The organism is Leclercia sp. Colony189, from assembly GCF_009740165.1.
Taxonomy (GTDB): domain Bacteria; phylum Pseudomonadota; class Gammaproteobacteria; order Enterobacterales; family Enterobacteriaceae; genus Enterobacter.
In genome coordinates this window covers 3,150,824-3,208,494 of sequence record NZ_CP046557.1, presented here as the reverse complement: position 1 = coordinate 3,208,494, position 57,671 = coordinate 3,150,824, and the positions used below count along the sequence as shown (strand labels likewise).

At 57.3% G+C, this 57,671-nt stretch carries 51 protein-coding genes and 1 riboswitch (2 of these 52 running past the window's edge); of the genes, 37 read left to right on the top strand and 14 right to left on the bottom strand.

What is annotated here, in order from left to right:
• The 7 genes from GNG29_RS15355 to mglC all read left to right on the top strand — a co-directional run.
• On the top strand, positions 1-369 hold the 3' end of the coding sequence (locus GNG29_RS15355; RefSeq protein ID WP_103180333.1) for a YbfB/YjiJ family MFS transporter. Its footprint begins 765 nt before the window's first position; only the last 369 of its 1,134 coding nucleotides appear in the window; its start codon lies beyond the left edge, outside the window; it ends in the stop codon at positions 367-369.
• Positions 370-486: 117 nt separating this feature from the next.
• Complete coding sequence (folE, locus tag GNG29_RS15350) at positions 487-1,155, top strand: GTP cyclohydrolase I FolE (protein ID WP_103180331.1); 669 nt, start codon at positions 487-489, stop codon at positions 1,153-1,155.
• A gap of 17 nt (positions 1,156-1,172) precedes the next feature.
• Positions 1,173-2,330: a DUF418 domain-containing protein YeiB gene (yeiB, locus tag GNG29_RS15345; RefSeq protein ID WP_103180329.1), complete on the top strand. Its 1,158-nt coding sequence runs from the start codon at positions 1,173-1,175 to the stop codon at positions 2,328-2,330.
• 155 nt (positions 2,331-2,485) lie between these two features.
• Positions 2,486-3,508, top strand: coding sequence for an HTH-type transcriptional regulator GalS (gene galS / locus GNG29_RS15340; RefSeq protein ID WP_103180327.1), 1,023 nt, complete (start codon positions 2,486-2,488; stop codon positions 3,506-3,508).
• 291 nt (positions 3,509-3,799) lie between these two features.
• On the top strand, positions 3,800-4,798 hold the full coding sequence (gene mglB / locus GNG29_RS15335) for a galactose/glucose ABC transporter substrate-binding protein MglB (RefSeq protein ID WP_103180326.1): 999 nt from the start codon (positions 3,800-3,802) through the stop codon (positions 4,796-4,798).
• 71 nt (positions 4,799-4,869) lie between these two features.
• On the top strand, positions 4,870-6,390 hold the full coding sequence (gene mglA / locus GNG29_RS15330) for a galactose/methyl galactoside ABC transporter ATP-binding protein MglA (protein ID WP_103180324.1): 1,521 nt from the start codon (positions 4,870-4,872) through the stop codon (positions 6,388-6,390).
• A 15-nt stretch (positions 6,391-6,405) separates the two neighbouring features.
• Entirely contained in the window at positions 6,406-7,416 is a 1,011-nt protein-coding gene (gene mglC, locus GNG29_RS15325) for a galactose/methyl galactoside ABC transporter permease MglC (protein ID WP_103180322.1), read from the top strand.
• A gap of 119 nt (positions 7,417-7,535) precedes the next feature.
• On the opposite strand, the gene sanA is transcribed toward mglC, so the two are convergent.
• The 4 genes from sanA to GNG29_RS15305 all read right to left on the bottom strand — a co-directional run bounded on the left by sanA (position 7,536) and on the right by GNG29_RS15305 (position 10,481).
• Positions 7,536-8,249 (bottom strand): outer membrane permeability protein SanA, encoded by a 714-nt coding sequence (gene sanA, locus GNG29_RS15320; protein ID WP_103180320.1) that lies wholly within the window; start codon positions 8,247-8,249, stop codon positions 7,536-7,538.
• Between the two features lie 128 nt (positions 8,250-8,377).
• Positions 8,378-9,262, bottom strand: a complete 885-nt coding sequence (cdd, locus tag GNG29_RS15315; RefSeq protein WP_156654898.1) for a cytidine deaminase — start codon at positions 9,260-9,262, stop codon at positions 8,378-8,380.
• A gap of 128 nt (positions 9,263-9,390) precedes the next feature.
• Positions 9,391-10,086, bottom strand: coding sequence for a CidB/LrgB family autolysis modulator (locus tag GNG29_RS15310; RefSeq protein ID WP_103180317.1), 696 nt, complete (start codon positions 10,084-10,086; stop codon positions 9,391-9,393).
• Entirely contained in the window at positions 10,083-10,481 is a 399-nt protein-coding gene (locus GNG29_RS15305; protein ID WP_103180316.1) for a CidA/LrgA family protein, read from the bottom strand. The genes GNG29_RS15310 and GNG29_RS15305 overlap by 4 nt, the downstream gene beginning before the upstream one ends.
• A 233-nt stretch (positions 10,482-10,714) precedes the next feature.
• Here GNG29_RS15305 and dusC point away from each other — a divergent pair, with 233 nt between their 5' ends.
• The 6 genes from dusC (at position 10,715) to GNG29_RS15275 (ending at position 18,428) form a co-directional block, all read left to right on the top strand.
• Entirely contained in the window at positions 10,715-11,647 is a 933-nt protein-coding gene (gene dusC / locus GNG29_RS15300; RefSeq protein ID WP_156654896.1) for a tRNA dihydrouridine(16) synthase DusC, read from the top strand.
• 158 nt (positions 11,648-11,805) lie between these two features.
• Positions 11,806-12,639 (top strand): BglG family transcription antiterminator LicT, encoded by an 834-nt coding sequence (gene licT / locus GNG29_RS15295; protein ID WP_103180312.1) that lies wholly within the window; start codon positions 11,806-11,808, stop codon positions 12,637-12,639.
• 137 nt (positions 12,640-12,776) lie between these two features.
• A complete protein-coding gene (gene bglF, locus GNG29_RS15290) occupies positions 12,777-14,633 on the top strand; it encodes a PTS beta-glucoside transporter subunit IIABC (protein WP_156654894.1) in 1,857 nt (618 codons plus the stop codon).
• Between the two features lie 12 nt (positions 14,634-14,645).
• Complete coding sequence (locus GNG29_RS15285) at positions 14,646-16,040, top strand: glycoside hydrolase family 1 protein (RefSeq protein ID WP_103180309.1); 1,395 nt, start codon at positions 14,646-14,648, stop codon at positions 16,038-16,040.
• Positions 16,041-16,183: 143 nt separating this feature from the next.
• The gene (gene mdtQ, locus GNG29_RS15280) at positions 16,184-17,602 is read left to right on the top strand and encodes a multidrug resistance outer membrane protein MdtQ (RefSeq protein ID WP_156654892.1); all 1,419 of its coding nucleotides are present in this window, start codon (positions 16,184-16,186) and stop codon (positions 17,600-17,602) included.
• 52 nt (positions 17,603-17,654) lie between these two features.
• A complete protein-coding gene (locus tag GNG29_RS15275) occupies positions 17,655-18,428 on the top strand; it encodes an SDR family oxidoreductase (protein ID WP_103180306.1) in 774 nt (257 codons plus the stop codon).
• A 3-nt stretch (positions 18,429-18,431) separates the two neighbouring features.
• On the opposite strand, the gene GNG29_RS15270 is transcribed toward GNG29_RS15275, so the two are convergent.
• Complete coding sequence (locus GNG29_RS15270) at positions 18,432-18,992, bottom strand: DedA family protein (protein WP_156654891.1); 561 nt, start codon at positions 18,990-18,992, stop codon at positions 18,432-18,434.
• Positions 18,993-19,147: 155 nt separating this feature from the next.
• Here GNG29_RS15270 and GNG29_RS15265 point away from each other — a divergent pair, with 155 nt between their 5' ends.
• The gene (locus GNG29_RS15265) at positions 19,148-19,735 is read left to right on the top strand and encodes a Yip1 family protein (protein ID WP_103180303.1); all 588 of its coding nucleotides are present in this window, start codon (positions 19,148-19,150) and stop codon (positions 19,733-19,735) included.
• A gap of 167 nt (positions 19,736-19,902) precedes the next feature.
• Positions 19,903-20,823 (top strand): D-alanyl-D-alanine endopeptidase, encoded by a 921-nt coding sequence (gene pbpG, locus GNG29_RS15260; RefSeq protein WP_103180301.1) that lies wholly within the window; start codon positions 19,903-19,905, stop codon positions 20,821-20,823.
• Positions 20,824-20,922: 99 nt separating this feature from the next.
• On the opposite strand, the gene GNG29_RS15255 is transcribed toward pbpG, so the two are convergent.
• Together GNG29_RS15255 and dld are read right to left on the bottom strand one after the other, a co-directional pair.
• A complete protein-coding gene (locus tag GNG29_RS15255; RefSeq protein WP_103180299.1) occupies positions 20,923-21,477 on the bottom strand; it encodes a GNAT family N-acetyltransferase in 555 nt (184 codons plus the stop codon).
• Positions 21,478-21,580: 103 nt separating this feature from the next.
• The gene (gene dld, locus GNG29_RS15250) at positions 21,581-23,338 is read right to left on the bottom strand and encodes a D-lactate dehydrogenase (RefSeq protein WP_103180298.1); all 1,758 of its coding nucleotides are present in this window, start codon (positions 23,336-23,338) and stop codon (positions 21,581-21,583) included.
• Between the two features lie 189 nt (positions 23,339-23,527).
• On the opposite strand from dld, the gene bglX reads away from it, so the two are divergent.
• From bglX to GNG29_RS15210, 8 genes are all read left to right on the top strand, one after another.
• Positions 23,528-25,825 (top strand): beta-glucosidase BglX, encoded by a 2,298-nt coding sequence (gene bglX, locus GNG29_RS15245; protein ID WP_156654890.1) that lies wholly within the window; start codon positions 23,528-23,530, stop codon positions 25,823-25,825.
• Between the two features lie 322 nt (positions 25,826-26,147).
• Entirely contained in the window at positions 26,148-27,500 is a 1,353-nt protein-coding gene (locus tag GNG29_RS15240; RefSeq protein WP_156654889.1) for a glycoside hydrolase family 28 protein, read from the top strand.
• Positions 27,497-29,056, top strand: coding sequence for an MFS transporter (locus GNG29_RS15235; RefSeq protein WP_156654888.1), 1,560 nt, complete (start codon positions 27,497-27,499; stop codon positions 29,054-29,056). The genes GNG29_RS15240 and GNG29_RS15235 overlap by 4 nt, the downstream gene beginning before the upstream one ends.
• A 50-nt stretch (positions 29,057-29,106) precedes the next feature.
• Positions 29,107-30,342: an MFS transporter gene (locus GNG29_RS15230; RefSeq protein ID WP_103180292.1), complete on the top strand. Its 1,236-nt coding sequence runs from the start codon at positions 29,107-29,109 to the stop codon at positions 30,340-30,342.
• Between the two features lie 70 nt (positions 30,343-30,412).
• Positions 30,413-31,330 (top strand): ABC transporter substrate-binding protein, encoded by a 918-nt coding sequence (locus tag GNG29_RS15225; RefSeq protein ID WP_103180290.1) that lies wholly within the window; start codon positions 30,413-30,415, stop codon positions 31,328-31,330.
• Positions 31,331-31,349: 19 nt separating this feature from the next.
• Positions 31,350-32,507 carry an ABC transporter permease gene (locus tag GNG29_RS15220; RefSeq protein ID WP_103180288.1) on the top strand — a complete coding sequence of 386 codons (1,158 nt, stop codon included), beginning with the start codon at positions 31,350-31,352 and terminating at the stop codon, positions 32,505-32,507.
• Positions 32,500-33,435 carry an ABC transporter ATP-binding protein gene (locus GNG29_RS15215; RefSeq protein ID WP_103180286.1) on the top strand — a complete coding sequence of 312 codons (936 nt, stop codon included), beginning with the start codon at positions 32,500-32,502 and terminating at the stop codon, positions 33,433-33,435. The genes GNG29_RS15220 and GNG29_RS15215 overlap by 8 nt, the downstream gene beginning before the upstream one ends.
• The gene (locus tag GNG29_RS15210) at positions 33,432-34,169 is read left to right on the top strand and encodes an ABC transporter permease (RefSeq protein ID WP_103180284.1); all 738 of its coding nucleotides are present in this window, start codon (positions 33,432-33,434) and stop codon (positions 34,167-34,169) included. The genes GNG29_RS15215 and GNG29_RS15210 overlap by 4 nt, the downstream gene beginning before the upstream one ends.
• Here GNG29_RS15210 and GNG29_RS15205 read toward each other — a convergent pair.
• A complete protein-coding gene (locus tag GNG29_RS15205) occupies positions 34,144-34,257 on the bottom strand; it encodes a protein YohO (RefSeq protein ID WP_072036698.1) in 114 nt (37 codons plus the stop codon). The genes GNG29_RS15210 and GNG29_RS15205 overlap by 26 nt on opposite strands.
• Positions 34,258-34,316: 59 nt before the next feature.
• On the bottom strand, positions 34,317-35,051 hold the full coding sequence (gene mlrA / locus GNG29_RS15200) for an HTH-type transcriptional regulator MlrA (protein ID WP_103180283.1): 735 nt from the start codon (positions 35,049-35,051) through the stop codon (positions 34,317-34,319).
• 219 nt (positions 35,052-35,270) lie between these two features.
• Between mlrA and GNG29_RS15195 the strand changes: the two genes are divergently transcribed.
• From GNG29_RS15195 to GNG29_RS15185, 3 genes are read left to right on the top strand one after another with little or no spacing between them, the layout of a single operon-like run.
• Complete coding sequence (locus tag GNG29_RS15195) at positions 35,271-36,959, top strand: sensor histidine kinase (RefSeq protein ID WP_103180281.1); 1,689 nt, start codon at positions 35,271-35,273, stop codon at positions 36,957-36,959.
• Positions 36,953-37,672: a two-component system response regulator BtsR gene (gene btsR / locus GNG29_RS15190; protein ID WP_103180279.1), complete on the top strand. Its 720-nt coding sequence runs from the start codon at positions 36,953-36,955 to the stop codon at positions 37,670-37,672. Before GNG29_RS15195 ends, btsR begins: the two co-directional genes overlap by 7 nt.
• A gap of 46 nt (positions 37,673-37,718) precedes the next feature.
• Positions 37,719-38,189: a DUF1456 family protein gene (locus GNG29_RS15185; protein ID WP_103180277.1), complete on the top strand. Its 471-nt coding sequence runs from the start codon at positions 37,719-37,721 to the stop codon at positions 38,187-38,189.
• 105 nt (positions 38,190-38,294) lie between these two features.
• Here the strand turns inward: GNG29_RS15185 and metG are convergent, their stop codons facing one another.
• The gene (gene metG / locus GNG29_RS15180; protein WP_156654887.1) at positions 38,295-40,328 is read right to left on the bottom strand and encodes a methionine--tRNA ligase; all 2,034 of its coding nucleotides are present in this window, start codon (positions 40,326-40,328) and stop codon (positions 38,295-38,297) included.
• A 165-nt stretch (positions 40,329-40,493) separates the two neighbouring features.
• Between metG and apbC the strand changes: the two genes are divergently transcribed.
• Positions 40,494-41,603: an iron-sulfur cluster carrier protein ApbC gene (gene apbC, locus GNG29_RS15175; protein WP_103180274.1), complete on the top strand. Its 1,110-nt coding sequence runs from the start codon at positions 40,494-40,496 to the stop codon at positions 41,601-41,603.
• Between the two features lie 81 nt (positions 41,604-41,684).
• On the opposite strand, the gene GNG29_RS15170 is transcribed toward apbC, so the two are convergent.
• A complete protein-coding gene (locus tag GNG29_RS15170) occupies positions 41,685-42,017 on the bottom strand; it encodes an RcnB family protein (RefSeq protein ID WP_103180272.1) in 333 nt (110 codons plus the stop codon).
• Positions 42,018-42,515: 498 nt separating this feature from the next.
• Here GNG29_RS15170 and GNG29_RS15165 point away from each other — a divergent pair, with 498 nt between their 5' ends.
• Genes GNG29_RS15165 through GNG29_RS15155 form a run of 3 tightly spaced genes read left to right on the top strand, consistent with a single transcriptional unit; the run spans position 42,516 to position 46,302 of the window.
• Entirely contained in the window at positions 42,516-43,655 is a 1,140-nt protein-coding gene (locus GNG29_RS15165; protein ID WP_156654886.1) for a polysaccharide export protein, read from the top strand.
• Positions 43,655-44,119: a protein tyrosine phosphatase gene (locus GNG29_RS15160; protein WP_103180270.1), complete on the top strand. Its 465-nt coding sequence runs from the start codon at positions 43,655-43,657 to the stop codon at positions 44,117-44,119. Before GNG29_RS15165 ends, GNG29_RS15160 begins: the two co-directional genes overlap by 1 nt.
• Complete coding sequence (locus GNG29_RS15155) at positions 44,101-46,302, top strand: polysaccharide biosynthesis tyrosine autokinase (RefSeq protein WP_156654885.1); 2,202 nt, start codon at positions 44,101-44,103, stop codon at positions 46,300-46,302. Before GNG29_RS15160 ends, GNG29_RS15155 begins: the two co-directional genes overlap by 19 nt.
• A 42-nt stretch (positions 46,303-46,344) precedes the next feature.
• Here the strand turns inward: GNG29_RS15155 and GNG29_RS15150 are convergent, their stop codons facing one another.
• The 3 genes from GNG29_RS15150 to GNG29_RS15140 all read right to left on the bottom strand — a co-directional run bounded on the left by GNG29_RS15150 (position 46,345) and on the right by GNG29_RS15140 (position 49,916).
• Entirely contained in the window at positions 46,345-47,811 is a 1,467-nt protein-coding gene (locus tag GNG29_RS15150; protein WP_103180267.1) for an aspartate aminotransferase family protein, read from the bottom strand.
• Between the two features lie 18 nt (positions 47,812-47,829).
• Entirely contained in the window at positions 47,830-49,212 is a 1,383-nt protein-coding gene (locus tag GNG29_RS15145) for a diaminobutyrate--2-oxoglutarate transaminase (RefSeq protein ID WP_156654884.1), read from the bottom strand.
• Between the two features lie 242 nt (positions 49,213-49,454).
• Positions 49,455-49,916 carry a hypothetical protein gene (locus GNG29_RS15140; RefSeq protein WP_103180263.1) on the bottom strand — a complete coding sequence of 154 codons (462 nt, stop codon included), beginning with the start codon at positions 49,914-49,916 and terminating at the stop codon, positions 49,455-49,457.
• A 333-nt stretch (positions 49,917-50,249) separates the two neighbouring features.
• Positions 50,250-50,346, top strand: a riboswitch (TPP riboswitch).
• Positions 50,347-50,381: 35 nt separating this feature from the next.
• On the opposite strand from GNG29_RS15140, the gene thiM reads away from it, so the two are divergent.
• From thiM to GNG29_RS15105, 7 genes are all read left to right on the top strand, one after another.
• Positions 50,382-51,152, top strand: coding sequence for a hydroxyethylthiazole kinase (thiM, locus tag GNG29_RS15135; RefSeq protein ID WP_103180256.1), 771 nt, complete (start codon positions 50,382-50,384; stop codon positions 51,150-51,152).
• A complete protein-coding gene (gene thiD / locus GNG29_RS15130; RefSeq protein ID WP_156654883.1) occupies positions 51,149-51,949 on the top strand; it encodes a bifunctional hydroxymethylpyrimidine kinase/phosphomethylpyrimidine kinase in 801 nt (266 codons plus the stop codon). Before thiM ends, thiD begins: the two co-directional genes overlap by 4 nt.
• 118 nt (positions 51,950-52,067) lie before the next feature.
• Positions 52,068-53,120 carry a class I fructose-bisphosphate aldolase gene (gene fbaB, locus GNG29_RS15125; RefSeq protein ID WP_103180254.1) on the top strand — a complete coding sequence of 351 codons (1,053 nt, stop codon included), beginning with the start codon at positions 52,068-52,070 and terminating at the stop codon, positions 53,118-53,120.
• A gap of 309 nt (positions 53,121-53,429) precedes the next feature.
• The gene (locus tag GNG29_RS15120) at positions 53,430-54,584 is read left to right on the top strand and encodes a mandelate racemase family protein (protein WP_156654882.1); all 1,155 of its coding nucleotides are present in this window, start codon (positions 53,430-53,432) and stop codon (positions 54,582-54,584) included.
• A gap of 36 nt (positions 54,585-54,620) precedes the next feature.
• A complete protein-coding gene (locus GNG29_RS15115) occupies positions 54,621-56,237 on the top strand; it encodes an ABC transporter substrate-binding protein (RefSeq protein WP_103180252.1) in 1,617 nt (538 codons plus the stop codon).
• Positions 56,234-57,271: an ABC transporter permease gene (locus GNG29_RS15110; RefSeq protein ID WP_103180251.1), complete on the top strand. Its 1,038-nt coding sequence runs from the start codon at positions 56,234-56,236 to the stop codon at positions 57,269-57,271. The genes GNG29_RS15115 and GNG29_RS15110 overlap by 4 nt, the downstream gene beginning before the upstream one ends.
• A protein-coding gene (locus GNG29_RS15105; protein WP_103180250.1) for an ABC transporter permease crosses the window boundary here: on the top strand, positions 57,268-57,671 show its 5' end (the start). Its footprint extends 502 nt past the window's final position; the window shows 404 of its 906 coding nt (coding positions 1-404); its start codon is at positions 57,268-57,270; the stop codon falls past the right edge of the window. The genes GNG29_RS15110 and GNG29_RS15105 overlap by 4 nt, the downstream gene beginning before the upstream one ends.

Genomic DNA, 57,671 nt, shown 5'->3' with positions numbered 1-57,671 from the left:
GCCCTGCGCCACGTCGCGTCGACCCATCGTCGGCTGGCGATCGTGCTCTGGTTGCAGGCGGTAGGGGTGATTGCCGCCTGGCTGATGCCGGGGATGGCTGGGCTTGTGACCGGTGCGCTGCTGGTCGGCGGCGGATTTTTATGTGCGGTGCAGCTCTCGTTGCTCTATGGGCGTGAACTGGCACCGAATCATACGCGTTACATGGCCGGATTACTGACGACCGGCTATGCCATCGGGCAGCTAATTGGCCCGATGACATCGGCACTGTCGAGCTGGCTTACCCATCAGCTTGAGCCTGCGCTGGGCCTTGCGGGTATCGCATTGTTTGTTGCGGGTGGACTGGTCTGGCAGCGTCAGGTTGAAAGGTAACGACAATTGGAATAATTATCGCGGTGAATACTGGATTATGCTCGCCGCCTCGCGCACAATGAGTGCACATTTTGCCCCACGGAGGGCAGAAGAGCGCCACACCTGCAGGAGAAAAGAATGTCATCAATGAGTAAAGAAGCTGCCCTCGTCCATGAAGCGCTGGTAGCACACGGCCTTGAAACGCCGCTGCGCCCACCGGTTCAGGAGATGGACAACGAAACACGTAAAAGTCTTATTTCCGGGCACATGACCGAAATCATGCAGCTGCTCAATCTCGATCTGAGTGATGACAGTCTGATGGAGACGCCGCGTCGCATCGCCAAAATGTATGTCGATGAGATTTTCTCCGGGCTTGATTACGCCAATTTCCCGAAAATTACCGTCATTGAAAACAAAATGAAGGTCGATGAGATGGTGACGGTGCGCGATATCACCCTGACCAGCACCTGCGAGCATCACTTTGTGACCATCGACGGTAAAGCGACCGTGGCCTATATCCCGAAAGACGCGGTGATTGGCCTGTCCAAAATCAACCGTATCGTACAGTTCTTTGCCCAGCGTCCGCAGGTGCAGGAGCGTTTAACCCAGCAGATCCTCATCGCGCTGCAAACGCTGCTGGGCACCAACAACGTGGCGGTATCGATTGATGCGGTACACTACTGCGTGAAAGCGCGTGGCATTCGTGATGCGACCAGCGCCACCACTACCACCTCGCTGGGCGGCCTGTTCAAATCGAGCCAGAATACCCGCCAGGAGTTCCTGCGCGCCGTCCGTCACGTTAGCTAATCGTCAGGGCAGGGTACATGGAAAGAAATGTCACGCTGGATTTCGTTCGTGGCGTCGCGATTCTGGGTATTCTGCTTCTGAATATAAGCGCCTTCGGTTTGCCGAAGGCCGCTTACCTCAATCCCGCCTGGTATGGCGATATCACTCTCCGCGACGCCTGGACATGGGCGATACTGGATCTCTTTGCTCAGGTCAAATTCCTCACCCTGTTTGCGCTGCTGTTCGGGGCAGGTCTTCAGCTGTTACTGAAACGTGGTAAACGCTGGATCCAGGCCCGGCTCTCTCTGCTGGTGCTGTTCGGGTTTATTCATGGGCTGCTGTTCTGGGATGGCGACATTCTGCTGGCCTATGGGCTGGTAGGGCTGATCTGCTGGCGCATCATCCGCGACGCACACGACGTCAAAAATCTCTTCAATACCGGCGTGGTGCTGTTTCTTATCGGCGTGGCTATATTGCTACTGCTGGGGGTTATCTCCGGCGGCTCGACCAACCGCTCCTGGGTGCCGGATGCGGCGAACCTGCAATATGAGCAGTACTGGAAGCTGGGCGGTGGACTGGAAGCCATCAGCAACCGGGCGGATATGATCGGCAACAGTTTACTGGCGCTCGGCGCACAGTATGGCTGGCAGCTGGCGGGGATGATGCTGATCGGCGCCGCGCTGATGCGTACCGGCTGGCTGAAGGGCGAGTTCAGCCCGCGCCACTATCGCCGTACCGGGATGTGGCTGGTGCTGGTGGGGCTGGCGATCAACCTTCCGGCGGTGATCGCCCAGTGGTATCTGCACTGGGATTATCGCTGGTGCGCATTCCTGTTGCAGGCGCCGCGTGAACTGAGCGCGCCGTTTCAGACGATTGGTTATGCCGCGCTCATCTACGGTTACTGGCCGCAGCTCTGCCGTTTCAGGCTGGTGACGGCGGTGGCCTGCGTGGGGCGCATGGCGCTCAGCAACTATATTTTACAGACGCTGATCTGTACCACCCTGTTCTATCAGCTTGGCTTATTTATGAAGTTCGACCGGCTACAGCTGCTGGGGATTGTCCTGCCGGTGTGGCTGGTTAATATTCTATTCTCCGTCCTCTGGCTGCGCCATTTCCGTCAGGGGCCGCTGGAATGGGTATGGCGACAATTGACCATACGTGCGTCAGGCGTTTCATCAAGCCATACATCCGGATAACGATCTGGATCACAATCATTAACAAAACCGATGTAACCGTTTTCATCCTTGTGACCTTCTTCACGTAGTCCTCGCCTTGTCGCTGCCAGAATAGGCACCTTGCTAAACACAGGGGGTGTCTGTGAGTCGCTGCAATCTAAATAAGGGTGGTGAATATGATCACCATTCGTGACGTCGCGCGTCAGGCGGGCGTTTCTGTCGCCACCGTTTCCCGGGTTCTTAACAATAGCGCACTGGTCAGCCCGGAGACGCGTGAATGCGTGATGAAAGCCGTCACGGCGCTGGGCTACCGGCCTAATGCGAACGCCCAGGCGCTGGCGACCCAGGTCAGCGACACCATCGGTGTGGTGGTGATGGACGTGTCAGATGCGTTCTTTGGCGCGCTGGTGAAAGCCGTCGATATGGTGGCGCAGGAGCACCAGAAAAACGTGCTGATCGGCAACAGCTATCACGAGGCGGAAAAAGAGCGCAACGCCATTGAGGTGCTGATTCGTCAACGCTGTAACGCATTGATCGTGCATTCAAAAGCGTTAAGCGATGAGGAACTTTCCGCGCTGATGGAGCAGATCCCCGGCATGGTGCTCATTAACCGCATCGTTCCCGGCTATGCCCACCGCTGCGTCTGCCTCGATAACGTCAGCGGAGCGATGATGGCCACGCGGATGCTAATGAACAACGGGCATCAGCGTATCGGCTATCTGGCCTCAAGCCACCGCATCGAGGACGACGATATGCGCCGGGAAGGCTGGCAGAAAGCCTTGCTGGAACAAGGGATTACGGGGTCGGAAAGCTGGATCGGCACCGGCGCTCCGGACATGCAGGGCGGAGAGGCAGCGATGGTGGAGCTGCTCGGGCGCAACCTGCAGCTGACCGCGGTCTTTGCCTACAACGACAGCATGGCGGCGGGCGCACTCACGGCGCTGAAAGACAACGGCATTGCGGTGCCGCAGCATCTGTCATTGATTGGTTTTGATGATATACCGATTGCCCGTTACACGGACCCTCAGCTGACGACGGTTCGCTACCCCATCGCCTCCATGGCCCGGCTGGCCACGGAGCTGGCATTACAGGGGGCCGCCGGGAAGCTGGATATCGATGCAACACACTGTTTCATGCCAACTTTAGTGCGTCGCCACTCCGTTGCCATTCGGCAAACTGTGGTGCCGATCACTAACTAATAATTCGCCGTGATGTAACCGTTTTCAATTTGTGAGTAAATTCACAGTAACTTAACAATGCGCTGTCTATGATGTCAGCGTTTTAGCAACTGAAACGCTATGTAACGGTGATTAATCACTTTGACCATAGCTGAGGTCCGTTAAACATCCAAAAAAACGCATTCTGGAGCGTTACCGACCAAGGAAGATAGAAATTTTATAAGTGGACTTCGGCCGGCAGTAACGTTTCTTTAACATGTGCCCGCCGAGCGTTATTCACACGAACTACCCTGCATAAAAATCGGAGATATCATGAATAAGAAGGTGTTGACTCTGTCTGCTGTTATGGCAAGCATGCTTTTCGGTGCCGCCGCGCACGCTGCAGATAGCCGTATTGGTGTGACTATCTATAAGTATGACGACAACTTCATGTCCGTTGTGCGTAAGGCAATCGAGAAAGAGGGTACAGGCGCACCAGATGTACAGCTGTTGATGAATGACTCCCAGAATGACCAGTCCAAACAGAACGACCAGATCGACGTTCTGCTGGCGAAAGGCGTAAAAGCGCTGGCAATCAACCTGGTTGACCCGGCAGCAGCAGGCACTGTTATTGAAAAAGCACGCGGCCAGAACGTGCCGGTTGTGTTCTTCAACAAAGAACCTTCCCGCAAAGCGCTGGATAGCTACGACAAAGCCTTCTACGTCGGTACCGACTCCAAAGAATCCGGCATTATTCAGGGCGACCTGATTGCCAAACACTGGGCCGCTAACCCGAACTGGGATCTGAACAAAGACGGTCAGGTACAGTTCGTACTGCTGAAAGGCGAGCCAGGCCACCCGGATGCTGAAGCACGTACCACCTACGTTATCAAAGAGCTGAACGACAAGGGTCTGAAAACCCAGCAGCTGGCTTTAGATACCGCAATGTGGGATACCGCTCAGGCGAAAGACAAGATGGACGCATGGCTGTCCGGCCCGAACGCGAACAAAATTGAAGTGGTTATCGCCAACAACGACGCGATGGCAATGGGTGCGGTAGAAGCCCTGAAAGCACACAACAAATCCTCTATCCCGGTATTTGGTGTGGACGCCCTGCCTGAAGCGCTGGCACTGGTTAAATCTGGCGCAATGGCGGGTACCGTACTGAACGATGCAAACAACCAGGCGAAAGCCACCTTCGATCTGGCGAAAAACCTGGCAGAAGGCAAAGGCGCGGCTGACGGTACTAACTGGAAAATTGACAACAAAGTTGTTCGTGTACCGTACGTTGGCGTAGATCAGGAAAACCTGGCGCAGTTCACCGGTAAATAAGTTATAGCATTCCACTGGGCGCAGTTTCTGCGCCCTTTTATCACGCGACGCGAGGCCGAGAAGGTATAATTATGGTCAGCACAACGACTCAGTCGTCCGGTGAATACTTGTTGGAAATGAGCGGTATCAACAAGTCTTTTCCCGGTGTTAAAGCACTGGATAATGTTAATTTAAAAGTACGGCCTCACTCCATTCACGCCTTAATGGGTGAAAACGGTGCGGGTAAATCAACATTATTGAAATGCTTATTTGGGATCTACCAAAAAGATTCTGGCAGCATTCTTTTTCAGGGGAAAGAGATCGATTTCCATTCCGCCAAAGAGGCGCTGGAAAACGGTATTTCGATGGTTCACCAGGAGCTTAACCTGGTACTTCAGCGTTCTGTTATGGACAATATGTGGCTGGGTCGTTATCCGACCAAAGGCGTATTTGTCGATCAGGACAAAATGTATCGCGACACCAAAGCTATTTTTGATGAACTGGATATTGATATCGATCCCCGGGCGCGCGTCGGTACATTGTCTGTTTCACAAATGCAGATGATCGAAATTGCCAAGGCCTTCTCCTATAACGCCAAAATCGTGATTATGGATGAGCCTACCTCTTCGTTAACGGAGAAAGAGGTGAACCACCTGTTCACCATTATCCGTAAACTGAAAGAGCGCGGTTGCGGCATCGTTTATATCTCTCACAAAATGGAAGAGATCTTCCAGCTGTGTGATGAAATCACCGTGCTTCGCGACGGGCAGTGGATCGCCACCCAGTCACTGGAAGGGCTGGACATGGACAAGATCATCGCCATGATGGTTGGCCGCTCCCTGAACCAGCGCTTCCCGAACAAAGAGAACAAGCCGGGCGAAGTGATTCTGGAAGTGCGCAACCTGACTTCACTGCGTCAGCCTTCCATTCGCGATGTTTCCTTCGATCTGCATAAAGGGGAGATCCTCGGGATTGCCGGTCTGGTGGGCGCCAAGCGTACCGATATCGTCGAAACGCTGTTTGGTATCCGCGAGAAATCCGCCGGGACCATTACCCTGCACGGTAAAAAGATTAATAACCATAACGCCAACGAAGCTATTAACCACGGCTTTGCGCTGGTTACCGAAGAGCGTCGCTCGACCGGTATTTATGCCTATCTGGATATTAACTTTAACTCCTTAATTTCTAATATTCATAATTATAAAAATAAAATCGGTTTGTTGGATAATTCCCGCATGAAGAGCGATACCCAGTGGGTGATTGACTCCATGCGCGTAAAAACCCCAGGACACCGCACGCAAATTGGCTCGCTTTCCGGTGGTAACCAGCAAAAGGTTATTATTGGACGCTGGTTGTTAACCCAGCCAGAAATTCTGATGCTGGATGAACCAACCCGCGGTATCGACGTTGGTGCAAAATTTGAAATTTATCAGCTGATTGCTGAATTAGCTAAGAAAGATAAAGGGATTATTATTATTTCTTCCGAAATGCCGGAATTGTTAGGGATCACAGATCGTATCCTGGTTATGAGCAATGGTCTCGTTGCCGGAATTGTTGACACCAAAACGACAACGCAAAACGAAATTTTGCGTCTTGCGTCTTTGCACCTTTAAGATCAGGGGCTCCTCATGAGTGCGTTAAATAAGAAAAGTTTTCTTACTTATCTGAAAGAAGGCGGTATTTACGTTGTTCTTTTAGTCTTACTGGCCATTATTATTTTCCAGGATCCGACTTTCTTAAGTCTGCTGAACTTAAGTAACATTCTGACCCAGTCTTCGGTGCGTATTATTATCGCCCTCGGCGTGGCAGGTCTTATTGTCACCCAGGGTACTGACCTGTCAGCCGGCCGTCAGGTTGGTCTGGCGGCGGTTGTTGCGGCAACGCTTCTGCAGTCGATGGAAAACGCCAACAAGGTCTTCCCGGAAATGGCAACCATGCCCATTTTCCTGGTGATCCTGATTGTCTGTGCCATTGGCGCGGTTATCGGTCTGATTAACGGCATCATCATTGCGTACCTGAACGTAACGCCGTTTATCACCACTCTGGGTACCATGATCATCGTTTACGGTATTAACTCCCTGTACTACGACTTCGTGGGCGCATCACCGATTTCCGGTTTCGACAGTGGATTCTCGACCTTTACGCAGGGCTTTATCGCGATGGGCAGTTTCCGCCTCTCCTACATCACCTTCTACGCGCTGATTGCCGTGGCGTTCGTCTGGGTGCTGTGGAACAAAACCCGCTTCGGTAAGAACATCTTCGCTATCGGGGGTAACCCGGAAGCGGCAAAAGTCTCTGGTGTTAACGTGGCGCTGAACCTGCTGGTTATCTATGCCCTGTCGGGCGTGTTCTACGCCTTCGGTGGTCTGCTGGAAGCGGGCCGTATCGGCTCTGCCACCAACAACCTCGGCTTTATGTATGAGCTGGATGCCATCGCCGCGTGCGTCGTAGGTGGCGTGTCGTTCAGTGGTGGTGTGGGTACTGTGCTGGGTGTGGTAACCGGTGTGATCATCTTCACCGTTATCAACTACGGCCTGACCTATATCGGCGTCAACCCGTACTGGCAGTACATTATCAAGGGCGCCATCATTATCTTTGCGGTAGCGCTGGACTCCCTGAAGTACGCGCGTAAGAAGTAAGATTTCGGTTAGCAAAAAACCCGCCTTGTGCGGGTTTTTTTATGCCCGGCGGCGCTGCGCTTGCGCGGGCCTACGGGGTAATGTAGGCCGGGTAAGGCGAAGCCGCCACCCGGCGGGGGTTACTTCTTCTTCTGCATCTCAAGCAGCTGTTCTGGCGTGACCGCCGGATAACCTTGGGCATCGGCCGGGACTTCCGTCATCGTCGGGATCGGCACCAGCGGGCCTAAGAAGCGCGGTTCGCGTTTAAAAATGTAGAGATCCGCCAGCGCCCCCAGGCGTGCGCCAAACTCGCGTACCCGCACGGTGAGCATATCTTTTGGCGATGGAACGGCATAACACTGGGCCTGAATGCCCATATGCAGGGCGATAAACAGCGCGCGTTCGCAGTGGAAGCGCTGGGTAATGATGATGAAATCGTTGGTATCAAATACCTTACGGGTGCGAACTATCGAATCGAGGGTTCTGAAACCGGCGTAGTCGAGCACGATATCGGCTGGATCAACCCCTGCGGCAATCAAATCCTTACGCATGGTGACCGGCTCGTTATAGCTCTGGAGCGCGTTGTCACCGCTCAGCAGCAGATAATTCACTTTGCCGCTGTTATAGGCGTTGAGCGCCCCCTGAATGCGGTAACGGTAATACTGGTTGATCACCCCGGTGCGGTAATACTTGGCGGTGCCCAGCACCACGCCGACCTGCCGGTAGGGCAGATCCTGAAGGTCATCAAAGATATAAGGAGCCGTTTTCCAGCTCATCCAGCGGTCGAGGCCCAGCGCAGTCAACAGCACGATGCCGATCAGGACAACCAGGCTGTAAAACACGCGCTTTAACATACAGATGACTCTTACCAAAGGTGAAATTTCACTCAGGCTACTTTACCCGTCTGGTAAGCGCAAGAAAGGGCGATTTAATTGGGGGGATTTTCATCAGTTGTGCGGGCATGGCTGCCCGCATCATACGCTTAGCCCAGCAGGACACGATCAATGTTGCTACAACCCAGCGCCCGCAGCGTGGCCGCAGTGGCATCCCACTGGATCAGCGGTGCATCGGCTTTTTCCGCCAGAATGGCGCGCTGGATATCCGGGTAGTCATAACCGTTAAGGCTGAGCAGGTTCAGTGCACCCTGTAACGGCGGCAGCGTCGGGTTAAAGGCGGCGTTTTCGGCATAGCTGCCGGTAAAGATTCGCCCGTCACGACACTCCAGCGCCACGCCGCTCGGCGCGTTGCTGTATGGCGCGTGTGCTTTATTGGCGGCAAGGATAGCTGCCTGGGTCAGTTCATCTCCGCTCACGGCATAACCGTGATCCTGCTCGTCCATCAGCAGCGATTTGATCTCTAGATCTTTCGGTCCGAAGGCATCGGGCAGATAATCCGCCAGCGTATGCTGGGCGCGGCCCGGCAGGTTGATGCGCAGCGCTAATCCGCTGTTGAGTTCGTTCATAAACTGACGGCAGTGGCCGCATGGGGTGTAGTTGACGGTGATCGCCTCCAGGGCTTGTTCGCCGCGCAGCCAGGCGTGACTGATGGCGCTCTGTTCCGCATGAACGGTCTGCTGCATGGTAGCGCCGAGAAACTCCATATTGCCGCCGAAGTACCAGGTGCCACTCACGCCCCGGGCAATGGCGCCGACGTTGAAATGGGAAAGATCGGCGCGGGCGCAGGCCGCTGCCAGCGGCAGAAGCGCAAAGGCCAGCGCGTCATCATCCAGATCCGTGGCACGTTTCAGTGCGGCGACCTGTTCAGCCGTCAGCAGGGCGGGGAAGTGTGCATCCGCCAGTACCGGGGCCAGGGCTGACTGCAAATTCTCTGCTAGCTCGGCAAAAGCTGATTGAAAACGTGGATGCATGGCGTTGCCTCATAAAGGTTAATGGATCGGTAGTTTACGGAGCCGCTGGGGCTTTATATGTGACTTAGATCTCATTATGTGTGCAACTTATGAAACTCAGATTAAAAATGCGCGACGCGTCGCAAATTTTAGCCCACCACAGCCAGAATTATCGGGAACAGGAAAGGGGCGATCAGCGAGGTCAAAATCCCGCAGATCACCAGCGCCAGCGAACTGAAGGCACCTTCCTGATAATCCAGCTCCGCACAGCGGGCGGTGCCGAGGGCGTGTGAGGCGGTGCCCATCGCCAGCCCACGGGCAGATTTGGTGCGAATGCGCATGGCATTCAGCAGCGTATGGCCTAACACCGCACCCAGAATACCGACATAAATGACGCACACGGCGCTGATCGCCGGAATGCCGCCGAGGCTGCCGCCCACCGCCATTGCAATCGGCGTGGTCACCGATTTGGGCAGAATGGAGGCGGCAATTTCGGGTGTCGCCCCCATCAGCAACGCCACCGAGGTGCCGGTGATCATCGCCACCACGCTCCCGGCGAGACAGATGGTAATAATCGATTTCCAGCGGGCGCGGATCTGGTGCAGTTGCTCATAAAGCGGAAACGCCAGCGCAACCACCGCAGGCTGGAGCAGATCGTTGAGAACTTTGCTGCCCTGGAAATAGTGAGCGTAAGGGATGCCGGTTAACAGCAGGAAAGGGATGATCACCACCATCGCTACCAGCAGGGGATTAAGAAGAGGAAACTTCAGGCGCACCGCCAGCTTGCGGGCGGCGAAGAAGACCGCCACGGTGAGCGGCAACGACCACCAGATATTCGCCATCATTTTTTCTCTCCTTTCTGTCCAATCACTTTGCGCTCCCCGTGCGCCAGATGGGTGCTCCAGCTCACCACTAAAAACACCACCAGCGTACTGATCGTGCAGGAGACGAAGATCGGGCCAAACTGCGCGCTCAGCAGGTCGTAATACTGCATCACGCCCACACCGATGGGGACGAACAGAAGGGCCATATAGCGGATCAGGACCGAGCAGCCTGGCTTGACCCAGTTTGCCGGAAGGATCTGCAAGGCAAGCAGCACAAACAGGATCAGCATGCCGATAATACTGCCGGGAATGGCGATCGGCAGCAGAGAGGCAAGAAAGATACCTGCATAGAGGCAGGCATAAATAAGGATGAAGGCGCGCAGGTATTGCCAGACAACGATCAGTGATTTATTCATGGTGGAAGCCCTTAATGGAACGCATTCATCATACAATTAAAACCGGAAACGTGCTACGGATCACATCATGACTTTTGAGCATACCAGACATTCCCATTTGGAACCTCGGGCATTCCCCCAGCCAGAAGGGTAAAAACATTATAAATCAGCCCGGTTCCACGAGCCCTGAAACAGGGCTTTCCACCGTTACACAGAGCAGATACCATAGCGCCTCTTTTTTTACGGATATTGATATGCGTGTATTACTGGCACCGATGGAAGGCGTGCTCGATTCGCTGGTGCGCGAGCTGCTGACTGACGTTAACGATTATGATCTCTGCATCACCGAGTTCCTGCGGGTGGTGGATATGTTGTTGCCGGTAAAATCGTTTTACAGACTCTGTCCGGAGCTGCATCGCCAGAGCCGCACCGCCTCCGGTACGCTGGTGCGCGTCCAGCTTCTGGGACAATACCCCGAATGGCTGGCAGAAAACGCCGCGCGTGCCGTCGAGCTGGGCTCCTGGGGCGTGGATCTTAACTGCGGCTGTCCGTCGAAAATGGTCAACGGCAGCGGCGGCGGCGCCACGCTTCTGAAAGATCCCGAGCTTATCTACCGTGGCGCAAAAGCGATGCGCGAGGCGGTGCCCTCGCATCTGCCGGTGACCGTGAAGGTACGCCTCGGCTGGGACAGCGGCGACAGGCAGTTTGAAATTGCCGACGCCGTGCAGCAGGCGGGGGCGACCGAGCTGGTAGTTCACGGGCGCACTAAAGAAGATGGTTACAAAGCCGAACGCATTAACTGGCAGGCTATCGGCGAGATCCGCAAACGGCTGACTATCCCGGTGGTGGCCAATGGCGAAATCTGGGATCGCGAAAGCGCGCTGGCCTGCATGCAGGAGACCGGCTGCAATGCCATTATGATCGGGCGCGGGGCGCTCAACGTGCCCAACCTCAGCCGGGTGATTAAATACGATGAGCCGCGCATGCCGTGGGCGGATGTCGTCACGCTGCTGAAGAAGTACTCCCGCCTCGAAAAGCAGGGCGACACCGGCCTGTACCACGTGGCGCGCATCAAGCAGTGGTTGAGCTACCTGCGTAAAGAGTACGACGAGGCCCTGGATCTGTTTCAGGAGATCCGCGCTCTGCAATCTTCAGCGGAGATTGCCCGGGTCATACAGTCAAAATAGGCCAACATCGATCTGCATCACGTTTTTCAGCGGGACGCATTGAGGCGCAGCGCGAAACTGGTAAAGTGCGCTAACTGGATTGTTACTGCTGCGGCAGGCAAAACCTGATTATCTGGCATCTGCCGGATAATCAGGTTTTTTTGTTTCTGGGGCATGGGATGAAGATTGCCAAAATACTGAATAACAATGTGGTGGTTGTTCTGGATGAACAGGGGCGTGAGCAGGTGGTGATGGGCCGTGGGCTGGCCTTTCAAAAGCACCCTGGCGACAGTGTCCCGAAAGAGAACATCGAGAAAGTGTTTGCCCTGCAAAGCGACGAGCTGGTGCAGCGGCTGGGGGAGTTACTCAGCCAGATCCCGCTGGAAGTGATGACCACCTGCGACCGCATTATCGGGCTGGCGGCGCAGCGGCTGGGGAAACTGCAGGAGAGTTTGTACATCACCTTAACCGACCACTGCTACTTTGCGATTGAGCGGCAGAAGAAGGGGCTGGCGATCAAAAACGTGCTGCTGTGGGACATTAAGCGGCTCTATCCGAAAGAGTTTGAGCTGGGCCAGCAGGCCCGGGCCATCATCGCCAAACGGCTGGATGTCGAGCTGGGCGAAGATGAAGCCGGGTTTATCGCGCTGCATCTGGTAACTGCCCAGCTGCACAGCGAGATGCCGGAGGTCATGCACGTCACCCGGGTGATGCAGGAGATCCTGCAGCTGGTGAAATACAGCTTACAGCTGGAGTATGACGAGGAGTCGCTCAGCTATCAGCGCTTCGTCACCCATCTGAAGTTCTTCGCCCAGCGGATGCTGACCCGCACCGTAGTGGCGGATGATGATGCCACGCTGCATTCGGCGGTAAAAGAGAACTACGGCAAAGCCTGGGTGTGCGCCGAGAAGATTGCCCGGCATCTGCAAAAGAGTTATCAGCGCGAGCTGACCACAGAAGAGATTATGTTTCTCACCATTCATATTGAGCGCGTGAGAAAAGAGGGGCGCTAAGCCCCCCACAAACGGATTGTTACTGCGTTACGCAGGCAAAACCTGAGCGCGGCGCCCGAAAGGGTGTCGTTCTCGGGTTTTTTTATTTTTACGACTCAGTCAAACCCTGCCTGCGGGCAGTGAAAAAGGAAACAGAGATGGAATATCAAGCACTGGCGAAGGATATTCTCGGCCACGTTGGCGGCAAGGAGAATATTGTCAGCCTGGTTCATTGCGCTACCCGGCTGCGTTTTAAACTGAAAGACGCTCAGCATGCCGATGCCGAAGGGCTGAAGAAAAATCCAGGCGTGATCATGGTGGTTGAAAGCGGCGGCCAGTTCCAGGTGGTGATTGGCAACCACGTCCACGACGTCTGGCAGGCGGTATGCCAGGAGGCGGGGCTGGCTGACGACGCGCCCGCCGCAGAGATTAAAGGCGAAAAAACCAGCCTCGGCGGCCAGCTTATCGACATCGTCTCCGGCATTTTTACCCCCTTTATCGGCGTCCTCGCCGCGTCGGGGATCCTGAAGGGGATCCTGGCGCTGGCGGTGGTGTGCGGCTGGCTGACCACCGACAGCGGCACCTACAAAATCTGGTTTGCTACCAGTGACGCGCTGTTCTTCTTCTTCCCGCTGGTGCTGGGCTACACCGCCGGGAAAAAGTTTGGTGGCAACCCCTTTATCACCATGGTGATTGGCGGGGCGCTGGTGCATCCGACCATGATTCAGGCCTTTGAGGCCAGCCAGCAGGCGGGCGCGGCGGCCAATGCCTTCCTCGCCATTCCGGTGACCTGGTTCAACTACAGCTCGTCGGTCATTCCGATCATTCTCGCCGCCTGGGTCAGCTGCTGGCTGGAGAAGCAGGGCAACAAGTGCCTGCCGTCGGCGATGAAAAATTTCTTCACCCCGCTGATCTGCTTAGGTCTGACGGTGCCGCTGACCTTCCTGGTCATTGGCCCGGTTGCCACCTGGCTCAGCCAGATGCTGGCGAACAGCTATCAGTGGATCTACGTGCTTGCTCCCTGGCTGGCTGGCGCGGCGATGGGCGCGGTCTGGCAGGTCTGCGTCATCTTCGGCCTGCACTGGGGGCTGGTGCCGCTGATGATCAATAACCTCGCCGTGCTGGGTCACGACTCCATGCTGCCAATGTTACTCCCGGCGGTGATGGGCCAGGTGGGGGCCGCGTCTGGCGTCTTCCTGCGAACCCGCGATACACGGCTGAAAATGCTGGCGGGCTCCTCAGTCACGGCGGGGATTTTCGGTATCACCGAGCCGGCGGTTTATGGCGTGAATCTGCCCCTGCGCCGTCCCTTTATCTTTGGCTGCGTGGCGGGGGCGGTCGGCGGCGCGATTGTCGGTTTCGCCGATACCCATGTCTACTCTTTTGGCTTCGGCAATATCTTCACCATCGCACAGATGATCCCGCCGGGCGGGGTGGATGCCACGCTCTGGGGCGGGATTGCGGGTATGGTGGTGGCGCTGGTGCTGAGCTGCGTCCTGACCCTGATTGCCGGCATGCCCGCCAGCCCGGCCACTGCCCCGGTGACGGCGAACGTCGATGAAGGCACGGTGCTCTCGCCGATGCGTGGCACAGTGCTGGCACTGGATCAGGTGCCGGACGCCACTTTTGCCAGCGGCCTGCTCGGTCAGGGCGCGGCGATCATTCCTGCTGATAATAAAGTCATTGCCCCTTTTGCCGGGGAGGTGGCCTCGATATTTGCCACTAAACATGCCATCGGCCTGCTGAGCGACAGCGGCATCGAGGTGCTGATCCACGTCGGGATCGATACCGTGAAGCTCGACGGCAAGCCGTTTACCGCCCACGTGAAGGTGGGTGACAAAATACAGCCTGGCGATCTGCTGCTGGAGTTTGACCGCCAGGCCATCCTCGATGCCGGATACGATCTGGCGACCCCGATTATTATCAGCAACAGCGACGACTACCGTGCTGTCGAGACCGTGGCGGCGACCGCCGTCGAGGCCGGCGCGCCGTTGCTTTGCGTAAGCCATCAATAACAGGAGAACCGAATGAAAACTTTCCCGGACGATTTCTTATGGGGCGGCGCGGTTGCCGCGAATCAGGTAGAAGGCGCTTATCTGGACGATGGCAAAGGATTGTCCACCTCTGACGTACAGCCCCAGGGGGTGTTTGGCCCGGTGGTGGAGCGCGTGGCGGGCGACAGCGGTATCAAAGACGTGGCGATCGATTTCTATCATCGCTACCCGGAGGACATCAGACTGTTTGCCGAAATGGGCTTCAGCTGCCTGCGCGTCTCCATTGCCTGGACGCGTATCTTCCCGAACGGCGATGAACAGCAGCCGAACGAGGCCGGACTGGCTTTCTACGACAAACTGTTTGACGAGCTGGCGGCCCACAACATCACCCCGCTGGTGACCCTTTCGCACTACGAGATGCCGTGGGGGCTGGTGAAGCAGTACGGCGGCTGGGGGAGCCGCCAGACGATCGGGTTCTTCGAGCGTTATGCCCGCACCGTTTTCACTCGCTATCAGCACAAGGTAAAGCTGTGGCTCACCTTTAACGAAATCAATATGTCCCTGCACGCGCCGATGACCGGTGTCGGCCTGCCGGAAACCAGCAGCAAGGCGGAGGTCTATCAGGCGATCCATCATCAGCTGGTGGCGAGCGCGCTGGCGGTAAAAGCCTGCCACGAGATCATCCCGGATGCCAAAATCGGCAACATGCTGCTGGGCGGCCTGGTCTATCCGCTGACCTGCAAGCCGGACGACGTGCTGGAAGCCCTGCAGGAAAACCGCGCCTGGCAGTTCTTCGGCGACGTGCAGTGCCGCGGGGCGTACCCGGGCTATATGCTGCGCTTCTTCCGCGATCACGGCATCACGCTTGACGTCACGGAGGCCGATCGCGAGGCGCTGAAAACGACCATCGACTTTATCTCCTTCAGCTACTACATGACCGGCTGTGTCACTACCGATGAAGAACTGAACCAGCAGGCGCGCGGCAACATCCTCAGCATGGTGCCTAACCCGCATCTGGCAAGCTCGGAGTGGGGCTGGCAGATTGACCCGGTTGGCCTGCGTACCCTGCTGAACGTGCTCTGGGATCGCTATCAGAAGCCGCTGTTTATTGTTGAGAACGGCCTGGGGGCGAAGGACAAGCCGGACGCCGACGGCAGGGTGCAGGATGATTACCGCATCAGCTATCTCAACGACCACCTGGTGCAGGTGCGCGAGGCGATTGACGACGGCGTGGAAGTGATGGGCTACACCAGCTGGGGGCCGATCGATCTGGTGAGTGCTTCCAAAGCGGAGCTCTCAAAACGCTACGGCTTTATCTATGTCGATCGTGACGACAGCGGGGCCGGCACCCTGGCGCGCAGCCGCAAGAAGAGTTTTTACTGGTATCAGGAGGTGATTGCGACCAAAGGCGCTTCGCTGAAAGCCTGATGATTGCAATGGCGCCCGCCACGCCCCGGGCGCCTTTTCCAGGTATGTAAAGGTATGACAAATTGTGGATTGCCACCCATTCCTAAACAAAGGAGGCGAGACGGGCGTATTTTGCCCCCTTCTTTATTGGGGTGAATAACGTGATGAAACGTTCGACTTTTTATTTCTGCTGCCTGCCTTTATCTCTGCTTCTGGTTGCCTGCGCGCCCGGCCACGATCCCGCTGCCTCGCTTAATCAACAGATCCCCGCTGCGAAAATCGATACCGGCCTGGCTGCCGGCCAGTGGCCTAAAGATAGCTGGTGGGAAGATTTTCACGATCCAGAATTAAATAAGCTGATTACCAAAGCCCTGGCCGATGCGCCAGATATGACCATTGCCCGTCAGCGCATCGCCCTTGCCGAAGCGCAGGCCAAAATGGCCATGGCTGCCGATGGCCCGGAGGTTAATTTCTCTGCCGATGCAGAGCGCCAGAAGATGTCAGCCGAAGGGCTAATGGGCCCCTTCGCGATAACCGATCCGGCGGCCGGAACCACCGGCCCCTGGTATACCAACGGCACCTTTGGCCTGACCGCCGGCTGGGATCTGGATCTGTGGGGTAAAAACCGCGCCCAGGTGGAAGCCCGCATCGGGAAGGTCAATGCACAACAGGCGGAGCTGCAGCAGACCCGTCAACTGCTTGCCAGCAGCGTGGCGCGTCTTTACTGGGACTGGCAGACCCAGGCGGCCATCGGGCATCTCTTAACCGCCATCAAACAGGAGCAGCTCAAGATTATCGGTACCGACCGGGAGCTATACCAGCATGGCATTACCTCTTCCGTGGAAGGGGTGGAAACCGACATTAGCGCCAGTAAAACCGATGAGCGACTGGCGGAGGTGAAGGGGAAAATGAAAGCCATCGAGGCACGTCTGGCGGCGCTCACCAACTCCCCGACGGTGAAGCTCACCCCGCATGCCTTGCCCACTGTGGAGAGCAATTTGCCGTCGGCCCTCGGCTATGAATTACTGGCTCGCCGCCCTGATTTACAGGAGGCGCACTGGTATATCGAAGCCTCCCTGCATGAGGTGGATGCGGCGAAAGCGGCCTTCTATCCCGATGTAAACCTGATGGCCTTCCTGCAACAGGATGCGCTGCACTTAAGCGATCTGTTCCGCTCCTCGGCGCAGCAGATGGGCGTCACCGCCGGTCTGACCCTGCCAATTTTTGACAGCGGACGCCTGAATGCGAATCTTGATATTGCCCAGGCGCAAAGCAATCTGTCGATTGCTCACTACAACAAAGCGGTGGTGGAGGCGGTCAATCAGGTGACCCGCTGCGCCAGCGACGTTGAAACGCTGATGGCAAAAAATAAACATCAGCAGCGCGTGGAAGCCGATGCCGCCCGGGTCGTGGCCCTGGCGCAGGCGCGTTTCAACGCCGGGATTGTCGCAGGCTCGCGCGTCAGCGAGGCCAGAATCCCCGCCCTGCAGGAACAACTCGCCGGGATTGCGCTGCAGGGGCAATACGTGGATGCCACCCTGCAACTCACCTCTGCGCTCGGCGGCGGCTATCACCACGGGTGAAAAGTGAGAAGTAACTATACTTATCTCTTTGTCTTCTTTTCTGGAGGTGAGTATGGGTTCAACCAATCGTGTGGCTATTGTAACGGCATCAGATTCGGGAATCGGCAAAACCACAGCGCTGATGCTGGCGGAGCGTGGGTTTGATATTGGCGTGACCTGGCACTCGGATGAAGAAGGGGCGATGAAAACCTGTCGCGAGATCGAGGCGCGCGGGCAGCGGGCAGAGGCCATCCATCTGGATCTCAGCCAACTGCCGGACGGGGCGAAAGCCATCGAGACGCTGATTGAACGTTTCGGCCGTCTTGACGTGCTGGTCAATAACGCCGGAGCGATGACCAAAGCGCCGTTTCTTGAGATGGAATATGACCAGTGGCGATCCATTTTTAGCGTCGATGTGGACGGGGCATTTCTCTGTTCGCAGATCGCCGCCCGGCAGATGGTGAAGCAGGGGGAGGGGGGACGTATCGTCAATATCACCTCGGTGCATGAACACACGCCGCTGCCGGAGGCCAGCGCTTACACCTCAGCCAAACACGCCCTCGGCGGCCTGACCAAGTCGATGGCGATGGAGCTGGTTCACCATAACATTCTGGTGAACGCCGTGGCGCCGGGCGCCATTGCCACCCCGATGAATGACATGGACGACAGCGAAGTGAAGCCCGGCTCCATGCCCAACATTCCACTGGCAAGGCCGGGGCATACCAAAGAGATTGCCAGCCTGGTCGCCTGGCTATGTGACACCGACGCCAGCTACGCCACCGGACAGTCATTTATCGTCGATGGCGGCTTTATGCTGGGCAATCCGCAGTTTAAACCGGAGCAGTAATGCTTAGCTGCGATCCCGGCGTTTAAGCCACCAGCGCACCGCGAAAACCAGCACCAGCACCCCAATCAGCCAGATCCAGTGGCGCAGGTGCTGGTCCAGCGCGTGCAGCCAGGGCTCCAGCACTTCACCGCCCACGTAGCCTAAAGTAGTGAAGAGCAGCGCCCAGATGATGGCGCCCACAATGTTCAGCGGCAGAAAAATTTTTGGCGGCAGGTGACTGGCCCCAATCAGCAGCGGGCCGATGATGCGGAAACCGTACATAAAGCGGGTGCCGATCACGAAAAGGTAAGGGTGGCGCTGGATCAGCTGCTGGGCGCGGTTGATTTTCTTCTGATGGCGGGAAAAGCGCCGCAGGATCGCCGGACCAAACCGGACGCCAAGCAGATAGAGTAGCTGATCGCCGATCATGCCCCCCAGCGCTACTGCGGCCACGACCAGGGGAAAACGCAGCAGCCCCTGATGCGCCGCCACGCCACCCAGTAGGGTGATAGTCTCGCCTTCCGCTATGCTGCCAATAACCAACGCGGCATAGCCATACTGTGCAATGAGAGTATTAATGTCCATAGGGGTAAGCGTAGCTGTCCTGAGAAAGTCTGCCTAATCATACACTCCCTCTGTCAATGAACCGACAATGACCATTTCCTTGTGTTGCTCAAAAAATAATCTCAGGCTGCATTATACTTGAGTTATCGCTAGCGGGCCGACAACAAGGGGGCGTTATGAACCATGTCTGGGGACTCTTTTCCCATCCCGATCGTGAAATGCACGTGATCAGAAGCGAAAACGAAACGGTCAGCCATCACTATACCCACCATGTGTTGTTGATGGCCGCCGTACCGGTAATTTGCGCGTTCATTGGTACCACGCAAATTGGCTGGGATTTTGACGACGGCAACATTGTAAAACTTTCGTGGACAACCGGACTGGCGCTGGCCGCGGTCTTTTACGCGCTGATGCTGGCAGGGGTGGCGGTAATGGGGCGGGTGATTTACTGGATGGCGCGTCGCTATCCGCAGCGTCCTTCCCTGGCGCACTGCATGGTGTTTGCCGGTTACGTGGCAACGCCGCTATTTTTAAGCGGGATTGTGGCGCTCTATCCTATTGTCTGGCTCTGCGCGCTGGTGGGCACCCTGGCGCTGTTTTATACCGGTTATCTGCTCTATATCGGTATTCCTACCTTCCTGAATATCAATAAAGAGGAGGGCCGCAGCTTTTCCGGTTCTACGCTCGCCATCGGTGTGCTGTTGCTGGAAGTGTTACTGGCGCTGACGGTTATTCTTTGGGGTTATGGATATCGTCTCTTCTGACGTCACTGCATTGCTGGCGGAATTGCCAGCAATGCAGCATCTGTTCACGATTAACTACTGGTAGCAAGGCATCCGGACGGCTATGATGCCTTAGCCAGCCCGTGTTCTCGCTTCGGCCCGGGCGGCGTACGTTATTACGTGCGTGAATAATTATCCGAAATCTCACCATGCTGAAATTCCGCGTTTCTTTACTGAGTCTTGCTCTGTTGCTGGCTGTGCCAGTGGCGACCCCCGCAATCGCCAACACTGCCGCTGTGGCTACGGCGACACAGCCGGAGATTGCTTCCGGCAGCGCTATGATCGTCGATCTGAATACCAACAAAGTGATCTATTCCAGCCACCCGAATCTGGTGCGCCCGATCGCTTCGATTACCAAATTAATGACCGCGATGGTGGTGCTGGATGCACGGCTGCCGCTGGATGAAAAACTGCGCGTCGACATCAGCCATACGCCAGAGATGAAAGGGATTTATTCCCGCGTGCGTCTGAACAGCGAAATCAGCCGTAAAAATATGCTGCTGCTGGCGCTGATGTCCTCGGAAAACCGCGCCGCGGCAAGCCTGGCCCACCACTATCCGGGCGGCTATGACGCTTTTATCCGCGCCATGAACGCCAAAGCGAAGGCGCTGGGCATGACCCAGACGCGTTTTGTGGAGCCAACCGGTCTGTCGATTCATAACGTCTCGACGGCGCAGGATCTGACGAAGCTGCTGATTGCCACTAAGCAGTATCCGCTGCTCGGCCAGCTCAGCACCACCCGCGAAGAGATGGCCACTTTCTCGCATCCGGCCTATACCCTGCCGTTTCGTAACACCAACCATCTGGTCTACCGCGATAACTGGAATATCCAGCTGACTAAAACCGGCTTTACCAACGCGGCGGGCCACTGTCTGGTGATGCGCACGGTCTTTAATGGCAAGCCGGTAGCGCTGGTGGTGATGGATGCCTTTGGCAAATATACCCACTTTGCCGATGCCAGCCGGCTGCGGACCTGGATTGAAACCGGAAAAGTCACCCCGGTTCCCGCCGCGGCCCTGAGCTACAAAAAGCAAAAAGCCGCCCAGATGGCGACGGCGCAGAACGATTGAATCGCGTTTAATGCCCGGCGGCGCTTCGCTTGCACGGGCCTACGGGTTGTGTAGGCCGGGTAAGCGCAGCGCCACCCGGCAATACCGCGTTGAAATAGATTACTCCGGCAGCGTCCAGTCACCCTCGTTAAGGGGGCGCTGCAAAATTAGCGTATCGCGCCAGTCACCTTTCTTATATCCCACGCTTCTGAGCTGCCCCGCCACTTCAAAACCGTGCTTTTTATGCAGGCGTAACGACCCGGCGTTGTTTGGCCCGTCGCCCACCACGGCGATCATCTGGCGCCACGGCCCCTCTTCGCTGCGGGCAATCAGGGCGCTCAGCAGCGCGCTGCCAAAGCCGCGTCCGGGCGTGCTGGCCTCGACGTAAATCGACTCTTCAAGGGTATAACGGTAGGCGGGGCGTGCACGATAGTGGGTGGCGTAGCAGTAACCCACCACGATACCCCGATAGAGCGCCACCAGCCACGGCAACCCCTGACTGGTCACCGCGTGTATGCGCTCGCGCATCTCGTCAACGGTAGGAGGCACTTCTTCAAACGATGCGCGTCCGTTCAGCACGTGCCAGGCATAGATGGCGGCAATGGCATGCGCATCCTCAAGCTCGGCATCGCGAACCTGAACGTCAGTTTCGGAGAAAGTTTCAACAGCCGACATAATATGTCCGCTCCTCATCAAAAAAAGCCAGAGAAACGTTTCTCTGGCGACCCGTGGCTACTCTAGTACGATTTATAGGGGCTTAATAGTAGGTCCGTTCGGGCTAACTGGTGTGATCAGTAGCTTGCGAGCCATTACGCACTGTTTCTGACTCCTCTTTCCAGTTTTTATGCTTGGTTGTTTTGCCAATCCCCGGGTTCATACTGTTAGTTGGGTCATTAGCGCGATAAAACTGTTTTAATGAATCCGGTGCTTCGTAAATGTGACCGACATTGTGTTCCGCCGGATATTGCGCGCCGCGCGCCTTCAACAGGGCCAGCATTTGCGCCTTCAGGGCGTGGGCATCGACCCCTTTTTTAACGATGTAATCCTGGTGGAAGACGTAACACATAAAGTGGCCGTAATAGAGCTTATGCACCAGCTGGCTGTCGATCTCCGGCGGCAGTTTTTCGAACCATTCGGTATCGTTGCGGCGCAGGGCGATATCCAGCGCCAGAATATCCTCTACCTCGTCGGCGTGAACCGCCTGATAGCGGATCGCGGCGCCAGCAGCGGCAAAGCGGTGTAAAAAGGCCTTGCTGCCCTCTTCCGGGGTGCAGGCAAAGAAATCCCCCTCCGCGGTTTTGAAGAATTCGCTCAACCAGCTTTGCGCTTCGGCAATGCCGTCGCCCGCCATTTTCAGCAGCAGGTGATGTTCATACTTATCCCGCCAGCTTTTCATCCGCGGCGGCAGGTGTGCCGGGAATGCGCTGCCCAGCTTCTGCATGAAGCGGTCGGTAAAGTTAGGCTTAAACAGCGACACCTTCTCCAGCATCGCATCGGTGCGTCCCTTCATGGTGAAGAAGAAGGGCATCTTGTCGGTGCCGAGCTTGTCGATCATCAGGAAGGTGTCTTTGCCATAGCGTTCGGCGATGTCGTAAATATCCCGGTGCATATACTCGCCGGCGACCGGCAGATGGGTAAACTCCCCGAGAATGTGGCGACGGATAGTGGTCAGCACCTCCGGCTGGTTGGTGCCGATATAGAACACCTGCTGGCGTTTCTCGGCCGGGAAGGTGTCCAGGCGTACGGCAAAGACCGCCAGCTTGCCGGCACAGCCGGAGGATTCAAACAGACGGTCCGGGTCGGCGTTATAGCGCGCCGGGGTGTCGGCATCAATTTCACGTACCCGGCTGATGTAATCATGGTCGTGAGCGTGGCGCCCGTCATGCAGGACATCGCTATCTTTAACGCGGTCATCATCCAGCTTGCTGAGGATCTGCTCCGGCGTGACCCCTAAATCGATACCCAGATGGTTCACCAGCGTCAGCTTGCCCTGCTCATCGATGCGGGCGAACAGCGACATTTCGGTATAGGCCGGGCCGCGCTGCACCAGCGAGCCGCCGGAGTTATTGCAGATCCCGCCGATCACCGAGGCGCCAATACAGGAGGAGCCAATCACCGAATGCGGCTCCCGGCCCAGCGGCTTGAGCGCCTTTTCCAGGGAGTAGAGCGTGGTGCCCGGGTAGGCCAGCACCTGCTCGCCCTTATCCAACAGATGCAGCTTATCGAGGCGCAGGGTGCTGATGATGACAATGTCGCGATCGTAATCATTGCCGTTCGGCGTGGAGCCTTCGGTCAGGCCGGTATTGGCCGCCTGCATCAGAATGATTTTGTCTGCCGCGACGCAGGCATTAAGTACCCGCCACAGCTCCAGCAGCGTGCCCGGGAACACCACCGCCAGCGCGTCCCCTTGGCCGGAGCGAAAGCCCTTGCGGTAGCGGGCGGTTTTTGCGGCGTCGGTAAGCAGGTGCGCCTGGCCTACCAGACGTGACAACTCGTTAATGAAGCTGGTGTTATCGTGCAGTTGTACAGAAGACATCATCCACCCCTTGTGGTTATTCAAATGCGTCGTCGAAAATCATAGCGCGATTAATGTTTAAGCGAACGACTATTCACCAGAAAAATCAGAGAATAAACCCTGCAACGTTCAGAGGGTTTATGGCACACTGCGCTTTTCGTACGGTCTGGCCGCGACTATCCGGCGGTTATTGATGAGAGAGTAAACGAAATGAAATGGCTCTGTTCTGTAGGTGTGGCTGTAAGTCTGGCGCTGCAACCCGCGCTGGCTGACGACCTGTTTGGCAATCATCCGCTCACGCCGGAAGCCCGGGACGCATTTGTAACCGACCTGCTTACTAAGATGTCGGTTGATGAGAAAATCGGCCAGCTGCGCCTCATCAGCGTCGGGCCGGATAATCCGAAAGAAGCCATTCGCGAGATGATTAAAAACGGGCAGGTAGGGGCGATTTTCAACACCGTCACCCGCCAGGATATCCGCAAGATGCAGGATCAGGTGATGGAACTCAGCCACCTGAAAATCCCGTTATTCTTCGCCTATGACGTGGTTCACGGCCAGCGTACCGTCTTCCCGATCAGCCTCGGCCTGGCCTCCTCCTTTAACCTCGAGGCGGTGAAAACCGTCGGTCGCGTCTCTGCATACGAGGCGGCGGATGATGGCCTCAACATGACCTGGGCCCCGATGGTGGACGTCTCCCGCGATCCACGCTGGGGCCGCGCCTCAGAAGGCTTCGGGGAGGATACTTATCTCACCGCGACGATGGGTAAAACCATGGTAGAAGCGATGCAGGGCAAAAGCCCGGCAGATCGCTACTCGGTGATGACCAGCGTCAAACACTTCGCCGCCTATGGCGCCGTGGAGGGCGGTAAAGAGTACAACACCGTCGACATGAGCCCGCAGCGCCTGTTTAACGACTATATGCCGCCGTACAAAGCGGGTCTGGATGCCGGCAGCGGCGCGGTAATGGTGGCCCTGAACTCCCTGAACGGGACGCCGGCCACCTCCGACAGCTGGTTGCTGAAAGAGGTTCTGCGCGACAAGTGGGGCTTTAAGGGCATCACCGTCTCCGATCACGGGGCGATCAAGGAGCTGATCAAGCACGGCACGGCGGCGGATCCGGAAGATGCGGTGCGGGTAGCGCTGAAATCCGGCATCAACATGAGCATGAGCGATGAGTACTACAGCAAGTACCTGCCGGGTCTGGTGAAGAGCGGTAAGGTCACCATGGCGGAGCTGGATGACGCCACGCGCCATGTTCTGAACGTCAAATATGATATGGGGCTGTTTAACGATCCGTACAGCCACCTGGGGCCAAAAGAGTCTGACCCGGTAGACACCAACGCTGAAAGCCGCCTGCACCGCAAAGAGGCGCGTGAAGTGGCGCGTGAGAGCCTGGTGCTGCTGAAAAACCGTCTCGAGACCCTGCCGCTGGCGAAATCTGGCACCGTGGCGGTGGTGGGCCCGCTGGCCGACAGCAAACGCGATGTGATGGGCAGCTGGTCTGCGGCAGGCGTGGCGGATCAGTCCGTCACGGTGCTGACGGGCATTAAAGATGCGCTGGGCGACAAAGGCAAAGTGATTTACGCCAAAGGGGCCAATGTCACCAACGATAAAGACATCGTCACCTTCCTCAACCAGTATGAAGAGGCCGTGAAGGTCGATCCGCGCTCCGCCCAGGAGATGATTGACGAAGCGGTGAATGCTGCGAAGCAGTCTGATGTGGTCGTGGCCGTCGTGGGTGAAGCTCAGGGGATGGCGCATGAAGCCTCGAGCCGTACCGATATCACCTTGCCGCAAAGCCAGCGCGATCTGATTGCCGCGCTGAAAGCCACCGGCAAGCCGCTGGTGCTGGTGCTGATGAACGGCCGTCCGCTGGCGCTGGTGAAAGAAGATCAGCAGGCTGACGCGATTCTGGAAACCTGGTTCGCCGGTACCGAGGGCGGTAACGCCATTGCCGACGTGCTGTTTGGTGACTACAACCCGTCGGGTAAACTGCCGATGTCCTTCCCGCGCTCGGTGGGGCAGATCCCGGTCTATTACAGCCACCTGAATACCGGCCGTCCTTACAACGCCGACAAGCCGAACAAGTACACCTCGCGCTACTTTGACGAAGCCAATGGTCCGCTCTATCCGTTTGGTTATGGCCTGAGCTACACCACCTTTAAGGTTTCTGAGGTGAAAATGTCGGCCCCGACCATGAAGGCGGACGGCACGGTGACCGCCAGCGTGGATGTCACCAACACCGGCAAACGTGAAGGGGAGACGGTGGTTCAGATGTACGTTCAGGATATTACCGCCTCCATGAGCCGCCCGGTAAAACAGCTGCGTGGCTTTGAGAAGGTTAACCTGAAACCGGGTGAAACGAAGACCATCAGCTTCCCGATCGACGTGGATGCGCTGAAGTTCTGGAATCAGCAGATGAAATATGACGCTGAGCCAGGCAAGTTCAACGTCTTTATCGGTACGGATTCTGCCCGCGTAAACAAGGGTGAGTTCGAACTGCTGTAAAAATAGCCCGGCGCTGCCGGGCAATATCCAGACGGGGCCGCCTCACCTGATTCGTGATCGGCCCCGCAATTTTTTTCCAGTCCCGCCTGAAACCGACCTGATTCCCTCTTTTTTATCCCTCCCTGGCGGGTGATTTGTGATGATTTTCACACTTCATTTTTGCCGCCCCTGATAAAACGTGAACCCCATCAAAAGCCCTTTCTACCGCCTTATCCTGGCGTGACGATCTTCACTCTTCGCTCAAAATCCCCAGACAGGGCCCGCGAGCAGGGGGATAAAACGGCGTTAAATGCCTGTCACTTAACAGCTGACAGGTATCAACATGAAGCTCTCGTTAGAAAATGTCGTTCTCGACCGCAGCGGTCTGACTCCCGTCACCGATCTCCTCCAGGGGCTGATTGCGACCCTCGCCCAGGCCGGTGGCGGTACGCTGGTGATCACGCCGGGTACCTACCTGACGGGCACGCTGGTATTACCGTCAAACTTCACCCTGCATCTGGAAGCCGGTGCGCGTCTGCTGGCGAGCCCCCATGAGGCGGACTACCAGGCCTGCGAAACCCAAAGCATGGCCGAGCTTTCCAGAATGGCGCTCCTCTATGCGCGTGATGCCCATCACCTGACCCTGTGCGGTCCAGGCTGCATCGACGGCAATGCCAGCGCCTGGTTTGCGCCAGCGCCGGACGCCCAGGGCTACCGTCAGCCTAAAACCCATCGTCCGCGCATGCTGGTGCTGGAAGGGTGCGAGCAGGTGCGGATCGCCGATATCACGCTGTACGACGCACCCATGTGGACCGCGCACCTGGTCAGCTGCAGGCATGTTTTTATCAAACAGATCACCATTGATAACGATCTGGCGCTCTCCAATACCGATGCGCTGGATCTCGACAGCTGCCAGCATGTGCACCTCAGCGACAGCTATTTCAGCGCCGCCGACGACGGCATCTGCCTGAAGACCACCGCCAAAAGCGCAGCGTTGCAGCAGCCGATGGAGAACGTCACGGTCAATAACTGCGTCATTCGCTCAAAAAGTTGCGCCATCAAAGTGGGCACCGAGACCTTTGCCGACATCCGCAACCTGGTGGTCAGCAACTGCGTCATTTTCGAATCCAACCGCGCCATCGGCCTGGTCTCCCGCGACGGCGGACGGTTCAGCCAGATGCTGTTCAGCAATATCGTCTTTGATTGCCGGCACGGCGATCCCTGCCACTGGGGAAAAGCCGATCCGGTCTTTGTCTCCGTCCGCCACCGCGCGCCCAACGTCGCGCCCGGCGAGATAAGCCAGGTCACGTTCTTAAGCCTCAGCGGAAGCGGGGAAGGGGCTATCAACCTGCACAGCGACGTGCCGGGCGCCATTCACGACATCACCTTTAACGGGCTGAGCTTCTCTCAGCGCCTGAGCGCCAGCGAGGAGCAGGGCTGCTATGACGTGCGCCCTCCCTGTAACCCCGCGCGCCCGACAGGGATGGGACTGGATAACGCCTGGCGCGTTAACCCGCAAACGGGGCGCGCCTACGGCGTAGAACGCTATCCGCACGGACTGCCCGCGCTCTATGCCGCAGGTGTTGAGGGATTACAGCTGCACGTCATCCAGATTGCCCGTCCGCTGCCGTTACCTGCGGGCTGGGATGAAGAGAGCATCCGAACTTACCCGGCGAATACAGGGAATACAAAATGATAAAAAAAGTGCGAGAAATTAAACTGCGTAACTATGTCTGTTACGGGCTGGCAGATGTGATTGGCTCCGGTGCCTTCACGCTGGTCAGCGCCTGGCTGCTGTTTTTCTTAACCACCTTCTGCGGGCTGACGCCGATTCAGGCGGGCTCGCTGTTTGCGGTGGCGCGTATTGTCGATGTGATCATGTGTCCGGTCATCGGCTACATTTCCGATAACTTCCATAAGACGGCGCTGGGCCGACGCTTTGGCCGTCGCCGCTTCTTCCTGCTGGCCAGCATTCCGCTGGTGTCGGTCTACAGCCTGCTGTGGGTGGAGGGCTTCAATTACTGGATGTACCTGCTGTTCTACATCCTGTTTGAGATCGTTTACACCATGATCATCATCCCGTACGACACCCTGTCGGCAGAGATGACCTCCGACTTCAAAAAGCGCTCAAAACTCACCAGCGCCCGCATGTATATCGCCCAACTGGCCGGTTTTGCTGCCGCCTTCCTGCCGGGACGTCTGGTGGCATACTTCGGGCCGGAGTCGTCAGCGTCATTCTTTTATACCGGCGCCATTTTCACCGTCTCCTTTATGATCGTACTGTTCTTTGTCTACTTCGGCACCTGGGAACGTTCGCTGGAGGAGATCCAGCAGAGCGAAGCCCACAGTGAAGAGGAAGAGAAGGAGCCGCTGGCAACCCGGACGTACCATATCTATTACGATTTCCTCTCCACCCTGAAAATCAAAACGTTCAGATCGCACCTCGGGATGTATCTGGGCGGTTCAGTGGCGCAGGATATCTTCAACTCCGTCTTTACCTACTTCGTGGTCTTCGCCCTGATGACCTCGTCGGTGATGGCCTCTAACCTGCTCGGCGTGATCAATGCCCTGCAATTCTTTGGCGTCGGGATCGCCACCTGGCTGACCCTGCGTTACTCCCCGTCCCGGGCCTTCGCCACCCAGGCCTCAATGGCCCTGGTGGCCTTTGCCCTGCTGGTGTCAGCGTACTTCCACCAGACCGGTGGGATAGTACTGCTGTATGCCGGGGCGGCGATTGCCGGCCTGGCGCGCGGCGGGATCTACGCCATTCCATGGAATAACTACACCTTCGTGGCAGACGTGGACGAGATCCTCACCTGTCAGCGTCGGGAGGGGATCTTCGCCGGCTTTATGAGTCTGCTGCGTAAGGCCTCTCAGGCGATGTCGATTTTCCTTGTTGGCGTGGCTTTGCAGATGTCGGGCTTTGTCTCCGGGCAGTCCGCGCAGCCGCAGTCGGCCATCAACATGATCATGGTGATCATGATTGTGCTACCGATGATCCTCACCGTCTGGGGGATCTGGTCGGCCTGCCAGTTCCGCATCAACAGCCGCACCCACGCCATTCTGAACGAAGAGGTGGCGCGCCTGAAGCAGGGCGGCAGCAAGGCGACCGTCAGCGCGGAAAACCGTGCGGTTATCGAAAGCCTGACCGGTATGCCGTATGAGCACTGCTGGGGCGAGAACACCGTTGGCTATCTCAACCGCAAACGGATGATGGCGCGTCAGAGCCCTCCGCAATTCACCAACGCCTGATCCTCACAGCCTGACCGGGTCCGGGCCCCCGGTCTTTCAGGACGAAGCACATGACAGAACACAGCGTATATATTCAGCAAGGGATCTGGGCCAGACTGGGTCTGCCCCGGGAACTGAGCTGGGGTTTTATCGGCATTTTTCTGTTTATTACCGGTGCCACCATCGAGCAAAGCTGGCTGGCCTCGATGCTGCAAAACCGCGGCTTTGATGCGTTTCACATCAGCCTGCTCTCATCGGTGTTCGGCCTGTGCGTGGCGGTGATCTCCTGGTTTGCGGGGATCGGCGCGGGGGTACTGGGCCTGCGTCGTCTGATGTGGAGTGCCACGGCGATCTACTTTCTCGGTTCGATCCCGTTTATCGGCTATGCCCTGCCGCAGGGAAATTACCCCCTGATGGTCGCCAGCTACGCCCTGCGCGGCGTGGCTTACCCGCTGTTTGCCTACTCGTTCCTGGTCTGGATTAACCAGCGCTGCGAGCCGCGTATCCTGGGGCGGGCGGTTTCCTGGTTCTGGATCGCCTTTGGCGTGGGGATGACCATTATCGGACCGTGGTACGCCAGCCTGATGCTGCCGCGGATCGGCGAAACCGCCACCCTGTTGAGCGGCTTTATCTTTGTGGTACTGGGGGCGTTCTGCGCGCTGGTGCTCAATCCCGATCGGCCGCAGACGGCGCAGGGCGGCAGCATGGGGGCGGCACTCACCGAAGGGATCATGGTGATGGTGCGGGAGCCTAAAATGCGTCTCGCGGTGATCGTCAAAACCATCAACGACATCGGCAAATTTTCGCTGGTGATCCTGATGCCGGTCTACCTGCCGCGCTTTGGCTTCAGTATCGCGACGTGGCTCACCATCTGGGGGCTGGTGAACGTTGTTAATATTTTCGCCAGCTACTTCTTTGGCTGGCTGGGGGACACCATCGGCTGGCGTAACACGGTGGTCTGGTTCTCCGGCACCCTGTGCGGGCTGGCGATGGTGGCGGTATGCTACGCCCCGGTGCTGTCTGGTAACAGCGAGCCCGCGCTGTTCTGCGCCTTAGCGCTCTATGCCATTGGGCTCGGGGCGTTCGGGCCGCTCAGCGCGCTGATCCCCTCCCTGCTTCCTGATAACAAAGGCGCGGCGATCGCCTGCCTCAATCTGGGCTCCGGCCTGAGCAACTTTGTCGGGCCGCTGATTATCACCCTCTGCGTGGCCCCCCTCGGCGTGGAGGGAACGCTGTGGGTGATCGCCATGCTCTACTTTGCCGCCAGCGTGCTTACCCTGCCGTTAAAACTGCCTGAGACGCGCTAAAACGCCACTTATCGACTACGCTTTTCTCTCAAGCCTCTGAAAAAGGCGGCAAAATCATGAGGAAAGCGGAATGACTATTTTAAAGGGGATTGTTGGTTCAGCGGCGCTGCTGGCGGCGTTGAGCCTGCCATTACAGGCAGCGGAGCCGGTAAAGGTCGGGTCGAAAATTGATACGGAAGGGGCGCTGCTGGGCAATATTATTTTGCAGGTGCTGGAGAGCCATGGCGTCAAAACCGTCAATAAAGTGCAGCTGGGTACTACCCCGGTAGTGCGTGGCGCCATCACCTCCGGCGAACTGGATATCTACCCGGAATATACCGGCAACGGGGCCTTCTTCTTCAAAGATGAAAATGACCCGGCGTGGAAAAATGCCAGCAATGGCTACGAGAAAGTGAAAAAACTCGATGCCGAACAGAACAAGCTAATCTGGCTTACCCCGGCTCCGGCGAATAACACCTGGACCATCGCGGTACGCAAGGATGTGGCGGAGAAAGGCAAACTCACCTCCCTTGAGGATCTCAGCCGCTACCTGAAAGAGAAGGGTGATTTCAAACTCGCCGCCTCAGCCGAGTTTATCGAACGCCCGGATGCCCTGCCTGCCTTTGAAAAAGCCTATGACTTCAAGCTCGATCAGAGCCAGCTGCTCTCACTGGCGGGGGGTGATACCGCCGTCACCATCAAAGCAGCCGCTCAGCAAACCTCGGGCGTGAACGCGGCGATGGCCTACGGTACCGACGGCCCGGTAGCGGCGCTGGGTCTGCAAACCCTCACCGATCCAAAAGGCGTTCAGCCGATCTATGCCCCGGCGCCGGTGGTGCGCGAGGCGGTGCTGAAGGCTTATCCGGAGCTGGACGCCTGGCTGAAGCCGGTATTTGAAACGCTGGATGAGAAAACCCTGCAACAGCTGAACGCCAGCATTGCAGTCGAGGGGCTGGATGCCAAAAAAGTGGCGGCAGATTACCTGAAGCAAAAAGGGCTGGTGAAATAACCCGCCGCAGGACTGTGCTGTGCCGATAAGATGTCATAACCGCGTGCTGCTGCTGATGGCTCTCATTGCCCTGGCTGCAGCCGCGCTACCCTTTGTGAATTTTGCCCCGAACCGGCTGGTGTCCGGGGAAGGGCGTGCCGTCTGGCAGGTGTGGGCGTTCTCGCCTGCACTGCTGCTTATTGTGCCGGGTCTGTTAATCGTGCTTGCACTGATGCGTGGTCGCGGGGCAGTGGTGGCGACGCTTGTGGTGTGCGAGCTGCTGTTCGCCGGGCTGGTCTGGAGCGCGGGGCTTGCCGCCACGCATCTTGCCAGCAGCGAAAGTCCGCTGGCGCGCACTGCCGTGGGCAGCGGCCTGTGGCTCTGGCTGGCGCTCTGCCTGCTCGCCTGCAGCGATGCCATTCGTCGGCTTAACCTGCCGCCGCTCTGGCGCTGGCTGCTGCAGGCGCAAATCTGGATCCTGCCGTTGCTGCTGCTGTTCAGCGGCGAACTCAACGCCCTCTCGCTGATGAAAGAGTACGCCAACCGGCAGGATGTCTTTAACGATGCCGGGCAGCAGCACCTCACGCTGCTGCTGGGCACCCTCATCCCGGCCCTGCTGATTGGCGTGCCGCTGGGGCTGCTTTGTTATCGCCGTCCGGCCTCTCAGGGGCCAGTGTTTGCGGTGCTGAATATCATTCAGACCATCCCTTCCGTGGCGTTGTTCGGCCTGCTGATTGCCCCGCTTGCCGGGCTGACCCGCGCCTGGCCGTGGCTGTCTTCGCTGGGCATTGCCGGAACCGGCCTGACGCCCGCGCTGATCGCCCTGGTGCTCTATGCCCTGTTGCCGCTGGCGCGCGGGGTGCTGGCGGGGCTCAGCCAGGTGCCCGCCGAGGTGCTGGAGAGCGCCGACGCGATGGGGATGAACAGCCGCCAGCGTTTCTGGCAGATCCAGCTCCCGCTGGCCCTGCCGGTGCTGTTGCGCGGCCTGCGCGTAGTGGCGGTGCAGACCGTGGGGATGGCGGTGATAGCGGCCTTAATTGGCGCCGGAGGATTCGGCGCGCTGGTGTTCCAGGGGCTGCTGAGCAGCGCCCTGGATCTGGTGCTGCTGGGCGTTATACCGACCATCGTGATGGCGGTGGTGGTGGACGCGCTGTTTGCGCTGTGGATCGCCCTGCTGCGAAGGAGAACCGATGATTGAGTTTGATGATGTAAGTAAAACCTTTGCCGGCGAGCCCGCGGTCAGCAATCTGGATCTGACCTTTGCCGAAGGGGCCTTCACGGTGCTGGTGGGCACCTCGGGCTCGGGCAAATCGACCACCCTGAAGATGATCAACCGACTGGTGGAGCATGACAGCGGTCTGATCCGCTTTGCCGGGCAGGAGATCCGCAGCCTGCCGGTGCTGGAGCTGCGTCGGCGGATGGGTTATGCCATTCAGTCCATCGGTCTCTTCCCGCACTGGACGGTGGCGCGCAACATCGCCACCGTGCCGCAGCTGCAAAAATGGCCTCGGCAACAGATTGACGACCGGGTGGATGAACTGATGGCGCTGCTGGGGCTGGATCCTGCCCTGCGTGAGCGCTATCCGCACCAGCTTTCAGGCGGGCAGCAGCAGCGGGTCGGTGTGGCGCGGGCACTGGCCGCTAACCCGGAGGTGCTGCTGATGGATGAACCTTTTGGCGCCCTCGACCCGGTCACCCGTAGCGCGTTGCAGCTGGAGATGACCCGCATCCATCGCATTCTGGGGCGGACCATTGTTCTGGTAACGCACGATATCGACGAGGCGCTCCGGCTGGCAGACCACCTGGTGCTGATGGACAGCGGCAGGGTAGTGCAGCAGGGGACGCCGCTGGCGCTGCTGACCCGACCGGCGAATGGATTTGTGCGCGAGTTTTTTGGCCGCAGCGAACTGGGCGTACGCCTGCTGTCGCTGCGCACGGTCGGCGAGTCGATGCGCCCGGAAATCACCTCGGGCGAGTCCAGCCCGCTGCGGGCGTCCATGAGCCTGCGGGATGCGCTCTCGGCATTTGTCAGCCAGGGCTGTGAGCGTCTGCCGGTGGTGGACGATCAGGAAAGGCCGTGCGGCACGCTCTGGTTTCGCGATCTGCTGGCCCGGGAGGCGTCGTGAGGCTATTACGCGATCCACTTCTGTGGCTGGTGGCGCTGTTTGTGGCGCTCCTGTTCCTGATGCCCTACAGCGCGCCGCTCTTCAGCGCGCTGTTCCCGGAGCTGCCGCGCCCGGTCTACCAGCAGGAGAGCTTCGTTAGCCTGACGCTCGCCCACTTCTGGCTGGTCGGCATCTCCAGCCTCTTTGCCATCGTGGTGGGGGCAGGCGCCGGGATTGCCGTAACGCGGCCGGCGGGCCGGGAGTTTCGCCCGCTGGTGGAGACCATCGCCGCCGTCGGGCAGACCTTCCCGCCCGTGGCGGTACTGGCCATTGCGGTACCGGTGATGGGCTTTGGCCAACAGCCGGCGATTATCGCGCTGATCCTCTATGGGGTGCTGCCGATTTTACAGGCGACGCTGGCGGGGCTGGCGGCAGTGCCCGCGGCGGCCATCAGCGTAGCCGAAGGGATGGGGATGAGTGGCTGGCAGCGCCTGCGCAACGTCGAGCTGCCGCTGGCCGCGCCGGTGATGCTGGCGGGGATCCGCACCTCGGTGATTGTGAATATCGGTACCGCAGCCATTGCCTCAACGGTAGGGGCAAACACGCTGGGGACGCCGATTATTATCGGCTTAAGTGGCTTTAATACCGCCTATATTATCCAGGGTGCGCTGCTGGTGGCGCTGGTGGCGATTGTGGTCGATCGCGCCTTCGAACGGCTGGCACGAAGCCTCAGCCAACACCGCCACGGACAATAAACGAATAACCTGCCAGCATCACGCCCCCAATACCGCTGACGGCCATGAGAAAGAAGAGGGTGATAACCGCGACTTTGGTTGCCTTCATAATGTGCTCCTGATGTTAACAGGGCGATTATACGGTGAAGCGCGGGTGTTAATGAACCATTAATTGCCTTTCAGCGGGAAGACGGGATAGCCGTGCGCCTGCCACTGGGTGAGCTGCTGCTCCTGCGCCGCCGTCGGTGATTCTCCGCACCAGACCAGCAGCGTCTGTCCGTCGAACAGCTCCGGGCGCAGCTGAGCCAGCGAATGCGCCAGCACGTCGACGCGCCAGCCCTGCTGGGCGGCAATCCACGCTTCAAACCACAGGCGAGTCGTGTCGTGCACGTTCCAGCCGACTACCAGCGCATCTTTGCTGTTCTTCTTTCGCGCCGTAGCAAGATAAATACAGATATAGTTGATAAGTACGCCGTCCAGCGCGCTCAGCAGTGCCTGGAGCGTGGGCTGCTGCGATTGCAGACGCCTTCGTAACGGGATGAACAGTTGGGTAATAAGGGTTTGCGCAGGGTATTCACTGCCTCGTTCCTTGATCCATATACGCAGACGGTGCAGATGGCCGCATTGCAGATAACGCAGCAGCACCTCCTGTTGTTCGCGCCAGATGTCCTGCTCCTTCTGACCTTCCGGGCTCAATAGCGTTTTAACCTTCCCGACCTGGACGCCATTATCGATCCAGCCTTTGATCTCACGGATCCGGTCGATATCCGCATCCGTAAACAGCCGGTGGCCACCGTCGGTTCGCTGCGGTTTCAGTAATCCGTAACGTCGCTGCCATGCCCGTAACGTCACAGGATTGATATCACACAGGAGTGCCACTTCTCCTATCGTGTAGAGCGCCATGTTTTCCCTCCGGCTTGCGCATGCCCAGATTAACTGTAGACGGAGAATGCTGAACCAGGAAGTTTCGCTCTTTTTTCCCAAAAAAAATGCGAATATCAGATTATGTTCGGCTAAAGGTGTGATGGCTCACACGAAAACACATTTTCGTTCTTTGACTGCAAAGAAAGTTATTGCGCTTCGGTGTATGTTACGCGCTTTAAGAATTTGCGGTTTGTGGGTATGTACGAATTTAATCTGGTGTTGCTGCTGCTTCAGCAGATGTGTGTGTTTCTGGTCATCGCGTGGTTGATGAGTAAAACACGCCTGTTCATCCCCCTGATGCAGGTCACCGTTCGTCTGCCGCACAAGCTGCTCTGCTACGTCACCTTCTCTATCTTCTGCATTCTCGGCACCTATCTGGGCCTGCATATCGAAGACTCCATTGCCAACACCCGTGCGATCGGCGCGGTGATGGGCGGCCTGCTCGGCGGCCCGGTTGTCGGCGGACTGGTGGGGCTGACCGGGGGACTGCACCGCTACTCAATGGGCGGCATGACGGCGCTGAGCTGTATGATTTCGACCATTGTCGAAGGGCTGCTTGGCGGCCTCGTCCACAGCGTGATGATCCGTCGCGGTCGCCCGGATAAAGTCTTCAGTCCCCTTACTGCAGGCGCGATAACCCTGGTGGCCGAGCTGGTACAGATGCTGATCATTTTGCTGATCGCCCGTCCCTTCGAGGATGCCCTGCATCTGGTGGGCAGCATTGCCGCGCCGATGATGGTCACCAACACCGTAGGCGCCGCGCTGTTCATGCGCATCCTGCTTGATAAGCGGGCCATGTTTGAAAAGTACACCTCGGCCTTTTCGGCAACGGCGCTGAAGGTCGCGGCCTCGACGGAGGGGATCCTGCGTCAGGGCTTTAACGAAGAGAACAGCATGAAGGTGGCGCAGGTGCTGCACCAGGAGCTGGATATCAGCGCGGTCGCCATTACCGATCGCGAAAAGCTGCTGGCTTTTACCGGCACCGGCGATGACCATCACCTGCCAGGCAGACCGATTTCGTCCGCTTATACGCTTCGCGCCATCGAGACTGGTGAGGTAGTCTACGCCGACGGTAACGAAGTGCCGTACCGCTGCTCGCTGCATCCGCAATGCAAGCTGGGCTCGACGCTGGTGATCCCCCTGCGCGGTGAAAACCAGCGGGTGATGGGGACCATCAAGCTGTATGAAGCGAAAAACCGTCTGTTCAGCTCCATCAACCGAACATTAGGAGAGGGGATCGCCCAGCTGCTCTCGGCCCAGATCCTCGCCGGGCAGTATGAGCGGCAGAAGGCGTTGCTCACCCAGTCGGAGATCAAGCTCCTGCACGCTCAGGTGAACCCGCATTTTCTGTTTAACGCCCTCAATACCCTGAAGGCAGTGATCCGTCGGGACAGCGATCAGGCAACGCAGCTGGTGCAGTTTCTCTCGACCTTTTTCCGTAAGAACCTGAAGCGGCCCTCGGAAATTGTCACCCTTGCGGATGAAATTGAGCATGTGAATGCCTATCTGCAAATCGAGCAGGCCCGGTTCCAGTCGCGCCTGCAGGTGACGCTGTCGGTGCCGGATGAGCTGGCCTGGCAGCAGCTGCCAGCCTTTACCCTGCAGCCGATTGTGGAAAACGCCATCAAGCATGGCACCTCCCAGCTGCTGGGCACCGGCGAGATCGCCATCACCGCCAGCCGCTTTAACCGCTATCTGGTGCTGGATATTGAAGACAATGCCGGGCTCTATAGCGGTGCAAAAGAGGGGGGAGGCCTGGGAATGGGGCTGGTGGACAAGCGTCTGCGCGCCCATTTTGGCGAAGATTGCGGCATTACCGTCACCTGTGAGCCCGACAGCTTTACCCGTATAACCTTACGACTGCCTCTGGAGGAACACGCATGTTGAATGTGCTGATTGTCGATGACGAGCCGTTAGCGCGAGAAAACCTGCGATTTTTGCTGCAGGAGCACAGCGATATTGAGATTGTCGGCGAGTGCGCTAACGCCATTGAAGCCATTAGCGCCGTGCACAAGCTGCGTCCCGACGTGCTGTTTTTGGATATCCAGATGCCGCGCATCAGCGGCCTGGAGATGGTGGGCATGCTCGACCCGGAACATCGACCCTACATTGTCTTTCTCACCGCCTTTGATGAATACGCGGTAAAAGCGTTCGAAGAGCACGCCTTTGACTATCTGCTGAAACCCATCGAAGAGCCGCGGCTGGAAAAAACGCTTAACCGCCTGCGCCAGGAGCGCAACGTGCAGGACGTATCGCTGCTGGCGGAACACCAGCAGCCGCTGAAGTTTATCCCCTGTACCGGCCACAGCCGGATCTATCTGCTGCAGATGGAGGACGTGGCTTTTGTCAGCAGCCGGATGAGCGGGGTGTTTGTCACCAGCCACGAAGGCAAAGAGGGCTTTACCGAGCTGACGCTGCGTACTCTGGAGAGCCGCACGCCGCTGCTGCGCTGCCATCGACAGTACCTGGTGAACATGGCGCATCTGAAAGAGATCCGCCTTGAAGAGAACGGTCAGGCGGAACTGGTGCTGCGCGCCGGACAGACGGTGCCGGTCAGCCGTCGCTACCTGAAAAGTTTGAAAGAGGCGATAGGGCTGTAAAACTGCTACACTGCGCGCCATTGCATCATCGACACTCGAAGGCTCTATGCTCAGTAATGATATTCTTCGTAGCCTGCGCTACACCCTGAAAGCCAATAACAACGACATGGTGCGCATTCTTGCGCTTGCCGACATGGAATCCACCTCGGCCGGGTTCGACACCTGGATGACCAAAGAGGACGAGGAGGGGTTTGTTCGCTGCCCGGACATCATCCTCTCCGGTTTTCTGAACGGCCTGATCTACCACAAGCGTGGCAAAGATGAATCTGCGCCTGAGCTGTCGCTGGAGCGTCGTGTAAACAACAACACGGTGCTGAAGAAGCTGCGCATCGCCTTTTCACTGAAAACCGACGATATTCTGGCCATCATGAGCGAGCAAAAGTTCCGCGTCTCAATGCCGGAAATCACCGCCATGATGCGCGCGCCGGACCATAAAAACTACCGCGAGTGTGGGGATCAATTCCTGCGCTACTTCCTGCGTGGGCTCACCAACCGGGTGCATGCCGCGAAGCCGTAATGTTGCCCGGCGGCGGGCCTACGGGTTATGGAGGCCGGGTAAGGCGAAGCCGCCACCCGGCAAAAAGGCATAAAAAAAGCCGGAGATTATCTCCGGCTTTTTTATTTATTTCACCTGGTGACCAGGCAGCGCACCGCTGTCCGGGCTTAACAGGAAAATATCTTTCCCGCCAGGACCTGCGGCCATCACCATCCCCTCAGAGATGCCGAAGCGCATTTTGCGCGGCGCAAGGTTCGCCACCATCACCGTGTGGCGACCAATCAGCGCCTGCGGGTCCGGGTAGGCGGAACGGATGCCGGAGAAGACGTTGCGCTTCTCGCCGCCCAGATCGAGGGTCAGGCGCAGCAGCTTATCGGAGCCCTCCACAAATTCCGCGTTTTCGATCAGCGCCACGCGCAGATCGACCTTCGCGAAATCGTCAAAGGTGATGGTTTCCTGAATCGGATCGTCCGCCAGCGGGCCGGTTACCGGTGCGGCGGCGGCTTTCACCTCTTCTTTCGAGGCTTCAACCAGGGCTTCAACCTGCTTCATCTCGATGCGGTTGTAGAGCGCCTTGAAGGCGTTCAGCTTATGGCCGAGCAGCGGCTGATTGATGCTGTCCCAGCTCAGTTTGGTGTTCAGGAACGCTTCGGTACGCGCGGCCAGCTGCGGCAGAACCGGCTTGAGGTAAGACATCAGCACGCGGAACAGGTTGATACCCATGGAGCAGATCGCCTGCAGGTCAGCGTCGCGGCCTTCCTGTTTGGCAACTACCCACGGTGCCTGCTCGTCAACGTAGCGGTTCGCCAGGTCGGCCAGGGCCATGATTTCACGCACCGCTTTACCAAACTCGCGGCTCTCCCACGCTTCGCCAATCACGGCAGCCGCGTCGGTGAAGGTTTTGTACAGCTCAGGATCGGCCAGTTCCGCCGCCATCACGCCGTCGAAACGCTTGGCGATAAAGCCGGCGTTACGGGAGGCCAGGTTGACCACTTTGTTCACGATATCGGCATTGACGCGCTGCACGAAATCTTCCAGGTTCAGGTCGATATCGTCGATACGGGACGAAAGCTTCGCCGCGTAGTAGTAGCGCAGGCTGTCGGCATCAAAGTGGTTCAGCCAGGTGCTGGCTTTAATGAAGGTGCCGCGCGATTTGGACATCTTCGCGCCGTTCACGGTGACATAGCCGTGGACAAACAGGTTGGTCGGCTTGCGGAAACCGCTGCCTTCCAGCATGGCTGGCCAGAACAGGCTGTGGAAGTAAACGATGTCTTTGCCGATGAAGTGATAGAGCTCGGCCGTGGAATCTTTTTTCCAGTATTCGTCGAAGCTTACGGTATCGCCGCGCTTGTCGCACAGGTTCTTGAAGGAGCCCATGTAGCCGATAGGCGCATCCAGCCAGACGTAGAAGTATTTGCCCGGCGCGTTCGGGATTTCGAAGCCGAAGTAGGGTGCATCGCGGGAGATATCCCACTGCTGCAGGCCGGATTCAAACCACTCCTGCATCTTGTTCGCCACCTGCTCCTGCAGCGCGCCGCTGCGGGTCCACGCCTGCAGCATTTCGCTGAACGAAGGCAGGTCGAAGAAGAAGTGTTCGGAGTCACGCATCTCTGGGGTCGCGCCGGATACCACGGACTTCGGCTCAATCAGCTCGGTTGGGCTGTAGGTCGCGCCGCACACTTCGCAGTTATCGCCATACTGGTCCGGCGACTTACATTTCGGGCAGGTGCCTTTCACGAAACGGTCCGGCAGGAACATGCCTTTTTCCGGATCGTAGAGCTGAGAAATAGTGCGGTTTTTGATAAAACCGTTCTCTTTCAGACGGGTGTAGATCAGCTCCGACAGCTCGCGGTTTTCGTCGCTGTGCGTGGAGTGATAGTTGTCATAGCTGATGTCGAAGCCAGCAAAATCGGTCTGATGCTCCTGACTCATTTCGGCAATCATCTGCTCCGGGGAGATACCCAGCTGCTGCGCTTTCAGCATGATTGGCGTGCCGTGCGCGTCGTCTGCACAGATGAAGTTTACCTCGTGGCCGCGCATTCGCTGGTAACGGACCCAGACATCAGCCTGGATATGCTCCAGCATGTGGCCGAGGTGGATTGAGCCGTTAGCGTACGGCAGAGCGCACGTCACCAGAATTTTTTTCGCGACTTGAGTCATAGTAGGTATTACTTCTTTTAGCTGTAAAAAGGGTTTTTGATGTTACCCGAAAGGGAATAACTACGCCAAGTGATAAGGGCATTAATCCATAAATGAATAATTGTTACCTCTGGGGTAAACTTGGTAATTACATCTCTTTTTCAGAACAACTACAAAGGAGTCGGGATGAGTTCTCAATCCCAGGCCAAATCACCGGAAGCCTTGCGCGCAATGGTTGCCGGGACGCTGGCTAATTTTCAGCACCCCACCCTGAAGCACAATCTCACCACGCTGAAAGCGTTACATCACGTGGCGTGGCTGGATGATACCCTGCATGTCGAACTGCATATGCCTTTCGTCTGGAGCCATGCATTCGAGACGCTGAAAGAACAAACCAGCGCCGAGCTGCTGCGCATCACCGGGGCGAAAGCCATCGACTGGAAATTAACCCATACCATCGCCACGCTGAAACGGGTGAAGAACCATCCGGGTATCAATGGCGTGAAAAATATCATTGCGATCAGTTCCGGCAAGGGCGGGGTAGGGAAATCCTCCACCGCCGTGAACCTGGCGCTGGCGCTGGCCGCTGAAGGGGCGAAGGTCGGTATTCTGGATGCCGATATCTATGGCCCGTCAATTCCTAACATGCTGGGCGCGGAAAATCAGCGCCCGACCTCGCCGGATGGCACCCATATGGCGCCGATTATGGCTTACGGTCTGGCGACCAACTCCATTGGCTATCTGGTTACCGACGACAACGCCATGGTGTGGCGCGGGCCGATGGCCAGCAAGGCGCTGATGCAGATGTTGCAGGAGACAATGTGGCCGGATCTCGATTATCTGGTGCTCGATATGCCGCCTGGCACCGGTGACATTCAGCTGACCCTGGCGCAGAACATCCCGGTGACCGGCGCGGTGGTCGTCACCACTCCGCAGGACATCGCGCTGATTGATGCCAAAAAAGGCATTGTGATGTTCGAGAAGGTTGAGGTGCCGGTGCTGGGTGTCGTTGAAAACATGAGCATGCATATTTGCAGCAACTGTGGTCATCATGAAGCCATCTTCGGCACCGGCGGGGCAGAAAAACTGGCTGCGCAGTATCATACCCAGCTGCTGGGACAGATGCCGCTGCACATTACGCTGCGTGAAGATCTGGATAGCGGCAAGCCGACCGTCGTCAACCGCCCTGAAAGTGAGTTCGCTGAGATGTATCGTCAGCTGGCAGATCGCGTTGCCGCACAGCTTTACTGGCAGGGTGAGGTGATCCCGGGCGACATCGCGTTCCGCGCGGTGTAAGCCTTTGCCGGGTGGCGCTTTGCTTGCGCGGGCCTACACCTCAGGCCAGGTAAGCGAAGCGCCACCTGGCGCATTAAGCGATTAACGGTGGTAGAAGATATCGCCGTTATACGCTTTGTAGATCTTACCGTCCGTATCACCCACCAGTACGTAGTTCTCGCCCATGTAAGTCCAGTGGGTCCCCGCATCCGGTTCAGGCAGGTTACGCAGCTTATACTGCTTGATGGTGTACTCAGGTGTCAGGTACTGCGCCGGGGCGAAATCACCAATCTTGTATTTCGTAAAATCGGCTACAAACTCCTGTTCCTCATAGGCCTGGATGCCAGAGGGGGCCGCTGCGGCTTGTGGGGCAGCAAATGCTGCGCTCGCCAGTGACATCAATACGCCCAGAAGTAGAATTTTACCTTTAGTCATTTTATCTCCAGATTTACCGTGGCCATTACTCTTGTTCTGCCGTTTCGTGGCTGAGCAACAGATAGTCTATTTTATGTTTTGCCGGTTGGCTAAGGGTGTAAAAAATGTAACAAATCAACACATCCCCCCGCTAATCGCATCAGCTTTAAATATTTACATTGTGAATTTATTTCCTGATTTAGATTTATAGTGTTTATCTTTCTTTTTATAAATTCTTAAATCACTGCCTTCAGACATAATAGTCGTCAACGTGCTATGTTATTTTTTCTGTGGAATGTTTATGATGCCGTTTGATTAATTTGTGCTGTTTTTGATTTGCTTTTTTTAAAAGATATCAACAGACAATCTCCAGTACGGCCAGTGTTTTTTTATTAGGTTATTTTTTGTAACTCTCTGACTATAGTTAATATTTTTAAATTTAATAATGTAGCAAATTTAATGAGAGCTACAGGGAAATGCGTGGGCATTTAACGGAATATAATAGAGCACCTCTTATTAATGACAATACCACTCCGCACCAGTGTAAGTTTTATTTGCGCGCTATTATTGACAGGCTGCACCATTACGCCTGGCCAGCATATAAATACTTCCGGGAAAAATAATATTGCGGTTACTGACAATCCATATGATTTAAATAAAAAAATGGATGTCTGGCCATTAACGCCCTCCGTGATTGAACAGCTTCGCACAAGCCAGGTGAAATCTCAGGCAAATCCGAATCTGGATGAGCAATTAAAGCACTGGGAGTACCGTATCGGCCCCGGAGATGTGCTGATGATCACCGTCTGGGATCACCCTGAACTTACAACCCCTGCCGGGCAGTACCGTAGCGCAAGCGACACCGGAAACTGGGTCGGCGCAGACGGAACGCTCTTTTATCCTTACGTCGGTAAACTGCACGTGGCCGGAAAAACGCTCGCCCAGGTGCGCGAAGAGATCACCGCCCGCCTGGACAGAGTGATTGAAAGCCCGCAGGTTGACGTCAGTATCGCGGCGTTTCGTTCGCAAAAAGCCTACGTTACTGGCGAAGTGGTAAAGTCAGGGCAGCAGCCAATTACCAATATTCCGCTGACCATTATGGATGCGATCAATGCGGCGGGTGGCCTCTCCCCGGACGCGGACTGGCGAAATGTGGTACTGACGCACAAGGGTAAGGACACCCGGATCTCACTCTATGCCCTGATGCAGCACGGGGACCTGACGCAAAACAGGTTGCTGTGGCCGGGGGATATTCTGTTTGTACCACGCAATGATGCCTTGAAAGTTTTTGTCATGGGTGAAGTGGTGAAACAGAGCACCCTCAAGATGGATCGCAGCGGCATGACGCTGGCAGAAGCCCTGGCGAACGCGGGTGGCCTGAACCAAAGCATGGCCGATGCGACCGGTATCTTCGTCATTCGCTCCAACGGCAACAACAGTCAGGACGGCAAAATCGCGCGTATCTATCAACTCGATGCCCGCGATGCGTCTGCGATGGTGCTTGGCACAGAATTTCAGCTCCAGCCCTACGATATCGTCTATGTCACCACCGCGCCTGTCTCACGCTGGAACCGGGTATTGACGCAGCTGGTGCCGACGATCAGCGGCGTGCATGATCTGACCGAAACAGTGCGCTTCATTAAATCGTGGCCTGAATAATGATCCGATCCATTCTGGTGATTTGTACGGGAAATGTTTGCCGTTCCCCGATTGGCGAGCGGCTGTTACAGCAACAGCTCCCCTCGTTAACCATCGCATCCGCAGGTATCCGCGCGCTTGCCGGGTACCCGGCGGATCGCTATGCGCAAAAAATTGCTGCCAGGCATGGCCTGTCGCTGGCGGATCATGTTGCACGGCCGCTGACGATAGCAATGATGCGGGAATACGATCTGCTTCTTGCCATGGAGTCAGATCAAATAAACCGGATCTCGCTTATCGCCCCTGAGGTGCGTGGCAAAGCCTTGCTGTTTGGGCAATGGCTGAGGGAACAGGAGATACCCGATCCGTACGGCAAAAGCATGGAAGCTTTTGAATATGTTTTTCGCCTGCTTGGCGAAGCAAGCCAGGAATGGGCCAACCGACTTACCGTTAAGGGATTACGTACATGTCGTCGAACATTGTAAATACTCAGGGTCAGGCTGATAGCCAACATGAGCTTGATCTGGCACGTCTTCTGGGAGAGTTAATCGATCATCGCGTGGCTATTCTCGGCATTACGCTAATTTTTGCGCTCTTCGGAACGTTATACGCACTCTTTGCATCACCGGTCTATCTTGCCGATGCGATGGTGCAAATAGAAAATAAGCAGCAGAACAGTATTCTCAAAACCTTAAATCAGCTGACACCGGCGCTTTCACCAGATTCCAGCGCCGAAATTCAAATACTAAAATCGCGAATGATCCTGGGTGAAACGGTGGAAGCGCTGCGCTTACGCGATGAAATCACTCAGGTTCGCCTGCCGCTGATAGGCAAAGCATGGGCGAAGCTGACTGGTCAACCCGACGGCACATTGATTCTGGATAATCTGACGCTTCCCGAAACCGCGGGCGAGCCGATTATTTTGACCTTGACCGCTGAAGTTAAAGGCCGTTTTCTGCTGGAAGGAGAGGGTATCAGCGCGCACGGCACGGTAGGTAGACCATTGCAGCATGGCGGGGTGAGCATTACCGTTCGTGAATTGTCAGCACCGCCTGGCACGCAATTCCGGGTTCGGCAACGTGGCCCACTGGAAGTGATAAATGCCCTGAGCCGTCAGTTTAGCGTGACAGAGCAGGGCAAAGAGAGCGGGATCCTGATGCTGAGTCTGACAGGCCACGATCCTGTGCAGATTAAAAACACGCTCAATCATATCATGCACAATTATCTGCAGCAGAATATTGCCCGCCAGGCCGCACAGGATTCACAGAGCCTCGTCTTTCTGCAACGCCAGCTGCCGCTGGTGCGGCAAGAGCTGGAGCAGGCCGAGGAGCGTCTCAATACCTATCGTAAACAGCGGGACTCGGTGGATTTAACCCTGGAAGCCAAGTCAGTGCTGGAACAGATTGTTAACGTTGACAATCAGCTGAATGAGCTTACTTTCCGCGAGGCGGAGGTCTCTCAGCACTTTAAAAAAGACCACCCCACCTATCGGGCGCTGCGTGAAAAGCGGCAGACTTTAGAGAGCGAACGTGAACGACTGAACAAACGTGTTGAGACGATGCCGTCTACGCAGCAGCAGGTTTTGCGCCTTAGCCGCGACGTGGATACCAATCGGGCGGTTTATCTTCAGCTTCTGACCCGTCAGCAGGAGCTCAATATCTCCCGCTCCAGCACGATTGGCAATGCGCGCATTATCGACTCGGCAGCCACAAACCCTGGGCCTATCAAGCCGCGCAAGGCGTTAATTGTCGCTTTTATGACCCTGTTCGGATTCTTTATCTCTGCCGCTGGCGTGCTGGCAAAAGCAGCGTTACGACGCGGCATTAACGCACCGGAACAACTTGAAAAAGAGGGTATTAACGTTTATGCCACCTTGCCCCATTCGGTCTGGCTGCACAGCAAAACCCGGGTGGGCAACCGCTATTTCTTCCACTGCTCCAGGCGGCATAAAATCAAAGATGTGCCATTCTTGCCCGTCGACAGGCCGCTGGATAATTTTGTCGAAGCCGTGCGCGGATTACGCACCAGCCTGCACTTCGCGATGATGGATGCCGTAAATAATATTCTCATGTTCAGCGGCCCGACTCAGGACTGCGATAAAACACTGGTCAGTACCTCACTGGCGGCGCTGGTGACGCAGGTTGATAAACGGGTGCTGTTTATTGATGCTGATATGCGTAAAGGCTACGTGCATAACATCTTTGGGTTACGCAATGATGCCGGTTTGTCGGATGTACTGTCAGGTAAAGTGACCTTCCAGGCGGCGATTCAGACTTACACCAGCGGACAGTTTGATGTCGTGACCTGCGGGCAGTATCCGCCTAATCCTTCAGAGCTGCTAACGCACGATCGTTTTGGTGAATTCATGACCTGGGCCAGCGAACAGTACGACATAGTGATTGTCGACGCTCCGCCGGTTCTGGCGGTCACCGATGCTGCGCTGGTAGGTCGGATCGCTGGCTCTACCCTGCTGGTAGCCCGGTTTAACGTGACCAGCGTTCGCGAGATGGAGGTCAGCCAGCACCGTTTACAGCAGATGGGGGTCAACATCAAAGGGGCAATTCTGAACGACGTCGTGAAATCGGCGGCCAGCTATTATGCTTCCGGTTACAATGCTTATGGTTATTCTGCCGGACAGCACGAAAACGAGAAGAGTAAAGCGAGATAACGAAAGAGAGACCCGGCAGCGAACGCTGCCGGGTGGGACAACTTACTTAGCCAGCAGCTCGTTCGCCGTGCGTTCCACCAGTGACAGCAGGACTTTAACATCCTCCAGGGTCACAATTGGGTTCAGCAGGGTCAGCTTCAGGCAGGTGACACCGTTATGCTCGGTAACACCCACGTTAGCGCGGCCTGATTCCAGCAGGGCATCGCCAATCTTCTGGTTGAGCAACGCGATGGCCGCGTCATCCAGCTGATGCTCCGGACGGAAACGGAACAGAACGCTCGCCAGCTGCGGCGGCATGACCAGTTCCAGTCGCGGCTGCTCAGTGACATACGCCGCAACCTGTTGGGCCATGGTGACACCGTGATCGATGATCTCAGCGTATTTCTTCTCGCCCAGCGCTTCCAGGCTCATCCACAGCTTCAGCGCGTCAAAGCGACGGGTGGTCTGCAGGGATTTGGACACCAGGTTTGGTACGCCAGCCTCTTCGTCGAACTCAGAGTTCAGGTACGCCGCCTGATAGCGCATCAGCTCATAGTGACGCGCCTCTTTCAGCAGGAACGCCCCGCAGCTGATGGTCTGGAAGAACTGCTTGTGGAAGTCCAGAGTAACGGAATCCACCAGCTCGATACCGTCGAGGTAATCGCGATACTTCTCGGACATCAGCAGCGCGCCGCCCCATGCCGCATCGACGTGAACCCAGATATTCTGCTTCGCCGCCAGCTCTGCAATCGCACGCAGCGGATCGATAGCACCCGCATCGGTGGTTCCTGCGGTGGCAACGATCGCCAGAATCTGTTCGCCGTTGGCATTGCACTGCTCAATTTTCGCGGCCAGATCGTTAAGATCCATGCGCGAACATTCGTCAGTTTTTACCTGGATAACGGACTGGTAGCCGAGGCCCATCAGCGCCATGTTCTTCTGCACAGAGAAGTGCGCGCTCTCGGAGCAGAGCACACGGATCTTACGCAGATCGCCCACCAGACCATCCTGCTGGACGGAGTGGCCCTGACGCGCAAAGAAGGCATCGCGCGCCAGCATCAGACCCATCATGTTGCTCTGGGTGCCGCCGCTGGTGAAGACCCCAGCGTCGCCCGCCTGGTAACCCAGGCGGGTACGCAGCCACTCGATCAGTTTTATCTCGATAATGGTCGCGGACGGGCTCTGATCCCAGGAGTCCATGCTCTGGTTAGTGGCGTTGATCATTACTTCCGCCGCCTGGCTTACCACCAGGCTCGGGCAGTGCAGATGCGCCACACACTGCGGATGATGCACCGCCAGGCTGTCTTTCAGGAAATATTCAACGGCACGCTCGATAGCAGTTTCGTTGCCCAGCCCTTCCGGACTGAATTCCAGGTTGATACGCTCGCGCAGTTCGGCGACCGTTTTACCCTGGTACATTTCCGGCTGTTTCAGCCACTGCATGACCGCCTGGGTGCTCTGCTCGATCGCCTGCTGGTAGGCTTCGATGCTTTGCGCCGAGGACGACAAAATCGGGTTTAAATCTGACATTCTATCCATTGTCTCCGGTTAAACTGGGCGAACGCCCGCAGCAAGCAGCGCCTGCTCAAATTTGTCCAGGAACACATTCAGCTCCTGATCGCTGATCAGCAGGGAAGGCAGCAGACGCACAACGTTACCGTTACGGCCGCCACGCTCCAGAATCAGGCCCGCTTCGAAGCACTTCTTCTGGATCAGCGCAGCGAGCTCGCCGTCGCCCGGGAAGCAGCCCATATGGTCGGCAGCTTCGTGCGGTTTAACGATCTCGATGCCGATCATCATGCCCAGACCGCGCACGTGACCGATAACCGGATAGCGTTTCTGCAGCTCAACCAGCTTCGCTTTCAGCCACTCGCCCTGGGCGGCAACTTTATCAGCGATGTTCTGCTCTTTGAGGATCTGCAGGGTGGTGAGGCCAGTAGCCATCGCCAGCTGGTTGCCACGGAAAGTACCGGTATGGTGACCCGGAGACCAGGCATCGAACTGCTTTTTGATACCCAGAACGGCCAGCGGCAGACCGCCGCCTACAGCTTTGGACATCACCACGATGTCTGGCTGAATACCTGCGTGTTCGAAGGCGAAGAATTTACCGGTACGGGCAAAGCCAGCCTGAACTTCGTCGAGGATCAGCAGAATGCCGTGCTCTTCAGTCACTTTACGGATGCGCTGCAGCCATTCAACCGGCGCCGGGTTCACACCGCCTTCGCCCTGGACCGCTTCCAGAATCACGGCAGCAGGTTTACGCACGCCGCTTTCCACGTCGTTGATCAGGTTTTCGAAGTAGTAGGTCAGCGCTTTCACGCCCGCTTCACCACCGATACCCAGCGGGCAGCGGTACTGGTGTGGGTAAGGCATGAACTGGACTTCAGGCATCATGCCGTCAACCGCTTCTTTCGGAGAGAGGTTGCCGGTTACAGACAGTGCGCCGTGGGTCATGCCGTGATAAGCACCGGAGAAGCTGATAATGCCGCTGCGGCCAGTTACTTTTTTCGCCAGCTTCAGCGCGGCTTCAACGGCGTCTGCACCGGATGGGCCGGTAAACTGCAGGCAGTACTCTTTACCCTGACCTGGCAGCAAGGAGAGCAGGTATTCTGAGAACGCGTCTTTTAACGGCGTAGTCAGATCCAGGGTATGTAACGGCAAGCCGCTGGTAATGACACTTTGAATGCTTTTCAGCACATCAGGATGGTTATGACCCAGCGCCAGCGTTCCCGCACCGGCCAGGCAATCAAGATACTCTTTATTATCCGCATCGGTGATCCACACCCCTTCCGCCTTCGTAATAGCTAAAGGCAGTTTGCGCGGATAACTCCTGACATTGGATTCCATTTCGGCCTGACGGGCCAGATAGGTTTCGTTGGTTTTGAAAGAAGAAGCATTCAAAGTATCAATACGGACTTTATCCGTCATCATATCACTCCTACAACCGCAGCTCAGCACGTGGCTCCGATTGAATAATTAATGAAAAAAATGAGAAGGGCCTCAAAAAACGCGGCCAATATAGAGCCTTTTTGCCCGGGGCTCAATGGTTAATTGTTTATCGTTTTGTAACGCGCGTTGAATCAACGCGCGTAAGGCGTAACCCCGCATGGTAGCTGAGGTTTTGTGGGGGGCGCTTCGTGAAAAAAAGAGGGGCGTTTTAGAATACTTTTGGACTACTTTTGAACGACGTTCAGAATGCCGTTGTCGCGCCCATGGGTTTTATTCCACGAGGCATCGGTCACGCCGTCCGCATCCAGTGAGATCGACAGGACGTAACCTGCGCCTCTGACTTCGTAGAAGTTAGCATTAAAGCGTTTCACCGTGGCTTTTTTGCCGTTGATGGTCGCCTGGGTAAAGCCGTTATTGATGCTGGCTTTGATACCGTTGGCGCTAAATGACGCTTCACGCAGCGGGTCGGCAACGTGTGCCGCCTGACCGTGTTGTACGGCTTCATGCGCATTCTCGAGGGCCTGTTTTTCCGCCGCGGCATTGATGGCGGCCTGACGGTTCTGGTCGGCAACGTAGCAGGCGTCGCGGCTTACGCCTTTGGCCTGACACTGCGCCAAGCGCTGCTCTTCTGAGACGCAGCCCGCAAGAAGCGTAGCCACTATCCCGACTAACAGAATCTTTTTCATACATTAACCTTAAATAAGTTGAGGAACCGATATTCCCCGGGGTTGATAAGTTCATTATTGTTGGTCTGGCCATTCTTTGCGTGCGTCTATAATAGAAACGCAGCGATGGCTCGGGATGACTATCGCGGAAGAGATGCGTTATCAGGTTGACGGAGATCACATTTAGCACGAATAGCTAAAAACTTGAGAGTTATCCTGGCTGAAGGTTATCCGGAGGTCAGAAAATGGTTTTGCAGATGTAAGCCGGGTGGTGACGGGAATGTAGTAAAGAGGGGCCAGAAAGGATCTTGCTATTGCCACACGCATCCTCTACGCTGCCTCCATTACAGTATGTAATTTGACTCGGGGTGCCCTTCCACGTGAAGGCTGAGAAATACCCGTACCACCTGATCTGGATAATGCCAGCGTAGGGAAGTCAGATGCCCTCCGGGCTATCGCTTCTTCGCGCAAGGCAGGAGCGATACCATGCAGCCTGACCTGCTTAATCTACACGCCTTACACCATTTCCGAACCCGTTCTCCGCTGACCCACTGCATGACCAACGACGTGGTGCAGACCTTTACCGCCAATGTCCTGCTGGCCCTTGGTGCATCACCGGCGATGGTGATTGAAGCCGAAGAGGCGGAACAATTCTCTGCGATTGCTGATGCCTTACTGATTAACGTCGGGACGTTAACCGCGCCCCGCGCCCAGGCGATGCGCCGGGCCATTGAAAGCGCGGTGGCGGCGGACAAGCCCTGGACGCTCGATCCGGTAGCCGTTGGCGCGCTGGCGTACCGCACCCGTTTTTGCCAGCAAATTCTCACCCTGAAACCGGCGGCCATTCGTGGCAATGCCTCGGAAATTCTCGCGCTCGCCGGGATGAGCGCGGGCGGGCGCGGGGTGGACACCACCGACACGGCGGCCAGCGCGCTGCCCGCTGCCCAGGCTCTGGCGCGGCAAACCAATGCGATTGTGGTGGTGACGGGGGAGGTGGATTACGTCACTGACGGACTGCGCACCCAGACCCTGACGGGGGGCGACCCGATGATGACCCGGGTGGTGGGCACCGGCTGTGCGCTATCGGCGGTGGTGGCGGCCAGCTGTTCGCTGCCGGGCGACCGGCTGGATAACATCGCGGCGGCCTGTGGCTGGATGAAACGGGCCGGTACCCTTGCGGCTGCTCAAAGCCGCGGGCCGGGCAGTTTTGCGGCAACGTTCCTTGATGCCCTGTGGGCACTGGGGGCACAGCGATGAAACGCATTAATGCCCTGACCATTGCCGGTACCGACCCCAGCGGCGGCGCTGGCATCCAGGCTGACCTGAAAACCTTCTCCGCGCTCGGCGCATACGGCTGCTCGGTGATCACCGCCCTGGTAGCCCAGAATACCCGTGGGGTGCAGTCGGTCTATCGCATTGAGCCTGATTTTGTAGCGGCGCAGCTGGAGTCGGTGTTCAGCGATGTACGCATCGACACCACCAAAATTGGCATGCTGGCGGAGGCCGATATCGTCGAGGCCGTCGCGGAGCAGCTCCTGCGTCATCAGGTGAAGAACGTGGTACTGGATACGGTGATGCTGGCGAAAAGTGGCGATCCGCTCCTTTCACCTTCCGCCGTCGATACGCTGCGTAAGAAACTGCTGCCGCAGGTGGCGCTCATTACCCCTAACTTACCCGAAGCCGCGGCGTTGCTGGATGCGCCCCATGCCCGCAATGAGCAGGAGATGAAAGCCCAGGGCGATGCCCTGCTGGCGATGGGGTGTGAAGCGGTGCTGATGAAGGGCGGGCATCTGGACGATCCTGAAAGCCCCGACTGGCTGTTCACCCGGGATGGAACCCTGCGTTTTGCCGCCCCGCGCATCAATACTAAAAATACCCACGGCACCGGCTGTACGCTCTCGGCCGCGCTGGCTGCGCTGCGCCCGCGGCATGATAGCTGGGCGGATACGGTGCGCGAGGCCAAAGCCTGGCTCTCCTGCGCGCTGGCAGAGGCGGACACGCTGGAAGTGGGGCAGGGCATTGGTCCGGTCCACCATTTCCATGCCTGGTGGTGAAGGTTAACGCCTATCGCTGGAAAATTCGCCACCCACAGACCAGGCTTAGGGAGCTCGCAATCCTGTGAGCCTGGAGAAAACATGCCGACAGCCCGTCGGCACTAAGGGGAGCAAAACTATGACTGATATTGCGCAGTTGCTTGGCAAAGATGCCGAAAGCCTGTTACAGCATCGTTGTATGACCATTCCAGCCGACCAGCTCTATCTGCCTGGCCACGACTACGTTGACCGCGTGATGGTCGACAACAACCGCCCGCCAGCGGTACTGCGAAATATGCAGACCCTGTATAACACCGGGCGTCTGGGGGGAACCGGCTATCTGTCGATCCTGCCGGTGGACCAGGGGGTGGAGCACTCGGCCGGGGCGTCGTTTGCCGCTAACCCGCTCTATTTCGATCCGAAGAATATCGTCGAGCTGGCGATCGAGGCGGGCTGTAACTGCGTGGCCTCCACCTATGGCGTGCTGGCCTCGGTCTCGCGACGTTATGCCCACCGCATCCCGTTCCTCGTCAAGCTCAACCACAACGAAACCCTGAGCTACCCTACCGAATATGATCAGACCCTGTATGCCAGCGTCGAGCAGGCGTTCAACATGGGTGCGGTAGCGGTAGGGGCGACCATCTATTTCGGCTCCGAGCAGTCGCGCCGCCAGATAGAAGAGATCTCCGCCGCCTTCGAGCGTGCCCATGAGCTGGGCATGGTGACGGTGCTGTGGGCCTATCTGCGTAACCCGGCCTTCAATAAAGACGGCACGGATTACCACGTCTCTGCCGATTTAACCGGGCAGGCCAACCATCTGGCGGCCACCATCGGGGCGGATATCGTTAAGCAGAAAATGGCCGAGAACAACGGCGGCTATACGGCGGTCAAGTTTGGCTATACCGACGATCGGGTCTACAGCAAACTGACCAGCGATAACCCCATCGACCTGGTGCGCTACCAGCTGGCGAACTGCTATATGGGCCGCGCGGGGCTGATCAACTCAGGCGGTGCGGCAGGAGGCGAGACCGATCTCACCGATGCGGTGCGCACGGCTGTGATCAATAAACGCGCGGGCGGTATGGGGCTGATCCTTGGCCGTAAGGCGTTTAAAAAATCGATGGCCGACGGCGTGAAGCTGATTAACGCCGTGCAGGACGTGTATCTGGATAAAAAAGTCACTATCGCCTAGCCATTCTGCCCCTCTTCCGTTGGAAGAGGGGCAGATGCCGGGCGGCACTTTATTTGCCCGGCCTACAGCGACGAGAACTGCTAACGAAACCTTGTTTCATTTCATTCAAATCACCCTTCCGATCCACTTCACATTTCCCCTCTCTTTTGTGAAAAGTATCACTCCCTCCCGTGCAGATGCACAAAAAATGGTCAGCGCTTAGCGGAATTTGTCTAAGGCAGTGGACGAATTTTGCGCTTAAAGTTAGTTTCGAAACAGCTTTTCAAAATGAAAGAACACGCTGAACCTACGCCGTTTTAAGGACAAAAAATGAAAATCGAATCTGTAAACGTCACCGTCTTTCAGTATCCCACCCGCCGGGTCTCTGACAGCGCCGGACATTCCCATCCGGGACCGGAAAGCCTGGCGAAAATGGCGATGCTGACCATTACCGCAGACGATGGCACCAAAGGGTACGCCTTTGCACCGCCGGAAGTGGTGCGCCCCTTTGTGGTCAATACCTTCTTCCGTAAGGTGCTGATCGGCCAGGATGCGTTTAATCGCGAAAAGATCTGGCAGGAGCTGGCGCACTGGCAGCGCGGCAGCGCTCATCAGCTGACCGAGCGCGCGCTGGGCTTTGTCGAGCAGGCGCTGTGGGATCTGATTGGCCGCAAGCTGAATATGCCGGTGTGGAAACTCCTCGGCGGCTATCGCGATAAAGTCCCCGCCTACGGCAGTACCATGTGCGGCGATGACCTGCCGGGCGGTCTCTCCACCCCGGAAGAGTACGCCAGCTTCGCGGAAAAACTGGTTGCCCGCGGCTACAAAGCGATCAAGCTCCACACCTGGATGCCGCCAGTCTCTTTCGCCCCCAACCCGAAGATGGATATCAAAGCCTGCGCCGCGGTGCGTGAAGCGGTCGGGCCGGATATCGACCTGATGATCGACGGCTACCACTGGTACAGCCGCGTGGAAGCACTGTGGATCGGTAAGGAGCTGGAAAAACTCAATTTCGCCTGGTTTGAAGAGCCGATGGAAGAGGAGAGCATGGCCTCCTATGCCTGGCTGGCGGAAAACCTCTCCATTCCGATTATCGGGCCGGAAAGCCTGGGCGGTAAACACCACAGCCGCGCCGACTGGGTTAGAGCCGGGGCGTGCGACATCCTGCGCGCCGGTGCCAATGGCGTGGGCGGCATTTCGCCAACCCTGAAAGTGGCCAACCTGGCCGAATCGTTTGGTATGGACTGCGAAGTGCACGGCAACGGCGCGGCGAGCCTGGCGGTGATTGGCGCGATCAAGAACTGCCGCTGGTACGAGCGCGGACTGCTGCACCCGTTCCTCGATTACGATGAGCCAGCTGCGTACCTGCACAGCCTGATCGACCCGATGGATGATGAGGGCATGGTCAGCCTGCCGACGCGTCCGGGACTCGGCGAAGAGATTAATTTTGCGTATATCGAAGCCAATACCGTCAGCCACGACTGATAAATAAAACTTCTACCCTACAAACGGTATACACAGATGAAGAAAAACTCCCTCACGAGGGCGTGTTTACTCGCGCTCTCGCTGATGATGGGGAGCGGTGCGGCGTACGCGAAAACGCCGCCCGATCAGCTCATCATCGGTATGAACATGAATAACCTGCTGACCCTCGATCCGGCCGCGATGACCGGCAACGAGGTGGTGGGCATTGTGGTCAATCTCTACGATTCGCTGGTGGAACTGGATCCTAACACGCTCACCAACGTCAAACCGGCGCTGGCGAAATCATGGGATATCTCGCCGGACGGCAAAACCCTGACCTTCCACCTGCGCGATAACGTCACCTTCCACTCCGGTAACCCGCTGACCGCCGAAGACGTGGTGTGGTCCATGCGCCGCCTGCTGCACCTGAACCTCGCTCAGGCCTCGGTATGGAAATCTTACGGTTTCAGTAAGAAGAACATCGACCAGCAGATTAAGGCCCTGGATGACTACACCGTACAGCTCACCTTGCCTAAGGCCAACGATCCGCAGCTGGTGATCTACTCCCTCGGGGCGCTGGGCAACCTTGGCGTGCTGGACCGCAAAACGGTGCTTAGCCACGAGGTGAACAACGACTGGGGCAACCGCTGGCTCACCACCAACGAAGCCGGATCCGGGCCGTTTATGCTGGAGACCTGGCAGGCAAAAGATGTGCTGCGCATGCAGCGCAATCCGCACTACTGGCGCGAAGAGCCGAATATGAACCGCGTGGTGTTGCGCCACTTCCAGGAGTCGCAAACCCTGCGCCTGATGGTGGAGAAAGGGGATCTGGATATCGCCAGCAACATGGCGGTGGCTGACATCAACGCCCTGCGCAAGGATCCGCAGCTCACTGTCGAAGCCGTGCAAAAGGGCACGGTCTACTACGTGGCGATGAGCATGAAGGAGAAACACTTCGCCAACCCGAAAGTGCGCGAGGCGGTGCGCTATCTCATTGACTATCAGGGTATCAACAAGGCGCTGATGCCGGGCTATGGCGTACTACACCAGCGGCCCATCAAAGCGGGAATGCCGTCGACGCTGCCTGATCCGGGCTACAAACTCGATATCCCGCGCGCCAGAAAGCTGCTGGCGGAGGCGGGCTATCCGGAAGGTTTTGACACCACCCTGCGGGTGCTGGCGGATCAGCCGTTCCTCAATATCGCCATCGCCGTACAGTCCACCCTGATGCAGGCGGGTATCAACGCCAAAATCATTACCGGCACCGGGAATCAGATCTACGGCGCGATGCGCGAGCGTAAGTTCGACATGCTGGTGGGGCGCGGCGGCAGCGGCGTGGAGCCGCACCCGCACTCCAGCCTGCGCGCGCTGGTCTATAACCCGGACAACAGCGATGAAGCCCGGTTGACTAACTTCCAGGGCTGGCGCACCAGTTTTTACGACAAAACGCTAAACGAGATGATCGATAAAGCGCTGCTGGAGCGCGATCCGCAAAAACAGATCGCCGACTATCAGCAGATTCAGGTGCGTTACGACCAGCTGATCCCGGCGCTGATCCCGCTCTCCCAGATGGTCGATTCGGTGGTGGTGCGTAACGAAGTCAAAAACTTCCAGTCGCATCCCTCCGCCACCACCTTCCTGCGGGAAGTCTACAAAACTGGAGGTGAAAAATGAGTGTTGCGATCCTCGCCCCAGGCTCCCGCACCCGGCGTTTTTCAAAACGCCTGACCCAGGTACTGGTGACCCTGTTCGGCCTGCTGGTGCTGACCTTTTTCATTGGCCGCGTCATGCCGGTCGACCCGGTGCTGGCCATTGTCGGCCCGGATGCGGACCACAGCACCTATCAGCAGGTCTATCAACAGCTGGGCTTCGATAAATCCCTGCTGACCCAGTTCGGGATCTACCTCAATAACCTGCTGCACGGCGATTTTGGCAATGCCCTGCTGACCGGCAAACCGGTGCTGGATGATATTCTGCGCGTCTTCCCGGCCACCCTGGAGCTGGCAACCATGGCGATTATTGTCGGCGCCGGTTTAGGGATCCCGCTTGGGGTGCTGGCGGCCGCGCGCCGTAACAGCGTCTCGGATTATGTGGTACGCATCATCAGCCTGGCCGGGTACTCCACGCCAATCTTCTGGGTGGGAATGATGGGGCTGCTGCTGTTCTACGCCTGGCTTGGCTGGGTAGGGGGCGCCGGACGGCTGGATTTAGGGCTGGATGGCCTGGTGCCGCGTCGCACCGGACTGATGACCGTCGATGCCCTGCTGGCGGGTAATAGCGCGGTCTTCTGGAACGCCATTAACCATCTGGTGCTGCCCGCCTCGCTGCTGGGCTTCCACTCCCTGGCTTACATTAGCCGCATGACCCGCAGCTTTATGCTGGCCCAGCTGTCGCAGGAGTTCATTATCACCGCCCGGGTAAAAGGCTTAACCGAGCGCCAGGTGATCTGGAACCATGCGTTTCGCAACATCCTCGTGCAGCTGCTGACGGTGGTGGCGCTGGCCTACGGCTCATTGCTGGAAGGGGCGGTGCTGATTGAAACCGTCTTCTCCTGGCCGGGCTTTGGCTCCTATCTCACCGGCAGCCTGCTGCTGGGGGATATGAATGCGGTGATGGGCTGCGTGCTGCTGGTGGGGATGATCTTCGTGATGCTCAATCTGCTCTCCGACATGCTGTATCAACTCTTTGACCCGAGGACGAAATCATGACCGTTTCTCTGGATACACCGCTGCGCGCTTCCCGCAGCGAAGGGCGCCAGCGTCTGGCGCGGATGGCCCGCCGCACCTTTGGGTTTGCCGGGCAGATGGCGCGTAACCCGCTGACGGCCATTGGCGGCGGCATTATTCTGCTGCTGTTGATCGTGGCGGCCTTCGCGCCCTGGATCGCCCCGTACAACCCGCTGGTGCAGGATCTCAACAACGCCCTGGTGGCGCCGAACGCGCAGCACTGGTTCGGCACTGACGAATTTGGCCGGGATATCTTCAGCCGCCTGGTCTACGGCTCGCGCATCACGCTCTATATCGTACTGCTGGTGTCGGTCACCGTTGGCCCGCTGGGGCTGCTGCTGGGTGTTACCGCCGGCTACTTTGGCGGCAAGGTGGATGCGGT

Excerpts from the sequence above, each read along its gene's own strand:
- folE (WP_103180331.1), top strand. The coding sequence starts at position 487 with ATGTCATCAATGAGTAAAGAAGCTGCCCTCGTCCATGAAGCGCTGGTA.
- yeiB (WP_103180329.1), top strand. The coding sequence starts at position 1,173 with ATGGAAAGAAATGTCACGCTGGATTTCGTTCGTGGCGTCGCGATTCTG.
- galS (WP_103180327.1), top strand. The coding sequence starts at position 2,486 with ATGATCACCATTCGTGACGTCGCGCGTCAGGCGGGCGTTTCTGTCGCC.
- mglB (WP_103180326.1), top strand. The coding sequence starts at position 3,800 with ATGAATAAGAAGGTGTTGACTCTGTCTGCTGTTATGGCAAGCATGCTT.
- mglA (WP_103180324.1), top strand. The coding sequence starts at position 4,870 with ATGGTCAGCACAACGACTCAGTCGTCCGGTGAATACTTGTTGGAAATG.
- mglC (WP_103180322.1), top strand. The coding sequence starts at position 6,406 with ATGAGTGCGTTAAATAAGAAAAGTTTTCTTACTTATCTGAAAGAAGGC.
- sanA (WP_103180320.1), bottom strand. The coding sequence starts at position 8,249 with ATGTTAAAGCGCGTGTTTTACAGCCTGGTTGTCCTGATCGGCATCGTG.
- cdd (WP_156654898.1), bottom strand. The coding sequence starts at position 9,262 with ATGCATCCACGTTTTCAATCAGCTTTTGCCGAGCTAGCAGAGAATTTG.
- GNG29_RS15310 (WP_103180317.1), bottom strand. The coding sequence starts at position 10,086 with ATGATGGCGAATATCTGGTGGTCGTTGCCGCTCACCGTGGCGGTCTTC.
- GNG29_RS15305 (WP_103180316.1), bottom strand. The coding sequence starts at position 10,481 with ATGAATAAATCACTGATCGTTGTCTGGCAATACCTGCGCGCCTTCATC.
- dusC (WP_156654896.1), top strand. The coding sequence starts at position 10,715 with ATGCGTGTATTACTGGCACCGATGGAAGGCGTGCTCGATTCGCTGGTG.
- licT (WP_103180312.1), top strand. The coding sequence starts at position 11,806 with ATGAAGATTGCCAAAATACTGAATAACAATGTGGTGGTTGTTCTGGAT.
- bglF (WP_156654894.1), top strand. The coding sequence starts at position 12,777 with ATGGAATATCAAGCACTGGCGAAGGATATTCTCGGCCACGTTGGCGGC.
- GNG29_RS15285 (WP_103180309.1), top strand. The coding sequence starts at position 14,646 with ATGAAAACTTTCCCGGACGATTTCTTATGGGGCGGCGCGGTTGCCGCG.
- mdtQ (WP_156654892.1), top strand. The coding sequence starts at position 16,184 with ATGAAACGTTCGACTTTTTATTTCTGCTGCCTGCCTTTATCTCTGCTT.
- GNG29_RS15275 (WP_103180306.1), top strand. The coding sequence starts at position 17,655 with ATGGGTTCAACCAATCGTGTGGCTATTGTAACGGCATCAGATTCGGGA.
- GNG29_RS15270 (WP_156654891.1), bottom strand. The coding sequence starts at position 18,992 with ATGGACATTAATACTCTCATTGCACAGTATGGCTATGCCGCGTTGGTT.
- GNG29_RS15265 (WP_103180303.1), top strand. The coding sequence starts at position 19,148 with ATGAACCATGTCTGGGGACTCTTTTCCCATCCCGATCGTGAAATGCAC.
- pbpG (WP_103180301.1), top strand. The coding sequence starts at position 19,903 with ATGCTGAAATTCCGCGTTTCTTTACTGAGTCTTGCTCTGTTGCTGGCT.
- GNG29_RS15255 (WP_103180299.1), bottom strand. The coding sequence starts at position 21,477 with ATGTCGGCTGTTGAAACTTTCTCCGAAACTGACGTTCAGGTTCGCGAT.
- dld (WP_103180298.1), bottom strand. The coding sequence starts at position 23,338 with ATGTCTTCTGTACAACTGCACGATAACACCAGCTTCATTAACGAGTTG.
- bglX (WP_156654890.1), top strand. The coding sequence starts at position 23,528 with ATGAAATGGCTCTGTTCTGTAGGTGTGGCTGTAAGTCTGGCGCTGCAA.
- GNG29_RS15240 (WP_156654889.1), top strand. The coding sequence starts at position 26,148 with ATGAAGCTCTCGTTAGAAAATGTCGTTCTCGACCGCAGCGGTCTGACT.
- GNG29_RS15235 (WP_156654888.1), top strand. The coding sequence starts at position 27,497 with ATGATAAAAAAAGTGCGAGAAATTAAACTGCGTAACTATGTCTGTTAC.
- GNG29_RS15230 (WP_103180292.1), top strand. The coding sequence starts at position 29,107 with ATGACAGAACACAGCGTATATATTCAGCAAGGGATCTGGGCCAGACTG.
- GNG29_RS15225 (WP_103180290.1), top strand. The coding sequence starts at position 30,413 with ATGACTATTTTAAAGGGGATTGTTGGTTCAGCGGCGCTGCTGGCGGCG.
- GNG29_RS15215 (WP_103180286.1), top strand. The coding sequence starts at position 32,500 with ATGATTGAGTTTGATGATGTAAGTAAAACCTTTGCCGGCGAGCCCGCG.
- GNG29_RS15205 (WP_072036698.1), bottom strand. The coding sequence starts at position 34,257 with ATGAAGGCAACCAAAGTCGCGGTTATCACCCTCTTCTTTCTCATGGCC.
- mlrA (WP_103180283.1), bottom strand. The coding sequence starts at position 35,051 with ATGGCGCTCTACACGATAGGAGAAGTGGCACTCCTGTGTGATATCAAT.
- GNG29_RS15195 (WP_103180281.1), top strand. The coding sequence starts at position 35,271 with ATGTACGAATTTAATCTGGTGTTGCTGCTGCTTCAGCAGATGTGTGTG.
- btsR (WP_103180279.1), top strand. The coding sequence starts at position 36,953 with ATGTTGAATGTGCTGATTGTCGATGACGAGCCGTTAGCGCGAGAAAAC.
- GNG29_RS15185 (WP_103180277.1), top strand. The coding sequence starts at position 37,719 with ATGCTCAGTAATGATATTCTTCGTAGCCTGCGCTACACCCTGAAAGCC.
- metG (WP_156654887.1), bottom strand. The coding sequence starts at position 40,328 with ATGACTCAAGTCGCGAAAAAAATTCTGGTGACGTGCGCTCTGCCGTAC.
- apbC (WP_103180274.1), top strand. The coding sequence starts at position 40,494 with ATGAGTTCTCAATCCCAGGCCAAATCACCGGAAGCCTTGCGCGCAATG.
- GNG29_RS15170 (WP_103180272.1), bottom strand. The coding sequence starts at position 42,017 with ATGACTAAAGGTAAAATTCTACTTCTGGGCGTATTGATGTCACTGGCG.
- GNG29_RS15165 (WP_156654886.1), top strand. The coding sequence starts at position 42,516 with ATGACAATACCACTCCGCACCAGTGTAAGTTTTATTTGCGCGCTATTA.
- GNG29_RS15160 (WP_103180270.1), top strand. The coding sequence starts at position 43,655 with ATGATCCGATCCATTCTGGTGATTTGTACGGGAAATGTTTGCCGTTCC.
- GNG29_RS15155 (WP_156654885.1), top strand. The coding sequence starts at position 44,101 with ATGTCGTCGAACATTGTAAATACTCAGGGTCAGGCTGATAGCCAACAT.
- GNG29_RS15150 (WP_103180267.1), bottom strand. The coding sequence starts at position 47,811 with ATGTCAGATTTAAACCCGATTTTGTCGTCCTCGGCGCAAAGCATCGAA.
- GNG29_RS15145 (WP_156654884.1), bottom strand. The coding sequence starts at position 49,212 with ATGATGACGGATAAAGTCCGTATTGATACTTTGAATGCTTCTTCTTTC.
- GNG29_RS15140 (WP_103180263.1), bottom strand. The coding sequence starts at position 49,916 with ATGAAAAAGATTCTGTTAGTCGGGATAGTGGCTACGCTTCTTGCGGGC.
- thiM (WP_103180256.1), top strand. The coding sequence starts at position 50,382 with ATGCAGCCTGACCTGCTTAATCTACACGCCTTACACCATTTCCGAACC.
- thiD (WP_156654883.1), top strand. The coding sequence starts at position 51,149 with ATGAAACGCATTAATGCCCTGACCATTGCCGGTACCGACCCCAGCGGC.
- fbaB (WP_103180254.1), top strand. The coding sequence starts at position 52,068 with ATGACTGATATTGCGCAGTTGCTTGGCAAAGATGCCGAAAGCCTGTTA.
- GNG29_RS15120 (WP_156654882.1), top strand. The coding sequence starts at position 53,430 with ATGAAAATCGAATCTGTAAACGTCACCGTCTTTCAGTATCCCACCCGC.
- GNG29_RS15115 (WP_103180252.1), top strand. The coding sequence starts at position 54,621 with ATGAAGAAAAACTCCCTCACGAGGGCGTGTTTACTCGCGCTCTCGCTG.
- GNG29_RS15110 (WP_103180251.1), top strand. The coding sequence starts at position 56,234 with ATGAGTGTTGCGATCCTCGCCCCAGGCTCCCGCACCCGGCGTTTTTCA.